The sequence below is a fragment of the Actinoplanes aureus genome, assembly GCF_015704865.1.
Classification (GTDB): Bacteria; Actinomycetota; Actinomycetes; order Mycobacteriales; family Micromonosporaceae; genus Actinoplanes; species Actinoplanes aureus.
The window spans coordinates 262,846-303,527 of record NZ_JADQTO010000008.1; the positions used below are offsets into that span (position 1 = coordinate 262,846).

Consider the following 40,682-nt stretch of genomic DNA (forward strand, 5'->3'; position numbering starts at 1 on the left):
GGCCCGGATCGTGCTGCTCTCTGACGGCTACCGCACGTCGGGGCGGTCGATCGAGGACGCGGCGACCGCGGCCTCCGCGGCCAACGTGCCGGTGTCGACGATCGCGTTCGGCACCGACACCGGGGTGGTGGACATCCGCGGCTCGGTGCAGCGGGTGCCGGTGGACCGGCTCTCCTTGCAGGAGCTGGCGGAGCAGACCAAGGGCTTCTTCTACGAGGCCGCCTCGGTCAGCGAGCTGAAGAAGGTGTACGAGGACATGGGCAGCTCGATCGGGCATCGGACCGAGCCGCGCGAGGTGACGCAGTGGTACGCCGCGGTCGGCCTGCTGCTAGGGCTAGTCGGCGCGACGATGAGCCTGCTCTGGACGTCCCGGCTGCCTTAGGGCGTGCGGCGGACGAACACTTCAGGGCGTGTTGTGGGCGAGCACGAACAGCACGACCACCCACGCCGACAGCAGGGTGAAACCGAGGGGCGCGACGAAGTTCTTCATAGTGAGACCGACTTCCGCTGGTGACTGGACTGAACGAGGTCAGGGTCACGTCGCGGCCGGAGAACCCGCGCAGGGCTGAGCCTTGTGGAAGCACGCGCGGGAGAGAGAACGGGTCAGCGATGCTGACGAGTGTCCCGGCCGCGACTAGGAGGATCGCTATCTCGCACAGCGATCACCTCCGCGAAGTCGTCGGGCCTGAGAACCGTCTGGGAGCGTACTCCTTAAGCGGCGCTTAAGAAAATCGGGTCACTCTCCAGCGGCAACAAGTCCGGTTTCGTAGGAGAAGACCACTGCCTGCGCGCGGTCCCGCAGGTTGAGCTTGGTCAGGATCCGGCCGATATGGGTCTTCACGGTCTGCTCGGCCACCACCAGGTCCGCGGCGATCTCCTGGTTGGACCGGCCGCGGGCGATCAGCCGCAGCACGTCGGTCTCGCGGGGGGTGAGCGCGTTGAGCGCCACCGGACGGGGCCGGTCGCGGTGTGGCCGGGCGGCGAACTCGGCGATCAGCCGCCGGGTGACTGACGGCGCCAGCAGGGCCTCGCCGGCCGCCACCACCCGGACCGCGTGCACCAGGTCGGCGGCCGGCGCGTCCTTGAGCAGGAAACCGCTGGCACCGGCCCGCAGCGCCTCGTAGACGTAGTCGTCCAGGTCGAAGGTGGTGAGGATGAGCACCTTGGGCCCGGTGATCCGCCGGGTCGCCTCCAGGCCGTCCATCACCGGCATGCGTACGTCCATCAGCACGACGTCCGGCCGTAGCTCGCGTGCCGCCTCGACGGCCGCCGCCCCGTCCGCCGCGTCGCCGACGACCAGCAGGTCGGGCTGGGCGCCGAGCAGCGCGCCGAACCCCTGCCGCACCATGGCCTGGTCGTCCGCGATCAAGATCTTGATCATTTCGCCTCCGCCTGCCGGGGAATCCGTGCCGTGATCCGGTAGCCGCCGTCGCCGTCCGGGCCCGCGGTCAGTTCACCACCGAGCAGTGTGACCCGCTCGCGCATCCCGACCAGGCCGTGCCCGGTTCGGCCGGTGCGTACCGGGCCGGTCAGCTCGTTGCGGATGTCCAGCTCCAGCTGATCCCGGTCGGCGCGAGCCACCAGCCGCACCGGGCCGCCGGGCGCGTGCCGCGCCGCGTTGGCGAGCGCTTCCTGCACTATCCGGTACGCGGTGAGCCCGACCGCCTCGGGCAGGTCCGTCAGCTCCGGCAGTTCGGTGGTGACCGGGAGGCCGGCCCGCCGCGCGGTGGTGACCAGTCCGGCGATCTCGGCGTACCCCGGTTGTGGCTCTTTCTCGGCCTCGGCCTGCTCGGCCCGCAGCACGCCCAGCAGGCGCCGCATGTCGGTGAGCGCCGCCCGGGCGGCGGTCGCGATCGACGCCAGCTCCTGCTTCGCCTGCTCGGGCAGACCCTCCAGCCGGTACGGAGCGGTCTCCGCCTGCACCGCGATCATCGACATGTGGTGCGCCACCACGTCGTGCATCTCCCGGGCGATCCGGGCCCGCTCCTCCAGCACGGCCCGCCTGGCCTGCTCCAGTTCGGTGATCTCGGTGAGCTCGCGGGCCCGCCGCCGCCGGGAAATGATGTCGCCGAGCGCGGCGACCGCGACGACCAGCATCGCGGCGCCCCAGGCGTTGGCATACGGAGCGAACAGGAAGACCGGGATCAGGCTGAGCACGGTGGCCCAGACCGTGACCATGGACTCGTTGGTCGCCGCCAGCCGGGCGAGGACGAGGAGGAACCCGACGATCAGGACGCTGTTCCACGGCCAGGACTGATGCGGGTCCGCCCCGATCACGCCGGCGAACATCATCAGGAAAGCCAGTCGCCAGGCCATCACCGGCCATCGGTAGGCGACGATCACCGGCAGCACCGAGCCGGCCGCGATGATCCCGGCCACGGCGGTCGGCAAGCTCCAGGTGTCCTCCAGTTGTTCGTTCGCGGCGAACGCCAGTCCGACGAGTGCGGCCAGCAGCACCGGGAGGACGTGCCTGCGCCGGCGGGCCGGTGGCCTCGGTGTTTCCCTCTTTAACGTTAGGTAAGTCAGCGGCCCCATCACTCCGCCGTGCGACTCAGGGCCGATAGTCTCCATTCCGAGCAGGTTACGGCGCGTGTGTGCGGCTGTCGTGACCCTGCGGTGCCACCCGGCACCCCCTACCTGGGTACGACCTGACGAAGGAGTGCGTTGTGGCTCGCACCGTTCTGGTGACCGGCGGAAATCGCGGAATCGGCCTGGCCATCGCCCAGGCGTTCGTGAAGCAGGGTGACCGGGTCGCCGTGACCCACCGCGGCACCGGCGCCCCGGAGGGCATGTTCGGTGTGCAGTGCGACATCACCGACTCGTCCGCCGTCGACGCCGCCTTCACGTTCGTGGAGAACGAGCTGGGGCCGGTGGAGGTGCTGGTCGCCAACGCCGGGATCACCGACGACACGCTGCTGATGCGGATGAGCGAGGAGCAGTTCGAGCGGGTCCTCGACACCAACCTGACCGGCGCCTTCCGGTGCGCGAAGCGGGCCAGCGCGAAGATGCTGCGCGCCCGCTGGGGCCGGATGATCTTCATTTCCTCGGTCGTCGGCCTGTACGGCGGTCCCGGCCAGGTGAACTATGCGGCGAGCAAGGCCGGCCTGGTCGGCATGGCCCGTAGCATCACTCGTGAGCTGGGCACCCGCAACATCACCGCGAACGTCGTGGCACCGGGGTTCATCGAGACCGAGATGACCGCCGTCTTGCCCGAGTCGCGGAAGGCCGAGATCATCAAGGCTGTCCCGGCCGGTCGCCTCGCCTCCGCCGACGAGGTCGCGGCGGCGGTGACCTTCCTGGCTAGCGACAGCGCGGCGTACATCTCGGGCGCCGTGATTCCCGTCGACGGTGGCCTTGGTATGGGCCACTGAAGTTTCCGAGAATTACGGTTTCAAATAAGCACCTCAGGAGAGAGACCTTGTCTGGATTGCTGGCCGGTAAACGGCTGCTCGTCACCGGGGTGATCACCGACGCCTCGATCGCGTTCTCGGTGGCGAAACTGGCGCAGGAGAACGGCGCCAAGGTGGTGCTCACCGGGTTCGGCCGGCTCTCGCTGGTCGAGCGGATCGCCAAGCGGCTTCCCGAGCCGGCACCCGTCATCGAACTGGACGTCACCAATCAGGAACACCTGGACAGCCTCGCCGACCGGGTCCGCGAGCACGTCGACGGACTGGACGGCGTTGTCCACTCCATCGGCTTCGCTCCGCAGGGCGCCCTGGGCGGCGCGTTCCTGGAGACGTCCTGGGAGGACGTGGCCCAGGCGTTGCAGGTGTCGACGTACTCGTACAAGTCGCTGGCGACCGCGTGCCTGCCGCTGATGCAGGCCGGCGGCTCGATCGTCGGGATGACGTTCGACGCGACCAAGGCGTACCCGCTCTACGACTGGATGGGCGTGGCGAAGGCCGGGCTCGAGTCGGCGTCCCGCTACCTCGCCATGCACCTGGGCAAGCAGGGCATCCGCAGCAACATGGTCTCGGCCGGCCCGCTGCGCACCATGGCCGCCAAGTCGATCCCCGGCTTCAGCGACTTCGAGGACGCCTGGACCCAGCGGGCGCCGCTCGGCTGGAACCTGACCGACCCGGAGCCGACCGCCCGCGCGGTCTGCGCCCTGCTGTCGGACTGGTTCCCGGCCACCACGGGTGAGATGGTGCACGTCGACGGGGGTTACCACGCGCTTGCCGCGTGACCCGGTGGCAGGATGGTCGGGTGGTTTACGACGCGTTCGTCCTGCTCTCCTTCGGTGGACCCGAGAAACCCGATGACGTGATGCCGTTCCTGCGCAACGTGGTGCGCGGGCGCGGCGTTCCGGACGAGCGCCTCGCCGAGGTGTACGAGCACTACATGCACTTCGGCGGGGTCTCCCCGATCAACCAGCAATGCCGGGATCTGCTGGCCGCGCTCGACGCCGAGTTCGCGGCGCACGACGTGCGGCTGCCCACCTACTGGGGCAACCGCAACTGGCTCCCGATGCTCGCCGACACCGTCGCGCGGATGCGTGACGACGGCGTCGAGAACGCGCTCGGTTTCGCGACCAGCGCGTACGGCGGGTACTCGTCGTGCAAGCAGTACTGGGAGGACATTGCCGCGGCCCGCAAGCACGTCGGGCCCGGCGCGCCGCGGATCGCCAAGCTGCGGCAGTTCCACGACCACCCCGGCTTCGTCGAGCCGCACGCGCACGCCGTGAGCGAGGCGCTGGCGACCCTGGACCCGGGCCGGCGGGCCACCACCCGGCTGGTCTTCACCGCGCACTCCATCCCGGTCAGCATGGCGAACACCGCGGGCCCGGACGGCGGCCGGTACACCTCTCAGCTGGAGGAGACCGCCCGGCTGGTGCACGCCATGGCCGCGATGGACGTCGGCTACGACCTGGTCTGGCAGAGCCGGTCCGGCCCGCCGCAGATCCCGTGGCTGGAGCCGGACATCAACGACCACCTGGAAGCCCTCGCCGAGAAGGGCGTCACCGACGTGGTGGTCAGCCCGATCGGTTTCGTCTCCGACCACCTCGAGGTGCTCTGGGACCTGGACAACGAGGCGAAGGACACCGCCGCCCGCCTTGGCCTCGGGTACGCCCGCGCGGCGACCCCCGGCGTACACCCGAAGTTCGTCGCAATGGTGCGGGAACTCGTGCAGGAACGTACCGATGATCACCAGCGCGCCGCCCTCGGTACGCTGCCGACCTGGGACGTCTGCCCCGCGGACTGCTGCCCATCACCCGCGCGACGAGGAGCACCCTGATGAAGGAGCGCAAGGCGATCGAGAGCTGGCTCACCGACATGGACGGAGTTCTCGTCCACGAGGGTGAGCCGGTGCCGGGCGCGCCCGAGTTCGTCAACCGGATGAAGTCGTCCGGTAAGCCCTTCCTGATCCTCACCAACAACTCCATCTACACCCCCCGCGACCTGCAGGCCCGGCTCTACCGGATGGGTTTCGACGTCGACGAGCAGTCGATTTGGACGGCCGCGCTGGCCACCGCCCAGTTCCTGGCCGACCAGCGGCCCGGCGGTACGGCGTATGTCATCGGTGAGGCCGGTCTGACGACCGCTATGCACGCCGCCGGTTACGTGCTGACCGAGTTCGACCCGGACTACGTGGTGCTCGGCGAGACCCGCACCTACAGCTTCGAGGCGATCACCAAGGCGATCCGCCTGATCAGCGCCGGGTCCCGCTTCATCTGCACCAACCCGGACGCCACCGGCCCGTCCAACGAGGGCCTGCTCCCGGCGGCCGGCTCGGTCGCCGCGATGGTCTCCAAGGCGACCGGCGTGAAGCCGTACTTCGTCGGCAAGCCGAACCCGATGATGATGCGCTCGGCGCTCAACGCGATCGGCGCGCACAGCGAGACCACCGCGATGATCGGCGACCGGATGGACACCGACGTGCTCTGCGGGCTGGAGGCCGGGCTGGAGACCATCCTGGTGCTCACCGGGATCAGCAGCCGGATGGAGAGCGAGACGTACCCGTACCGGCCGTCGCGCATCGTCAACTCGGTCGCCGACCTGATCGATGAGATCTGAATCCATGCCGGTGGTGGTGGCCGCGGCCTGGGTCTGCGTCCGTGACCGGCGGGTCCTGGTGGTCCGGCCGAACGGCTCGGACGCCTTCTACCTGCCGGGCGGCAAGCCGGAGGCTGGGGAGAGCCACGCCGAGGCCGCGGCCCGGGAGGTGCGCGAGGAGGTCGGCATCCCGGTCGACCCGGCCACCCTGCGGCTGTTCACCACGATCGAGGCGCCCGCGCACAACCGGCCACCGGGCACCCGGGTGCGCCTGATCTGCTTCGTCGGCCCGGCCGACGGAGAGCCGGCGGCCGCCGCCGAGATAACCGAGCTGGCCTGGTTCTCGTCCGCCGAGGCCCACCGCTGCGCCCCCGCCATCCAGCGCCTCCTCACCGAGCTCGTTGACGCCGGCCTGATCGACTGACGGTCAGTCGGCCCGAACCAGACGGGCGTCGGTGAGGATCACGGGGACATCCCGGGCTGATCAAAGACCCCGAGCCGCCTCGGTGAACCAGCGGGTGGCGATCGCGGTGTGGATGCTGAAGCCCAGCTCCGTGGGGCCGTAGAGGATCTCGCGGCCCATTGCCTCCTGGTTCGCCGGGAGCGGCGGCAGCGCGGCCGCGCCGGCCAGCGGCGGGAGGAGGGCGAAGACGAGCAGGGTGCCGTCCGGGGCGCTGATCGTGGCGTAGTGGCGTGCCTTCGCCGGGTCGGCCACCAGGCCGGTCTCCTCGAAGAGCTCGCGGACCGCTGCGGCCTGCCAGGTCTCGCCGACGTCGATGAAACCGCCCGGCAGGGCGAGCCGGCCGATGGCCGGTGGGATGCCGCGGCGTACCGCCAGCAGGCCGCTGCCGACCGGCTGGACGGCGACCGCGACCGGGCTCGGATTGAGGTAGCTGGTCTCGCCGCACGCCGCGCATCGGCGCGGCCACGGCTGGCCGGCGGGAAACCGCGCACCGCAGTACGTGCAGTGCGCGTACCGATCCTGCTTCACGGATGCAGCGGTGCGTTACATGCCGCGACCAGCGCCTGGCGGCAGGCGGCGGTCAGCGGGCGCAGGGCCGCGTCCCGGGCCTGCGCCTCGTAGCCGTTGACCGCGCCGCCCGGTGCACTGCTGCCGGCCAATGCCAGCACCTGGTCGAGCACGGTGGCCCGGGCGAAGAGTCGCCGTGAGCGTGGGTCGAAGCCGGGCGGCAGGGTGGCGGTGCTCTCCGGCCGGCGCAGGGCGGCCAGCGCGCCGGCCAGCTCCGGTTTCCACTGGGCGACGTCCAGCTTGGTCAGCTGGGTGGTGGCCTCGGCGAGCGCGGTGGTCAGCTCGGCCTCCGCCTCGGCGGCGCCCATCTGGAAGACCGGCCGGTGCTCGGGTGCCGGGAACACCCGCCAGAGCACGGTCTCGAACTCCATCCCGGATCCGGACGTGTGCCGCCGGACCTCGGGCACGACCCCGAACTCGGGCGTCATGACCGCCTCGCCGGCGAGCAGCGCGGCACCGGTCAGATCGCCGGGACCGGGCAGGCCGCGGGGGTCGCCGGGGGCCGGAAGCACGAGCCGGATCTGATCGGGATGCAGCTTCGCGAAGGTCGGCAGGCCCTGGGGGAGAGGTACGTCGGTCCAGGTGCCGGGGGCATCGGCGACGAGGTGCTCCTCGTCGGCGGCGATCTCGTCGGCCAGCTCGTCGAAGGGCACGAGCCCGGCGCGCCAGGCTCGCACCCAGGCCACGAACCGGGTGGACCGACGGGCGGTCCGGGTGGCCGCCTCAGCTGCGGGTGACATGCGGCCTAGGGTACGTGCCGGTGCGGAAGGTTGTCTCGGCTCGGAGCGTCACCGGCGGTGTGTTCGTGGTCGCGGGTTACCGTGCGATCCATGTATGGGGAGGATGTGCTCGCGGGGAACTGGCGTCGCCGCAAGGTCATACCGGAGGTGGACGCCGAGGCTGGGCTGGTGGTGGAGGACGCCGGTTCGGGTTTCTGCGGCGCGGTCGTCGGCTTCGAGCTGGGCGCCGTGGTGCTGGAGGACCGGCACGGCAAACGCCGTAATTTCCCGCTGGAGCCGGCCGCGTTCCTGCTCGACGGCAAGACGGTCACCCTGCGCCGCCCGGCTCCGAAAGCGACGCCCGCGCAGCGCCGGATCACCGCCTCCGGGTCGATCGCGGTCGACCGGGTGCAGGCGCAGGTCGCCAAGGCCAGCCGGATCTGGGTGGAGGGCATCCACGACGCCGCCCTGGTGGAGCGGATCTGGGGTGACGACCTGCGGGTCGAGGGCGTGGTCGTGGAACCGCTGGACGGCATCGACGACCTGGCGGCCGCGGTCGCCGAGTTCCGGCCCGGTCCGCGGCGGCGGCTCGGTGTGCTCGTCGACCATCTGGTGCCGGGCTCCAAGGAGAGCCGCATCGTGGCCGCGGTGACCGATCCGAACGTGCTGGTCACCGGGCATCCGTATGTGGACGTCTGGCAGGCGGTGAAGCCGGAACGGGTGGGCCTGCGCGCGTGGCCGGTCATTCCGCCGGGGCGGCCGTGGAAGGAGGGCGTCTGCGCCGCGGCCGGCGTCCGCGAGCCGGCCGACATGTGGCGCCGCATCCTGGCCTCGGTCCGCACCTACAAGGACGTCGAGACCCCCTTGATCAACTCGATGGAACGCTTGATCGACTTCGTCACGGTCCTGGACGACTGAGGACGCGGCCGATGCGGGCGGCGGCCTCGATGAGGCGGTCCGGGGACTCCGCGGCATATCCCAGGACCAGGCCCGGCGGTCCCGGCCGCTGGCGGTGCCAGCTGAGTGGATGCACCTGTACGCCGCAAGCCGCGACCCGTTCGGCCAGGACGGTGTCGTCGCCGTCCCCGGGCAGCAGGGCCACCAGGTGCAGCCCGGCCGCCACCCCGGTCACCCGGGCCCGCGGCAGGTGGGTGCGCAGCCCGGTCAGGAGCGCGTCCCGCCGCCGCCGCTGGCGGGTCCGCACCGCCCGCAGGTGCCGCTCGTAGTCGCCGGAGGCGATCAGCTCCGCCAGCACCAGCTGTGGCAGCGCCGAATTGCCGAGGTCGCTGGCGTGTTTCGCGGCGAGCAGCTCGGTCTGCATCCGGCGCGGCGCGATCAGCCAGCCCACCCGCATGCCGGGCGCCAGCGATTTCGAGACGCTGCCGAGGTACGCGACGCGCTCCGGCGCCGAACCCTGGAGGGCCGCCACCGGCGCCCGGTCGTAGCGGTGCTCCGCGTCGTAGTCGTCCTCGATCACCAGCCGGGTCTCCGCCCAGCTCAACAGCGCTCGGCGGCGTTCCGGGCCGAGCACCACCCCGGTCGGGAACTGGTGCGCCGGGGTGAGCACGGCCGCGTCCAGACCGGTCGCGATCAGGTCGTCCACCCGCATGCCGTCCCCGTCGACCGGCACGCCCACCGGCCGCAGGCCCCAGAACGCCATCTGATCCCAGGCGCCGCGTGACCCCGGGTCCTCCACCGCGACGGCGTTCCTGCCCTCGCCGCGCAGCACGTGCGCGAGCAGGGCCAGACCCTGCGCCACCCCGCCGCAGATCACCACGTCGTCGGCCTCGGCCCGTACCCCGCGGGTACGCGCCAGCCAGCCCACCAGTTCCGACCGCAACCGTGGCGTGCCGCCCGGGTCGCCGTATCCGAGGTCGGCGCCGGTGACCCGGTCCAGCACCGCCCGTTCGGCCCGCAACCAGGCGGTACGCGGAAACGCCGACAGGTCGGGCACACCCGGCGACAGGTCCAGGTCGATGCCGTCCGGCGCGGAGATCGGCAGCCGCAGTTCGGCCAGCGTGCGCCGCCGGTCACCGGCCGGTCGTGACTCGGCGGCCGCCGGCCCGTGCCCGGTGACCACCGTCCCGGACCCGGTACGCGCACCGGCCAGTCCTTCGTCGACCAGCCGCTCGTAGGCCTGCACCACCACGCCCCGGGAGATGCCGAGTTCGCCGGCGAGCAGCCGGGTGGCGGGCAGCCGGTCGCCGGGTTGTAGCCGCCCGGTGACGACCGCGGCGCGCAGTCCGTCGGCCAGCCAGTCGGTCAGCCCTTTGCCGGGCGCGGTCTCCGGGCGCAGCTGAAGAAAGTCCGAGCCGGAAATTGGTCCACCTCCCCAGGCCTCGATTGGTCCTCGAAACGGACCATACTCGCGACGAGCATCAAGGTGTGAAAGCTCTCCCGATCCTCGCCGGCGCCATCGGCATGGCCTTCGTGGGCGGCAGTGCCGCCGTCTCGGGCCGTCTCGCCGACGCGCCGTACCTCACCGTCCAAAGCCTCCGGTACGCCGTGGCGTGCCTCCTGCTGATCGGCTGGGCCCGGTTGACCCGGGCCAAGCTGCACCGGCCGCGCGGCAGCGAGTGGCTCTGGCTGCTCGGCGTCACGGTCACCGGCCTGCTCTTCTTCAACGTCGCCCTGGTGCTCGGATCGGAGCACGCCGAACCCGCGGTCTTCGGTGTGGCCGTGGCCTGCGTGCCGATCCTGCTCGCGGTCGGTGGCCCACTCCTGGAGGGCCGGAGCCCGGCGTCCCGGGTGACCGCGGCCGCGGTCGTGGTGACCGCCGGTGCCGCCCTGGTGCAGGGAGTAGGCCGCGCCGACGGGATCGGACTGTTCTGGGCCGCCGTGACGTTCGCCTGCGAGGCGGCGTTCACCCTGCTCGCGCTCCCGCTGCTGGGCCGGCACGGTCCGCTGGGCGTGTCGGTGCACACCACCGCGCTGGCCACCGTCCTGTTCGGCGTGGTGGGTGTGGTCGCCGAAGGACCGTCCGCGGTTACCCGTCTGCGCGCCGACGACCTGCTCGCCGGTGCCTATCTGGCGGTGCTGCTGACCGCGGTCGCGTTCCTGCTCTGGTACACCTGCGTCGCCCGCCTCGGCGCGGGCCGGGCCGGGCTGCTCACCGGGGTGGCGCCGATCGCCGCCGCGCTGACCGGCATGGCCCTCGGCGGACCGTCCCCGCGCCCGCTGGTCTGGCTCGGAATCGCCACCGTCGCCGCCGGCCTGGCCCTCGGCCTCACCGCCCGCCCGCCCCGCCCCACCCACCCCCAGCCCAACGTGGGCGCTGCCTCCGAGCCTGCGATGCAGCACTGACGTTGGGCCAGAGGCGGGGCGGGAACGCGTACGTCTCAGGCCAGGTGGGATGGCTCGCGGCGGTAGATGAAGGTCGCGATGTCCAAATGATCCACCTTGCCGTCCGGATCGCGGCCGAGCAGAAGGATCTCGCCCTCGTTGTTGCCCTCGAGGCCGCGCCAGCGGTCCGGGGCCTCGCGGGCGAAGCGGGTGCGATGCTGGGGCCCGGTCATCAGCAGGGCGTCACCCTCGGCGCTGATCTCGTATTCGCGGCCCATCCGCCACCAGCGGCCGCACACCTCGGCGGCCTCGCCCTGCGGCGGCACGGGCGGACGCCAGGCCGGGATGGTCGACGGTTCGCCGTCCAGCACGGTGGTCAGCGTGGCCAGGCTGACCTCCTTGATGCTGGTCCCGGTGAGGCCGTAGGCGTTGGCGAAGACGATGACGCCGATCCGGCTGCGGCGGTGGACCGCCAGATGCGCGACGTAGCCCGGCATCGAGCCGCCGTGGCCGACGTAGACGCGTTCGCCGACCCGGTAGAGCTGGGGGCCCAGGCCGTGTCCGGCGGTCCACGACTCGAGATCGCTGATCACCACCGGGGCGCACATCTCGTCGACGGTCTCCCGGGCCAGCACGGCCGGAGCCGGGTCGGCGAGGAAACCGGCCCACTTCGCCATGTCGGTGACGGTTGACCAGAGCTGCCCGGCCGGGGCCATGGCACCGGTGTCCGGGCGGGGTTCCTCGTGCAGGGCGCCACCCAGGGCGTGCACCACGTAGCCGCGGGCGAACGGCTCGACCGGTGCGTAGGTGGTGCGCTTCATGCCGAGCGGATCCAGGACGCGCTTGCCGGCCAACTCCGCCCAGCTCTGCCCGGTCACCCGTTCCAGCACCGCGCCGAGCAGCCCGTATGCCAGATTGGAGTAGCGGTAGCGGCGGTACGGCGGGCCGGCCAGCTTCTCGTAGGTCAACTCGGCGAGCAGCTTGCCGGCGTCACCGCCGGCGTTGCGCTCCCACCACGGCCCGTCCGGCTCGCGCTGAAGGCCGGAGACGTGCCCGAGCAACTGGCGCAGGGTCACCCCACCGATCGGAGTACCTGGCAGATGCCGGTAGAGCAGGTCGTCGAGGGCGAAGAAGCCCTCGTCACGCAGTTGCATCACCAGCGTCGCGGTGATCGTCTTGGTGATCGAGCCGAGCCGGTACTGGGTCTTCGGGTCCGGCCGGGGTTGCTCTCCGGCGCCCGCGAAGTGCAGCACCGCACGGTCACGGACCACCGCGCACGCGAGCGAGGGCACCCGGCCGGTGGACTGTGCCCGGGCGATCATCTCATCGATCCGGCGGCCGGTCTCCGGAAGCAGCGACACGGTGGGTCCCTCCTGTGGCGAACTCGTGGGTCTAACTGTTCGACGTCGATTCGGGTACGCCGCATTCTGGCGTCGCTGAACGTGCGCGGACGTGCCACGATCGTGGATGTGGACGCCTTACTCTGGATCATCCTCGCGATCGCCCTGGTGATCGCCGAGGCCTTCACCGCGACGATTCTCATCGTCTTCTTCGCCGCCGGCGCCGCCGGTGCGGCGATCGCCGCCGGGCTCGGCGCCTCGGTGTTGGTTCAGGTCATCGTGTTCGCGCTGGTCTCCGGTGTGTCGGTGGCAGCGGTCCGCCCGATCGTCATGCGGCACGCGCGATCCGCCCTGGAGTCGGGCGAGACACCGTTCGGGATCGAGGCGATCGAGGGGTCGCGCGGCACGGTCGTGGACGAGGTCGGTGCCGACCACGGCATGATCAAACTTGACGGAGAGCTGTGGCAGGCACGGGCGTACGACGGCAATGAGACGTTCCTCCCCGGTGAGCATGTTCGGGTCGTCAAGGTCCGTGGCGCCACGGTCCTGGTCTGGCACGACGACCTTCCCGACGTCTAGGTAGTACCCGTCACGAGCAACTGAGAGGCGTCATGGAAGTCATCATCCTGGTCCTCGTCATAGCCATCGCGGTCTTCGCGGTGACCACCCTGGTGCGCTCCGTCCGGATCGTCCCGCAGCAGCGGATGGACGTCGTGGAGCGGCTGGGCAAGTACAAGCGCACCCTGTCGCCGGGGCTCAACCTGCTGGTCCCGTTCGTCGACGCGGTGCGTACCAAGGTCGACATGCGGGAGCAGGTGGTCTCGTTCCCCCCGCAGCCCGTGATCACCTCGGACAACCTGGTCGTCTCGATCGACACCGTGCTCTACTTCAAGGTGGTCGACCCGGTCCGGGCCACCTACGAGATCTCCCATTTCCTTCAGGCGATAGAGCAACTGACCGTCACCACCCTGCGTAACGTGATCGGCTCGCTCGACCTGGAGCGTGCGCTGACCAGCCGCGATCAGATCAACAAGCACCTGTCCAGCGTGCTGGACGAGACCACCGGCCGGTGGGGCATCAAGGTCACCAGGGTCGAGCTCAAGGCCATCGAGCCGCCGCCCAGCATCCGCGACTCGATGGAGAAGCAGATGCGCGCCGAGCGGGAGCGCCGCGCCACCATCCTCAACGCCGAGGGCCACAAGCAGGCCGCGATCCTCACCGCCGAGGGTGAGAAGCAGGCCGCGGTGCTGCGCGCCGACGGTGACCGGCAGTCCCGCATCCTGCAGGCGGAGGGCCAGGCCAAGGCGATCCGGACCGTCTTCGACGCGATCCACCAGGCCAACCCGTCGCAGAAGGTGCTGGCGTACCAGTACCTCCAGTCCCTGCCGCAGATCGCCAACGGCTCGGCGAACAAGGTGTGGATCGTGCCGACCGAGCTGACCAAGGCCCTCGAGGGCCTCGGCGGCGCGCTCGGTGGTCTGGCGAGCATGGCCGGTGACCTGCCCACATCGTCCATCGACTCGGGCGCCGTCGAGCGTGAGGCCCAGGCGGCCGCCGAAGCCGCCGAGGCCGAGGCGCGGCGGGTGGGCGCAGAGGTACGCGCGGCCGAGGCCGAGGTGAGCGGCCAGGACGACCCCGCCGCGCTCCCGGCGGCCGGGCGGGCCACCGTTATCCCGCCGGCGTCCGCGCTGGGCAGCGCCGACTACCACGAGACGAACCGCATCGAGAAAGCCTGACCTTTCCGGCAGGGCCGGTCCCATATCGGGGCTGGCCCTGCCGGTTTTGTGGTATCCGCCACATGCATCGCGGATGTTTGGCATGCTCCGATTTACCGGCCCTGCGAGCCTTGTCGACCCGGTGATCGAGGAGCCATGAGCATCAGCCCGCGTCAGACGGCCAGCGGTCGCCCGCTTCGGATAGCTCCGGCCTGGGTCGGCGCCGCGACGCCGGCCGCCGGCATGGACCACCTTCCGGTACGCGACGCCGTCTGGATCTGGTCGGTCCGCCGGTACGCGCGCCTGGCCCTGTGGGCGCTCCCGGTCGCCGCCGTGCTGTACGGCTGGGTCACCCTCGGCGTCGACAGCCCGCCCGGCCCGCTCGCCGTCGGGCTGGTCGCCGGCTGGCTCGCCACCATCTCGCTGATCGCCCTGGCCGGTCTGCTGGCTGGCTCGCGTACCCGCCGGTGCGCCCTGGGCGGCCTGCTCGTCGCGCTGGCCGGCGCCACCCTGCTGCTGCCGCTCGCGGCCCTGCCGGAGGACGCCGTGGTGGAGAGTGCCCCGCTGGTCGCGGGTCGCATCCCGGCGTTCCTCGGCACCGCCGGCCTGATCACGAGCATCGGTCTGCTGATGCTGGGCTGGGCGGTGTTCCGCTCCAAGCTGGTCAACCCGGCCGACGGGGTGCTGTTGATGCTCGCCGCGGTGACGATCGGCTCGGGCACCTCGGTCGCCCCACCGGTGCCCACCGTCGGAGCCCTGCTGCTGCTCGCCGCCGGGATGGGCCTCGCCTGGACCGGCGGGCGGCTGATGCCGAGCTCCTGAGCCGGTCGCGGATAATGCCAGCATGGCTAGGGTGATCGCGGACATCTCGATCTCGCTGGACGGGTTCGTCACCGGACCCGATCCCAATCCGGAGCACGGCCTCGGCCGCGGCGGCGAAGGTTTGCACACCTGGGCGTTGCACCCGGACTCGGTCGACGCCGACGTGCTCGACGAGGCGGTCGCCGCCACCGGTGCGGTCGTCATGGGCCGCCGGCTCTTCGACGTCGTCGACGGCCCGAACGGATGGAACGACGACCTGGGCTACGGCGCGGGACGCAACGCCGAGCCGCCGGTGCTGGTCGTCACGCGTACGCCGCCGGATCGGGTCCGGCTGGCCGACCGGTTCACCTTCGTCATCGACGGCCTGGCCAGCGCCATCGCCAAGGCCTCCGCGGTGGCCGGCGACCGGGACGTGGTGATCATGGGCGGCGCCGAGACCGTGCGCAGTGCGCTCGCCGCCGGGCTCGCCCACGAGCTGCGCCTGCACCTCGCCCCGGTCCTGCTCGGCGGCGGCACGCCGCTGTTCACCGGCCTGCCGCCGCGGCCGCTGCGCCAGATCCACGCCCGCCCGTCCGGGCAGGCCACCCACCTCACGTATCGGATCGACTGACCCCCGTGCCCGACGTTCACCTGATCACCGACCCTGACGACGAGCGGCTCGGCGACTATCGTGCGCTGACCGATCTCGAGCTGCGAACCAGATGGGAGCCGCCGAACGGCCTCTGAGCCCGCCGATGCCGTTCCTGTTCCAGCGGCGCTTCGCACCGAGGCCGGCCACTCACTCGCAGCTACATCCGGGAGTGCCTCGTCGCCATGTCAGATACCGCGCAGATCGTCGCAGGCGAACAGCCTCTGCAGTGGCGGCCCCACGACTTCCGGAGGATCTTCGTCACCGACGCCATCCGCTCCGGACTGCCCCACACATCGCGGCCAAGGTCCGCGGCCACTCCACGGTGGACACCACGATGGGGTATGCCGCGATCTACTCCGAGGACGTGATCACCCACCACCGGGCCTTCATCGCCCGCCGCCGCGCCGAGCGCCCAGCGAGGAATACCGCGAGCTCACCGCCGCAGAATGGGACCAGTTCCACGCCCACTTCGAGCTGCGGAAGGTCGCGCTTGGAATCTGCGGACGCGACCACGGAACGCCTTGCCAGCACGAAAACGCGTGTGTCAGATGCCCACTCCTTCGGGTCGGCGCGACGGCACGCCAGGGCCTCCCGGCCCACCTGAGTCGGGCGGCCACGAACTATCCGGTCGATCCGCCGGCTGGTGCTGCGCCTGGCCCGCGAGAACAACACGTGGGGGTACCGCAGAATCCACGGCGAACTCCTCGTCCTCGGTATCAAGATCACCGCCTCGACCGTATGGGAAATCCTCTACGAGGCCGGAATCGCCCCGGCACCCCAGCGCACCAACGACACCTGGGCGACGTTCCTACGCGCCCAAGCCCACGCGATCCTTGCCGCCGACTTCTTCGAGACGACGACGGTGACCGGTGCCCGGCTGCACGTCCTAGCGGTCATCGAACACGCGACCCCGCCGGGTACGCGTCCTCGGCGTTACCACCCACCCGAACTCGGCATGGGTTGCCCAGATAGCCCGGAACCCGCTCATGGACCTCGACGATGCCGGCTGCCGGATGAAGTACCTGATCCGAGACCGAGACGGCAAGTACCCGGCGCTGTTCGACACGATCCTCGCCGACGCCGGCATCACCGTGGTGCTCAGCGGCGTCCGCATGCCCCGGATGAACTCGGTCATGGAGCGATGGATCCAGTCCTGCCGCCACGAACTGCTCGACCGGACGCTGATCTGGAACCAGGCACACCTGCTACACGCGCTAAGCGAGTACGAACCGCACCATAACGATCATCGTCCCCACCGAGGTATCGCGAACGCCCGCCCCCAGCGTCCGCTCCCCGAGCCGATCACCAATCCCGCCGCGATCACAAGCCTGCGCATACGCCGAAATGGTCGTCTCGGCGGACTTCTCCACGAATACGATCATGCAGCGTGAGCTGCACGGATGAGGTTTTCGGCATCCGCAGGGTCCCGGTATGCCGCTGCCACAGGTCGGCGAGCTGCTACGCGGCCACGGCGTCGGTGCGGTGCAACTGCGCTGCGCCGCCGACGAGCCGGTGCACCCCGGGCTCAGCCGTGCTGAGCGGCAGGTCGTCCGGCACCAGCTCGGCGACTCCGGGCTGGCGCTGCTCGGTCTCGCCCCCTACGTCACCCTCGCCGACGGCGCCGCCGGCCTCGCCGCCCACCTGGACCTCGCGTTCGACCCGGGCGCCCCGGCGCTGCGGCTGATGCCCGGCGGCTCCGGAGCCGCCGTGGCGTATCTGACGCGGGCCGCCGCCACCCTGGCCGCAGCCGCCGCGCAGGCCCGGGGCAGCGGGTACGGCTGCTGGTCGAGACACACGACGTCTTCGGGCGCGGCACCGACCTGAGCATGCTGCTGGAGACCGCTCGGGCCGGCAGCGGCGTCGGCGCCCTATGGGACGCGCTGCACCCGTGGCGGGCCGGTGAACCACCCGAGCTGACCGCGGCGCTGCGCCCGTGGCTCGCCGAGGTCCAGGTCTAGGACGTCGCGGCCGGCGACCGGCTGACCCCGATCGTGCCGGGCACCGGCGTGGTGCCGCTGCCCAGCGGTGCTGGCCGAGGCGCGCACGGCCGGCTTCACCGGGCCGGTAATCCTCGAACACGAGGCCCGCTGGTGCCCGGACGCGGCGCCGATCAGTGCGGCCATCGCCGCGGCGGCGGGCCTGCTGGCACCGGTGCCCGCACTGTGCCGGTGCGCGTGAGCAGTACGAACCGTGGTGGCCAGCGAGGCCACTACCTCGCCGCACAGCAGGAGCGGCATCGCGCCCGAGGCCCCGCCGCCGGCCGCATCGCCCAAGGCATCGCGCACTACAGACGGTGTGATGTGCACGTTGCGGTATTCGCCGCCCAGTTCTGCAGCGGCTTGACCGTCGTGGATCTCGTCGGGTTTGAACGCCATCCGATGCCGGCACCGCTGGTGTGGTGCGCCCCGCGGCAGCGCCGGGGTGTGACCAGCCCGCAGAACGGTTGCGGCGACGAGAGCGCCGACACCGGACAGAGCAAGCAATTGCGGGGCCTGTGCGTTGACGGCTGAGTGCAAGGCCTTGTGGCTGGCGACGGGCTTGCGTCGAGAGCGCGGATGCAGCGCGCACCCCGGACTGAGATCACCAGGCCGCTCAGACCCCGGTTGTCGCGGCGACGTCGGCGGACAGCGGCGCGGTGGCGACGTGCAGCCGGCCGGTGATCGGGTGATGGCCGAGGTGGGCGCGGACGCCGAAGACGTCCGCGATCCGGTCCGGGGTGAGCACGTCGGCGGGGGGCCCGGCGGCCACCACCGACCCGGCGCGCAGCAGCACGAGATGGTCGCAGTACGCAGCCGCGTGGTCCAGGTCGTGCAGGGCGGTCACCGTGGTGAGACGCAGGGTGCGGATGAGTTCGAGCAGGTCGAGTTGCGCCCGTACGTCCAGATGGTTGGTCGGCTCGTCGAGGACCAGCAGGGAGGGCTGCTGGGCCAGCGCACGGGCGAGCAGGACGCGCTGCCGTTCCCCGCCGGACAGGCTGGTGAAGATCCGTTCACCCGCCCAGGTCATCCGAACGCGTTCCAGTGCGTCGTCGACGATCTCCTGGTCGGCGCTGGTGTCCCGGTCGAGAAGACCCTTGTGCGGGGTACGCCCCATGGCCACCACGTCTCGGACGGAGAACCCGGTGTCGACGCTGTGGTCTTGGGTGACCGCGGCGCGGTGCCGGGCGGCCTCGCGGGCGGACATCCGCCACAGGTCGTCGCCGTCGAGCCGGATGACCCCGGTCGCCGGGCGCAGCGAGCGGTAGACGGTGCGCAGCAGGGTGGACTTGCCGCTGCCATTAGGGCCGATCAGCCCGACGATCTGCCCGGGTTCAGCCACGAGGTCGACGTCCCCGACGATCGGTGTCCCGTTAATCCGTGCGGTGACCCCGGACAGATGCACGCGGGTTCCAGCCTTACCCATCAAATCACCTCGTTCTTGTTGCGGCGCAGCAGCCACAGGAAGAATGGCGCGCCGAGCGCGGCGGTGAAGACGCCGAGCGGGTACTCGTTGGGCGGGTCGACCGTGCGGGTGCCGAGGTCGACCAGGACCAGGAACAACGCCCCGCCCACCGCCGCGACCGGGAGGGCCCGGCGATGGTCGGGGCCGACGATCAGCCGAACCATGTGCGGGATCATCAGGCCGATGAAGCCGACCCCACCGGCGACCGCGACCACGGCCGCGGTGAGCAGGGCGGACACTGCGAGCAGTTCGACGCGCAGCCGGTTCACCGGGATGCCCAGGGTAGCCGCGCTGTCGTCGCCGGTGGTCAGCGCGTTGAGCGACCGGGCTCGCAGGATCAGCCAGGCCAGGGTGACGACGACGACGACGGCCGGGATGCGCAGCGCCGGCCAGGTGGCCCCGGAGACCGAGCCCAGCAGCCAGAACATGATGCCGCGTAGTTCGTTCGGGCTGGCATGCAACTGTACGTAGCTGGTCGCCGCCGTGGTCAGGTAGGTGGTGGCGATGCCGGCCAGCACCAGCCGTGTCGCGCCGAGCCGGCTGCCGCGCTGGGCGAGTAGGAAGACCGCGGCCAGCGTGAGCAGAGCGGTGAGGAAGGCGGCGCCAGCCACGCCAAGTCCTCCCAGAGCAGCCGAACCGTATGAGAGGACGAGCACCGCCCCGAGGGACGCGCCGGAAGAGATACCTAGCACGTACGGATCGGCCAGCGGGTTGCGAACCAGCGCTTGCAGGCAGACCCCGGCGACCGCGAGCCCGGCCCCGGCGAGGGCGGCGAGCAGCACGCGCGGGGTCCGGTACTGCCAGATGATCTGGTCGGAGAGCGGGTCCACCCCGACGGGGCCGCCGGTGAGGTGGGCGCTGATCACCTGCCAGACCACGCCCAGCGGCATGGCGACCGTGCCGACCGCGACGGCGGTCAGGATGGCCAGCACGAGGGCGGCGAGCAGGACGACCACGAGGGCCGTAGTGGGGATGACGGCGGTGCGCCGGCGCTCCCGGGCGTGGCCCGGCGGTGTGGTGGGTGCTGGCCGGCCCGGGGCGACCGGCGTGGTCCTACTCACGGTGCACCGCCGCGGCGATCTTCTCGACCGCGAACACGTTCGCCGGTCCGAGGTAGGCCCCGTCGGCGACGTACGTGTACGCCTTCGCCGTCGCGGCCGGCCACTGCGGGAACGCGGCGAAGATCTTCGTGGCTTCCTCGTCGGCTTTCTCACCGACGGCGAACAGGCCCACCGCCAGGATGTCCACATTGGTGACCGCGAGTTGTTCCCGGCTGAGCTGGTTGGCGCCTTCTTGGCCGCCGGCGGCGAACGGGTTCACGCCACCGGCCGAGGCGATCACGTCGTTGGCGACGCCGTTGGCCATCACCGCTGGGACGCCGGCCGCGTTCATCATCGACATGCCGGGGTACGCGATCAGCACGTTCTTCTTAGGCTTGCCGGCGACCCGGGCGCGGACCGCGTTGAGCCGGGCTCGCAGCGACGACACCACCTGCTCGGCCTTTGCCGAGACGTCGAAGATTCGGCCGAGTTCGGTGAGCATCTCGAAGCTCGACTCGATGGACTGGCCGGCGTAGGCGGCCTTCTCCGCGTCGGTGGCGTCCGGTTTGCCGTAGGCGCAGTTGGCCGGCGGCACCCAGGAGGCGATCCCGACCGCGGCCAGCTCCTGCCGGGTGGCGAAACCGGATTTGGCGTCGAAACCGCCGGACCAGGTCGACACGACCAGGTCCGGTTTCATGGCCAGCACCTGCTCGCGGGGGACGTCGAAGTTTCCGTTGGTGGTGAGCCCACCGGTGGGGACGGCGGCGACGGCCGCGGCGATGGACGGATCGTCGTAGGCCCCGTACGACTGAGCGCTCGCCGCAATCCGGTCCTGCAAACCCAGCACGATGAAGCTCTCCACCTCGGCGACCGAGGCGCCGTTGAGGATGAGGACCCGGGACGGGGCCTTGTCGAACCGCAGCGTCTGCCCACAGTTGCGCACCGTCAACGGGTACGCGGTGGTCTTCTCGGCCGGTGTGACACCGTAGGTCGAGACGGCGCCGACCGCAGCCGGTTCCCCGCCGGAGCCGATCGCGGAGCCGGTCCCGCACCCCCCTATGACCAGGCAGAGAGCCGCCCCTGTCATGGCGATGGAGCCTCTCAGAATGGTGATCACAACTCTCCTCACGCAGCGTTCTCAGCCCGTCCGGGACGTGGCCGCTGGTCAAAGGCTTGACGGGGGGTTAGTCGGGGAGGGCGCGGGGAAAGTTCCCCGCGCCGCGCCGCGCCGCGCCGCGCCGCGCCGCGCCGTCACCCGCGCACGGGTGCGGGGCGGGGAAACGCTGTGCGGCCTCCAAGGTGATGTGTTTGTGAGCCGGCCTGGACCGCCGTACCGGGTGGTGGAGGCGACACCAAGCTGCTGCCCGAGATCCAGCTGATCGAGTCCAGCGGGCACGTCCACGGTCACCAGTCGGTACTGGCCGTCTGCGCGATCACCCAGGAGGCGGCGCTGGACTCCGAGCACTACTCGTGAATGTGCGCGCATATTGCTTTCCATTCCCGGTCCGGGCCGGCGCCGGACGGCCGTACACCCGGAGATGTACGAACCTTTGAAACGCCGCCGGAAAAGTACCTCTGCCGATCGACGCGCACGCTCGAAAGAGACGAAATAATCGAGTTGATTGCAGCCGTGCGAGCGGATCGAAACAAATGGTGCGGCCGGATCGAGGCGGCGCCTCGTATTCGACCGCATCCGGCGAACTTGAGCGATCGAATCGGAGCAACGCCGCGACGCGGCCGCTCGAAAGGGAAGGACACTTGATGTTTGAGGCCTGGACAGGCGTCGACATTTCGGCTAGTTTCGCGTTGATCGTCTTCTGGGCGCTCACCTCTTGGCAACTGGGCCGCGTGGTGCGGCAGACCGAGCCGGGCAAGCTCACGAGAAACGCCCTGTGGGCGCTCGTGCTGTTGGTCGTCGCCGGGATCCCGGCCCTGGTGAAGGCCGCACTGGTCGGGATTCTCCTGGCGCAGGGCTGGCTGTTTGGGGTCAACCATCTGGTGTTCGTGGTGCCGATGGTGGTGATCCCGGCCGTGCTGTCGTTCTGGTGGACGTTCCCCGCCCTGCTCGCCCTGCGCCGCGCGGCCGACGGCTCGGGCGCCGAGCGCCGCGCCGCCCTCACCGACCTGCGGCCGGCGCTCCCGCCCCGGCTCACCGCGATCGGCGGCGCGTTCGCGGTCTGGTTGGCCTTCTTCCGGCAGCCCGTGCCTTCCCTGCTCGACGAGATCGCCCTCTACGGCACAGTGTTCCTGCTGGCCGCGCTGACCCAGGTGGTCAAACTGCGCCGGGTGGCGGGCCGGGTCGCCGCGGGCGGCGAGTTTCCCCGCTGGGGGATCCGCGCGGCGCGGGCGGCCGCCACCGTCGTCGCGTTCGTCGCGGTCGTCGTCCTCGGCCTGGTCTGGGCGGCGTCGGCGAGCAAAGTGCCGGGTCGTTACAACATGGCCGAACATGTCGGAGGTACGCATGCCCAGGCGGCTGCAGCGGCGCACAGTGGTGGCGCCCACGCCGCGGCGGCCCCCGGGAAGGGCACGTCGATCACCGAACTGACCGGCCCGCGCGACGGCGAGCCGGACCGGAAGTTTACCCTGACCGCGCAGACCTCCGAGATCACCCTGCCGTCCGGGGCCAGGATCCAGGGCTGGACCTACAACGGCACGGCACCGGGCCCGCAGCTGCGGGTCAGGCAGAACGAGCTGGTCGAGGTCGAGCTGATCAACAAGGACGTGACAGCCGGCGTCTCCCTGCACTGGCACGGCGTCGACGTGCCGAATGCCGAGGACGGCGTGCCCGGTCTCACCCAGCACGCGGTCCCGGTCGGTGGCCGGCACGTCTACCGGTTCCGGCCGCCGGACGTGGGCAGCTACTGGTACCACTCGCACCAGATCTCCTCGGAGCAGGTGCGCGGCGGCCTCTTCGGCGCCATCGTGGTCGACGCGCCGGCCGGAGCCGACGCCGGCATCACCGACATCCCGGTCGTGGTGCACACCTTCAAGGGCCAGCACCAGACGGTCAACGGCGTCGACCAGGTGCAGCGCCGGGCCACCCCGGCTGGCACCAAAGTGCGCCTGCGACTGATCAACTCGGACAGCCAGACCCGCCGCTTCGGCCTCACCGGCACCCCGTTCCGGGTCACCGGCATCGACGGTACGCCGGTGAACGGCCCGGCCGAGATCTCCGACCGGCTGCTGGTCGTCGGCGGCGGCGCCCGGTACGACCTCGAGTTCACCATGCCGGCCGGCGCGGTCCGGCTGGCCACCACCCTGCACCCGGACAAGGGCCTGCTGCTCAGCCCGGACGGCGCCGGCGAACTGGCCGCGAAACTCGACGGCGAGCCGCTCGACGCCAACAGTTACGGCACCCCGGCACCGACCGAGTTCGGCCCGGGTACCCGGCCGGAACAGATGGTCGAGTGGATCTTCGACAACCGCCTGGGCTTCTTCGACGGCTCGCTGCGCATGGTCTACACCGCCAACGGCGACCTCTTCCCGGACGTGCCGCCGGTAACCGTCCGGGAAGGCGACATCGTCAAGATGCGATTCGTCAACCGCAGCTTCGTCGACCATCCGATGCACCTGCACGGCCACCACGTGCTCGTGCTGTCCCGCAACGGCATGGCCGCCTCGGGCAGCCCGCAGTGGCTGGACACGGTCACCGTCCACCCCGGCGAGACGTACGAGATCATGTTTAAGGCGGACAACCCGGGGATCTGGATGGACCACTGCCACGATCTCGACCACGCGGCCGTCGGCATGGTCATGCACCTCAACTACGAGGGCTACAGCACCCCGTTTGAGGCCGGCCACGACACTCCGAACCAGCCGGAGTGAGCCAGGACGACCGCACCCGAACAGCCGTGCCGCTGGTTCGCCCGAGTAGTACGGCCGCTGGTCGGCGACACGGCTGTTCGGGTGCGGTCGTGATCAGGGTGCCCTGCCGCGACCAGCACCGTCAGGTTGAAAGGCTCATTCGATCACGCCATTAATCGTACGCTGCTGTGCCAGCTTGCCTGTTGTTCTGCTCTGGCGCTTCCTGCCCGGTAATGGGCACTGGAATACATCTCCGGTCGTATCCCGGCATACGTCTGGAGAGGTATGCCGGGATCGGCGAAATCAGGGGTCACTCGGGGGCTTTATAGCGAGGCAATCGATGCCGACCATGGAAGGATTAGAACTATGAAGCGTAGAAGTGTGCTCCTCCTGGCCGCCTTTTCCGGTGCGGCTACCGCCGCGGTTTCCTGTGACGCGGATTCCGAGAAGCCCTCCTCCGGCAATGGGGCCGGCTTCAGCAACTCGTTGCGGATTCCGCCGATCCTGGGTCCGGAGACCGGCGCGGACGGGATGAAGCAGTTCAACCTCACCATGCAGGCCGGCGGCCGCACCGAGTTCCAGCCCGGCAAGGTCGCCGACACCTGGGGCATCAACGGCGCCTACCTGGGCCCGACTCTGCGGGTAACCCGCGGTGACAAGGTACGCATGCGGGTCACCAACCAGATCGGCGAGACCAGTACCCTGCACTGGCATGGCATCCGGCTGCCCGCGAAGATGGATGGCGGCCCGCACCAGATGATCGAGCCGGGAGCCACGTGGACGCCGGAGTGGACGATCGATCAGCCGGCCATGATGGGGTGGTACCACCCGCATCTGCACGAGCGGACCGCCATGCACGTCTACCGTGGCCTGGCCGGCCTGATCATCATCGACGACGACAACAAGCCGGACCTGCCGAGTGAGTACGGCGTCGACGACGTCCCCCTGATCATCCAGGACAAGAACTTCGAGGACGACGGCAAGCTCGACGAGGATGGCGTGGAGGACGGCACCTGGGGTGTCCTCGGTGACAGCATCCTGATCAACGGCACGTTCGGCGCCGAGTTCAAGGTCACCACGCGGACGGTGCGGTTCCGCATCCTCAACGCTTCCAACGCCCGTGTGTACCGGGTGGGCTTCGCCGACAACCGCAAGTTCCACGTCGTCGGCACCGACGGCGGCCTGCTGGAACGGCCGGTGGAGGTGGACCGGGTCAAGCTCAGCCCGGCCGAGCGGGCCCAGATCGTGGTGCGGTTCGCCCCGGGCGAGCAGATCGTGCTCAACAGCGTCGGCGAGACGGAGCGGTCGGCCGGCGACCCGGAGGAGGACGACTACGACCTGATGAGGTTGATCACCGCGCAGGACCTGGCCGATTCCCCGGACCTGCCTTCGGCCCTCGGCGGGGTGCCCGCCACCGCGCCACCGGCCGGCGCGCGGGTGCGCACGTTCCGGCTGTCCGGCTCCGAGATCAACGACAAGGAGATGGACATGAACCGGATCGACGAGGTGGTGCCCGCCGGAGCGCACGAGATCTGGGAGGTCATCAACACCTCGTACGCACACAACTTCCACATTCACGAGGTGGACTTCCGTGTCATGGAGCTCAACGGCCACCCGCCGCCGGAGTACCAGCGCGGCCCGAAGGACACCGTCTTCCTGCCTAAGGGCGCGACAGCCCGACTGTCGGTCAAGTTCAACACGTACGTCGACCCGGTGTCGCCGTACATGTTCCACTGCCACATCTTGCGGCACGAGGACAAGGGCATGATGGGCCAGTACGTCGTGGTCGAGCCGGGCACCGAGAACCAGGTGGCCCGCACCATCAACGCCGGCTCCTCCGGCGGCCACCACAACTGATCGGCGACCTCCGTGCAGGGCCCGACTGGACGGCAGGCCTTGTCGTCGTACCCGGTCCGCGCCGTCCACCTGCCTTCGCTCCCGGCTGAGGCGCTCCCCGGCGAGCATCGACACCGTGCGCGGGATCACCCGCTCGCGGGATCTCACCCGCGCATCGCGAAGGGAGCTGTCCCCCTCGGCCGGCGGCCGGGCGGGCCTGTGACCACGAAGGGACGTGTCATGGACAACCAGGCCATCACTGCCGCCGCCCTGGCCGCGGGGCAGGGCTGCCAGGCGTCGGCCGCCACCTTCATCCGGGCCACCCAGGCCGAAGTGCACCGGTTCCTGGTCCACCTGGTCGGGCCGCGGGAGGCCGACGACCTCGCCCAGGAGACCTATCTTCGGGCGCTGCGCAGCCTGCCCCGGTTCGCCGCTCGCTCGTCCGCCCGGACCTGGCTGTTCTCGATCGCCCGGCGGGTCGCCGTGGACCACGTGCGGGCGGCCATGGCCCGGCCCCGGATCGTCCACGTGGCGGATTGGCGGGCCACTGTCGAGACGCACGGGCCGGCCGTCGACGCCCGGATCGACGAGCAGACCGCGCTGCGGCAGCTGCTCGACGGCCTGGCGCCGGAGCGGCGGGAGGCGTTTCTGGTCACCCAGATGCTCGGCCTGTCCTACGCCGAGGCGGCCGAAGTCTGCGGCTGCCCGGTCGGCACGATCCGCTCCCGGGTGGCCCGGGCCCGTGCGGATCTGGTTGCCGCGATGGCCGCGAACACTTCCGAACCGGCTCGCCGACGCAGCGCCAGATAGCACCTTTCCGCACCTGGGAAAGAGGAGATTGATCATAATGTGGCGGGACATGCGCGAAGCAGTCACGGAAAATGACGAAGATCAAACACCCGCACGTCAGACGGTGTTCTCCGGCATATGTGGGAGCCGATGGCTCGCGTTCTTGGCAGGCCCTGCGCGGGGACGCCAGCAGCAGCGGGCACCCAACCACCAACAGCACGTGCGACAGGATCCGCCCGAGCTCGACCTGACCGCCGGCCACGTCCTCGGCGTTAGCACCGGGGCGCGCCCGGGACAACGAGGACGGCACCGTCGTCAACCTGGGGACTCTGTACTACGAGTCCGGCTTCGGCGCCGACCGCGTGGAGGACCCGTTCCTGGTCACAGCCGACGGCAACCGGCTGCTCACCACGCAGGACCGCAAGCTCGCTGGGATTGGCTGACCGGGCCGCTCACGGCAGCCAGCCGGGCAGGGCGCGGCCCGACTCGTACGCCCACACCACCAGCTGGGCCCGATCCCGCAGGCACAGCTTGGTGAGGATCCTGCTGACATGGGTCTTGGTGGTCGCGTGGCTGATCACCAGACGGCCGGCGATCTCCTCGTTCGACAGGCCGCGGGCTACCAGATCCATGATCTCCACCTCGCGCGCGGTCAGCGTGTCCAACTCCGGCGCCGGCGGCGGGGTCAGGCGCGCGGCCACCTCGGCGATTAGCCGCCGGGTCACCGACGGGGCGAGCAGGGCGTCGCCGCGAGCCACCACCCGTACCGCCCGGATCAGGTCCACCGGATCGGTGTCCTTCAACAGGAAGCCGCTGGCACCGGCCCGGATCGCGCCGTAGACGTACTCGTCCGCCTCGAACGTGGTCAGGATGACCACCTTGACGTCCCGCAGCGTCTCGTCCGAGCAGATCTCCCGGGTCGCCGCCAGGCCGTCCAACTCCGGCATCCGGACGTCCATAAGGATCACGTCCGGGCGCCGCTCCCGGGCCAGTTTCACGGCCTCCCGCCCGTTGGCGGCCTCGCCGCTCACCTCGAGATCCGGCTCAAGGCTGAGGATGGAGCGGAACCCGGCCCGAACCAGGATCTGGTCGTCGGCAAGGACTAGAGAGATCATCGGTGTCCGCTCTCGTCGAGGGTAACCGGCAGCCGAGCCCGCACCGTGAAACCGCCTTCGGGTCGCGGTAAGGCCTGGATCCGGCCGCCGATCATGATGGCCCGCTCGGTCATCCCGCGTAGACCGTTGCCGTTGCGTAGCGTCTCCGGGTCCACCGGGCCCTCACCGTCGTCCTCCACGGTGACCATCAGTTGGCCGCCGTCCTGCCGGATCACCACCCCGGCGCTGCTCGCCGACGAGTGCCGGATCGCGTTGGTCAGCGCCTCCTGCATGATCCGGTACGCGGCCGCGTCCACCGTCGCCGGCAGCGCCGTCGCAGCCAGCTTGACCGAGGACCGCACCGGCAGCCCGGCCGCCTCGGTGCCGGCGATCAGCTCCCGCAGGCGGGCCAGCGACGGCCCGGGCTGCACCGGGTCCGCGCGGTCCGCCTGGCGCAGCAGGCTCAGCACCGCCCGCACCTCCCGCAGCGCGTCATTGCTGGTCGTCCGGATCGCCTCCAACGCCTCGAACGCCGGCTCCGGCGACCGGATGCGCAGCGCGGCGCTGGCCTGCACGTGGATCAGCGAGATCTGGTGCGCTACCACGTCGTGCAGCTCGCGGGCGATCCGCAGCCGCTCCTCCATGGCCCGGCCCGACGCCTCGCTCTCCCGGGTCGCCTCGGCCAGGGCGGCCCGCTGCTCGGCCTGCGCCACGTGGCGGGCCCTGGTCCGGGCTACCTCGCCGAGCACCACCGTCAGCAACAGGATCGGGGCCACCCCGATCACGGTCTGCACCTGGTCGCGCAGCATGCCGTTGAGGCCGTCGGCGTGCAGGGCCGGCAGCACCGAAAAGGCGAGGACCAACAGCACCGCGGCGCTTACCGACAGCACCGGGCTCCGGTCGCGGGCCACCGTGTAGAGGGCGACGACGAAACTCAACGCGATCGGCGCGTCCGGGAAACCGGGCGGGTAGTACGCCAGAGCGGCCGCGCTCGTGCACACCAGCACGGCCACCGGGTAGTTCTGCCGCACAGCAGGACCGCCGAGGCGATCAGGATCAGCGCCCAGCCCAGCGGCATCAGCGGCCGGTCGTCATCGTCCGACGTGGTCAGAACGGTGATCATGTTGAGTGCCAGAACGAGGCAAGAGATGGCCGCCTCCCGCCACGTCGTCACCGAGCGGGTGCGCCACATACCGACCACCCTAAGCATGCCGCTGACCGCCGGTCACTCCAGTGGTGACCAAGCGTGTCCTTGCAGGCGCCCAACGTCGCCGTATCGTCGCGGGCCGCGCTCGAGCCGGGCTCGATAGTTGATCAAATCTGGGCCGCGATTCAGGGGCGTTGTCGGCGGGCCGGGTCACGCACTGCACCACGACGCCGGCGGCGAGGCCCGCTGGGCCGAGGATCAGGTGGTTGATCTCGAAGCCGGGCCCGTCACTGCCGAACAGGATCAGACCGAGTACGAGACCGGCCAGTCCAAAGACGACTGTTCTCATCGCCGGCGCTCCCCATCCATCGATTCGGCATTGGCCCGTCCGACCGGCGCACTGCCGTCAAGCCCGGGGAGAAACCTATTGCCAGGCGAGAAGTGAGAACAACCGTCCGGAGATGTACTCGGCGGGGGTTTTCCGAGCGATTTCATGCGACTCGAGATGTACGCGGGGTCAGGCCAGCCGGCGATCCCGTGGGCCGAGACGCGGATGACCGCCGCTCGGCCTGGGCGGTTCGCCATAGCCCCGGCGGTATTCAAATTTGCGGCGGCCGTCACCGATCCCCGCGGGTTCTGACGGGCTGGCCCGGTGCCCAGGACGCCCGGCACTGGCAGCCAGTCGTGCGCCGGCAGCTGGGGCGGACCTGCGGTGGAGGCGCGCTCGCTCGCCCCGACTGCTGGGTGTACGGGCCGACGTGACGCGCACCATAAACCGGCACCGTCAGCGGCGGCCACCTCGCGGGCAAGGTCGGCCACCGTGATGGGCTGATGTAGATACGACCGGCGCCGGGCCCGGCTGACAAACGCGATGAATGGCCGGTTCCTTACGCACGACGGCCCGGATGCCACTGGCACGTCCAGTGTGTAATGGCGAGCCTGTGTATATGCGAATCGAGATTCTCATTTTCGACGGCTTCGACGAGCTTGACGCCTTCGGACCATTCGAGGTCCTGTCCACCGCCGGGTTCGACGTGGAGTTGGTGGCCGTACGCGAGCCCGGTCCGGTGCGCAGTGAGCGGGGCGTCCAACTGAATGTGCCGAGCGTGCTGGGCCGCCCGGACGGGGTGATCGTGGTCGGCGGCGGATGGCTGGACCGAGCCGAGGAAGGCTCTTGGGCGCAGGCACAGCGCGGTGTGCTGCTCGAGCGGCTGGCCGACGTGGCCGGATCCGCACGGTGGACGGCGTCGGTATGCACGGGTGGGATGCTGCTCGCCGCAGCCGGCCTACTCACCGGGCGCAACGCCACGACGCATTGCAAGGCGTACGACGAATTGCGCGCGTACGGCGTCAACGTGATCGAGGAACGGGTGGTCGATGACGGCGATCGAGTTACCGCAGGCGCGTTGAGCGCCGGATTGGACCTGGGCCTGTGGCTGACCGAGCGCGAGTTGGGCGTGGAACGCGCTGCTGAGGTGGCCGCCGCCATCGACATCTCCCTGCGGTCCCCGGTCTGGAAGCGTCAACTAGAGAATTTCCGATGAATAGCATCCGGGCATCGGCTACAGGACCGGTTGTCCGATCGTAAGGAATGACCAGGCTGGCCGGAGCGCCTTGGCGAAGCGCTGTGCCCGACTTTCCCGGCTAATGCATCGCATGCGGCCTTGATGGGGTAATCCGGATGGCGGATCTTGGAGCTGGTTGCTTAATGGGTGCGGACGCCGTTGCGGGACTTCGGATGCTTCACCCTCGCCCGGCCCGAAACCCGCCGCCTGGACCCGTGCGCTGGTGTCGGCTCGTCCGCGTCGATGAGGGCACTCGAGGGCGGTGGTCAGGCAGTCATGTCGCGGGTGAGTTCGTAGAAGGTGATGGCGGCGGCGGTGGCGACGTTGAGGGAATCGACGTTGTTGTGCATGGGAATGGCGACGCGGACATCACTGGCCTTAAGGGCGTCGGGGCTGAGGCCGGGCCCTTCGGCGCCGAGCAGCAGCGCGGGTCGCTTCCGCTGGGCCGCGGTGAGCTGCGGCAGGGCGACCGCATCCGGTGCCGGGGTCATTGCTAGGACGGTATAGCCGGCGTCGCGGATGGTGGTTAGCGGGTGGGGCCAGGTGTCTGTTTTGGTGTAGGGGATGGCGAAGACTTCGCCCATGCTGACGCGTACGGCGCGGCGGTAGAGGGGGTCGGCGCAGGTGGGGGACAGGATGATGGCGTCGATGCCGAGGGCTGCGGCGCTTCTGAAGAGGGCGCCGAGGTTGGTGTGGGTGTTCAGGCCTTCGAGGACGGCCAGGTTCCGGGATGTTGCCAGCACCTCTTGGAGGGTGGGCAGGGGGCGGCGGTGGAAGGAGGCGAGGATGCCGCGGTGGACATGGAACCCGGTGATCGCCTCGAGTACGCGTGGTGTGGCGGTGTACAGGGGTGCGTCGGTGGGGAGTTCGGTGAGTTGGTCGGCGCGTTTGGCGTCGACGAGTGCGGAGCGCATCTGGTAGCCGGCGCGTAGGGCGCGGCCGATGACGAGTTCGCCTTCGGCGATGAACAGGCCGTTGGGGGGTTCCCAGCGGGTACGTAGTTCGAGATCGGTCAGGGCGCGGTAGTCGCCGATGCGGGCGTCGTCGGGGTCGGTGATGGCGATGGCGGGCACACCGAGCATTGTGCCGACCGCTGACCGGAGGCCCTCCAGCCGGTCAGCGGGCGGTATGGGCCGTGACCAGGGTGGCGTCCTGCGGCCACCTGATCGGTGGGTATCTTGGCCTGCCGGACGCATGGCTGGGCGAGTTGTGGCAGTGTGTGGTGGAAAGTGGTCCTCGCGTGGTCTAGGCTGGCGAGGGTCAGAGGGTGCAGTTTGAAGATCCACACCAACATCGGCGCGGTCTCCGGGGCGCGGCCGCGCTCGGCATCGACGCCGTGCTGCTCTCGCCGACCTGCGCGGATCCGCTCTACCGGCGCAGCGTACGGGTCAGCATGGGCGAGGTCTTCGCGGTGCCGTACGCGCGTCTCGACCCCTGGCCGGACGCCCTGCACCGGGTCCGCGAGGCCGGATTCACCGTTCTCGCGATGACCCCGGCCGCCGACGCCGTCGCCATGCAGCGGCTGACGCCCTCGCAACGAGCCCGGGCGGCGCTCCTGCTCGGCGCCGAGGGGCCAGGGCTGTCGAAGCACGCCCTCGCCGCCAGCGACGTCCCGGTGAGGCTTCCGATGCGCCGCAACGTCGACTCACTCAACGTGGCGGCCGCGGCGGCGGTGGCCTTCTGGGAGCTGGGCCGCGACGACGAGGAGATCTGAGTCGGTGTCCGTCTGCGAGCGTCACGGCTACCCGTGCGGGAAGATGGACCTTGGGCCGGTCCGTTCTCCGGCCCGCCGCAGCAGTACGGTTGTACTGGTCGGTGTTCCGGTCTGTCGGGGGTGTCAGTGTCGTCTGGTTCGGACCCGCATCTGCTCGCCCTGCTACGCGCCATCCGGCTGCGGCAGAGCGCGCCGGACGCGGCTGCCGCCGGTGCGTCCGACACCGCGGCGGCGCTCTCCGAGCTGAGCGGTGCCGAGCCGCCGCCCGAGGAGGAGTCCGACTCGCAGCCGACTCCCGGACCGGTGGTGCCCTACGGCGGCGGTGGTGGTGGTAGTGGTTCCGGCCGCCGGAGCACCGCCGGACCGGCGCAGCGTCCCGCCGACCGGGGCACCTCCGAGCTGCTGTGGCGCGGCGACCCCGGTGCCACCCTCGGCCGGTCCGGGCTGGCGGCCCGGAAGACACGCCGCGGCGCGTGGGGCGTACCCGTCGGTGGGGTCAACCCGGTGGGCGGCACCTCGGCCGTACCGGAAATCCCGCCGGTGGCGGGGCCGCGCCCGATCGGGCCGTCCGGCACCGAGTTCCCCGGTGTGGTGGTGCCGCAGCCGCCGAGCCGTCCCAGCACGCCCACCCCGCTGCGACAGGACGGCATGGACCCGGCCGACGACGCCGCGCTGCGCGACACGCAGCGCCTGCTCAGCACCAGCCTCACCTTCGCCGGCGGCAGCGAGGAGGTCGCCGAGCGGCTCTGGCACGCGCTGTACCGGGCGCAGCCCGACCTGCTCTCCGTGCTGCCCGGCGCACCGGACACGCAGCTCGATCAGTTCGCGCGGGCGCTCACCTGGCTCGCCCACCACCTCGACAACCCGCCCGTCCTGGTCGCCGGATGCAGCGCGCTCGGCGCCGCGCTCTCCGAGTGCGGCGTGCAGTGGAAGCAGTTGGACCTGGTCGGGGCGGCCCTCGCCGAGGCGATGCGTGCCGGGATGGCGCCCGGCGCGTGGCGGCAGGACTTCGACCACGCGTGGCGCTGGACCTGGCAGCACATCTACGGGTGGATGGTGCACGGCGGCTCGCTGACCGGCTACCAGCCGACCGTCTGGGGCGCCGAAGTGGTCGCACACGAGCTGCGCCGGCCGGACCTGGCCGTGGTGCGGCTGCGGCCGTTCCTGCCGATGCCGTACCGGCCGGGACAGTACGCCCGGGTCGAGGTGCCCGCCGTGCCCGGCGTGTGGCGCCCGTACTCGCTGGCCCGCACACCGCACGGCGACGACCTCGTCGAACTGCACGTGCGCGCCAAGACCGAGACCGGGGTCAGCGGAACCCTGGTCTACGAGACCGGGGTCGGCGACCAGATCAAAATCGGTCGTGCCGAGGGTGACATGGGCCTGCCCGCCGAACCCGGCCGTGGCGTTCTCATGATCGCCGGGGACACCGGTGTGGCCCCGATGAAGGCCATGCTCGCCGCGCTGGCCGCCACCGCCGACCCGCGCCCCGCCGTACTGTTCTGGGGCGTCCGCGACATGGCCGAGCTTTACGACATGCCCGACCTGGCCGACATCGCCCGCGCGGCGCCGCGCGCCACGGTGGTCCCGGTGATCGCCGAGGGCGATCCGGGACCGTACGCGTCCGGGCTGGTCACCGACGCCGTCGCGGCCTACGGCGAGTGGTCCGGCCACGAGGTCTACCTGGCCGGCCCGCCGCTGATGCTCGCCGCGACGAGCGCGGCATTGCAGCAGCTGGGCGTCGCACCCGAGCGCATCCATCACGACACACCCGAATAGGGGTACGGGTAACCGCCCGTAACCGCCGAACCGGACCGTCCCGCCGAGCCGCGCGACCGGCTGCCCACTCCGGGCCGCCAACGCGGCCGCCGGGCCCAGGTGCCGGGTCAGCGGACCGTGTAACCCGGGATGGGCGGGTGGCGTGTCTGGGCGGCGACGCGCTGGGCCGTTGCGGGTGTCGGGTCAGCGGACCGTGTAACCCGGGATGGGCGGGTGGCGTGTCTGGGCGGCGACGCGCTGGGCCGTCGTGGGTGTCGGGTCAGCGGATCGCGTAGCCGAGGATCGACGGCCGGCGTGCCCGGGCGGCGACGCCGGGCGGGTTTGGTCGCTGAGGAGGGCGGGAACCGGCCGAGGGTGACCGACCACGCGGTGATCGAAGTGCCGACGGTCCGGACCGACAACCGCATGCAATGGGTCCTGCTCGTCGTGCTGGTGCTGAACCTTCTGGTGACCGCCGCCCGGATGTCGCTGCCGGTCGCCCTGGGTGCGGGGGCGCTTGCGGTGGCCGGCGTGATCACCGCGGTGGTGCTTCAGTTCCGCACCTCGAAGGGGCGGCCGCCGGTGCGGGTGACGCCCGGCTACCTCCAGCTCCCGGACAGCGAGACGTCGACAGTGGAGATCGCCTGGGCCGACATCGCCGGATTCCGGATCCGCCGCCGGCAGCTGCTGCCACACCTCGAGGTTGAGCCGGTCGATCCGGCACGGCTCCGGCCGGCCCCGGACCCCTGGCAGCGTGCTGCCGGGACCAGGGGCGACCGGTACCGGTTGAGCGTGGCGCTCGGCGGTGACGCGGCGAGCCGCGCGCGCCTGCGTGCGGAGCTGGCGGCCCGGACCCGACCCGGCGCTGGTCCGGCTTGAGGCGACATCGGATCAGCGGACGGCGTATCCGGGGATCGAGGGCCAGCGGACGGTCAGCACGACCGACTCCTCGGCGGCGTACCAGGAGTGGTCGACGCCCCGGCTCCACACGACGTAGTCGCCCTGTTTGTCCAGGACGACGGTGCGTTCCGGGAACTCCATGTGGAAGCAGCCGCTGATCAGCACCAGCAGGGCGGTGCGGTGCTCGCCGCGGACCCAGGCGGCCCGGCGGTCGCCGCGCGGGTGGCGGCCCCACTTGATCTCGACGTCCGCGCTGTGCCGGGGGTCGCCCTCCGGCTTGAAGTGGCCCAGCAGCCAGCCGTGGTCGGCCAGCGCGTCCGGGTCGGCGTTACCGACGTAGATGCCGTCCGTCACGCCGCGGACACCGCCTCGTCGAGGATCTTGCGGTAGGCGGGCGGGATGTGGTTGGCGCCGGCCGGTGTGAAGACGTCGCTGTGCGAGGCGTCCGCCCACGCGGAATCCGGCACGGCCGCGCGCAGGGCGACGAGCACCGGCGCGTCGTCGGTCAGCATGGCGAGCGCGACCAGGCACTCCTCGGCCTCGCCGACGCACTCGAACGGCTTGTGCGCGTCCACGCCGAGCAGTTCCAGGAAGCCGGGGATCTGGGCCTTGTCGGTGAAGAGGTCGTGGCCGAAGATGTGCGCCAGCCGCTCCCGGGACATGTGCGGTGCCATCGCCAGGAAGACGAACCGGCACTTCGGACAGTCACCGCACCAGCGCGCGGTCGGGTCGTGCAGCTTGAAGGCTTTGTTACAGCTGGTGACGACGTCATCGTACGCTGTGTGACCGGCGAAGAGCTGTGCGATGTGCAGCTCGGACAGCGGCCGCAGCAGCGAGAAGTACGGATCGACCAACCCGGTGTGCGCGGTCACCGCGTCCCGCAGCAGCCCCTCGGCCACCACGCCCTTGGACCACTGGTGGTTCACCTCGTGCCCGTTCCAGACCAGGTTCGGGTCTGAGGCGGACCGCTCGTTCGACATCACCACCGGGCCGAGCCCGTGCCACACCGCGGTGGCGATCGCGATCAGCGAGTTGATCGCGGTGACCGGGATGTGCCCGTTCAGCGCGCCGGCCTTGTTCAGCTCGAAGAGCCGCGGATCGAGCTTGCGGCGGGCGGCGAGCGCGGGCAGGCCGGAGGCGACGTTCACGTTCTCGATCACCGGGTTCGGGTTGACCGAGAACGGCACCGGGTCCAGCCCGGCCGCCCGCAGGATCTCCAGCGTGACGATCGAGTCCTTGCCGCCGCCGACCGCCGAGAGCGGCCGGCCACGGACCTCGACCGGAGCGGCGGCCGGGGTGACGCCGGGCGTCTCCACGGTCAGCGCCAGCACGTGGGCCAGCTGGTTGCGGTACGCGTACTCGGCGAGGCCGTCGGTGTAGACGGCGGTGAAGAACGCCGCCACCTCGGCCGGCACCGGGTTCGGCGCCAGCACCCGGGGCGCGGCGCCGACCTTGTAGTAGCTGACCCCGGCGACGACGTGCAGCAGGTCCAGCACCCGGTGGAAGGCTTCCGGGACCTCCGGCCGCTCCGGCACCGGGAACGTGATCGTCTCGGTGAAGCGCAGCGGCTCCGGTCCGTCCAGCAGGTAGTCGAACGTCGCCACCCCCGTCGACGGGTCGAACGCGTACGAGGGGAAGCGCATGACGTCGAACTGCACCCGGGAACTCCTGTCTTTCGGCCGACGGGCAATATTAGTTCGGTCCTTGCGAAACCGGCTGTGCTGAACTCAAAGCGTTGGGAGACGACGTGCGCCTGGCAGATCTGCGTGGCCGCTCGGTGGCGGTCTGGGGGACCGGCCGGGAGGGCCGGGCCGCGGTGACCGCGATCGCGAAGCACGGGCCGTCCCGGCTGATCGCCGTTGACGACAGCGCCAACTACCTCTCCACCGCCTGGGAGGGTGAGCTGGCGGCACTCGCCCCGCTCGCGGGTGGGGAGCACGCGCAGGCCGCGCTCTACACGGCCGACGTGGTGGTCCGGTCGCCCGGCGTGCCGCAGACGCACCCGTACCTCACGGAGCTGCGTGCCCGGGGGATCACGGTGACCGGCGGCAGCGCGCTGTGGATGGCCGAGCACGCCGCCCGGACCGTCGGGGTGACCGGCAGCAAGGGCAAGAGCACCACGTCCAGCCTGATCAGCCACCTGCTGGCGGCGACCGGCCGGCCCAACGCGTACGGCGGGAACATCGGCATCCCGCTGCTCGACCTGCCCGAGTCCGACCTGTACGTGCTGGAGCTCTCCAGCTACCAGTGCGCGGATCTGACCGACTCACCGCGGGTCGCGGTGGTCACCTCGCTCTTCCCGGAGCACCTGGACGCGCACGGCGGCGAGCGCGAGTACTACCGGGACAAGCTCAACATTCTTCGGTACGGGCCGGAGCTGATCGTCGTCAACGGGGTGGACGAGCGGCTGCGGGACGAGATCCGCGGTGTGACCGATCGCAGCGGGTTCCCGCCGGTGCCGGCGGCCGCTGACGACTCCCGGTTCCGGGTCGAGGACGGAACGGTCTTCTGCAGCGACGACGAGCTGTTTCCGCGGGACGCCCTGGCGCTGAAGGGCCGGCACAACGAGCGGAACCTGTGCGTCGCCCTCGCGGTCCTGGACGGCATGGGTGTCGACGTGGCCGGGCAGCGGGCGGTCATCGAGGAGGCGGTCCGGTCGTTCCGGGGGCTGCCGCACCGGCTCGCCGAGATCGAGGACCCGTCCGGGCTGACCTTCGTCGACGACACGTTGTCGACCAGTCCCTACTCGGCCATGCACGCCATCGAGGCGTACGAGAACCGGCCACTCACGGTGCTCGTCGGCGGTACCGACCGCGGTCTTGATTACTCACCGTTACGAGACTTCCTCGCCTCTCGGGAACTCACCGTGATCGGCCTGCCGGACAGCGGGCCGCGCATCCTCGCCGAGCTCGCCGGGCTGCCGAAGGTGCGCACGGTGGCGTCCGAGGACCTGTTCGACGCGGTCCGGCTCTCCCGCGAGCTGACCCCGGCCGGCGGAGTGGTGCTGCTGTCGCCGGCCGCGCCGAGCTACGGCCACTTCCGCAACTTCGAACACCGCTCCGAGGCCTTCGCCCAGGCCGTCCAAGACACCAGGTAGACCCAGCCCCACCCCAGCGCGGCCTCCGGCCCCCTGAGGCAGCACCGGGGTTGGCCAGTGCCGTGCGTGCGGCTGGGCCCAACCGCAGTGCTGTCTGAGCGGGCCGGAGGCGGCGCTGGGGTTGGGCTGGTGGCCGCTGCGTTGGCCGGCGCGCCCGGTGGGGCCTTGCGTCGTGCCTGGCTGGGGTGGCTCGGCGGGCATGTGTAGCTGGGTTTCGTGGTGTCTGACGCGTACCGATAATTATTTTGATCTTGTTTCTTGAGTGACGGCGAGGTTTCGCCGCGTCACTGGGATTGACCGAACGGACCACCTGGCGTCCGCCTTTCGGGTAGCCGTGTGCTGACGAACGGGCAAGGACAAATCAGGCTCAATGCGCTCATGTGATGGCGGTCACGTCGTAAGGGTTATTTCTGGATCGATGACCGTCATCCGGGGCCTGCGAAACATCAGTTCATTGCCCCAGGCCAGGTCACGTTTTTGAAAACATCCTTCACAGTCTTGACAGCGAGGGGCGGTTAGTAAGAACTTTTACCGCGACAGTAAACAGTCCTTCCTGAAAGGGTGTCCGATGGCTGAGCCGGAGATGGACGGCACCGCGATGACCGCGGTCGCCGACTCGCTGGTTCGCGACCGCGCCGCCCTTAACGGGATTCCGCAGCTCGCGAACTCCGACGGGGTGCTGCTGCGGGTGCGGACCCTGCTGCCGGAGTTCACCGGGGCGCTGCAGCGGGTCGCCGAACAGGTGCTCGCGGATCCGGCCGCCGCGTCGCGGGCCACGATCGTCGAGCTGGCCGAGCGCAGCGGTACGTCGCCGGCCACGGTGACCCGGTTCTGCCGGGCGCTGGGCTTCGACGGGTACGCGGACCTCCGCCTCGGCATCGCTGCGGAGACCGGCCGGGCGCGCTCGGCCGGCTGGACCGTGGACATCGGCCGGGAGATCCAGCCGAACGATCCGCTCGAGCGGGTCCTCGGTCAGATCATGGCGGCCGACACCCGGGCCATGCACGACACCGCCTCGCTGCTGGACCTGAGCGAGGTGGCGCGGGCCGCGGTGGCGATCGCCGCCGCGCCGCGGGTGAACATCTTCGGCGCCAGCGGAAGCGCGCTGGTCGGCGAGGAGATGCAGTTCAGCCTTCATCGCATCGGCATCCCGGTGTGGGCCTGGACCGACGTGCACAACGGTCTGGCCAGCGCCGCGCTGTCGAGGCCCGGCGACGTCGCGCTCGGCATCTCGCACAGTGGCGAGACCGGCGAGACGATCGAGCTGCTCGCCGAGGCGAGCAGCCGGGGCGCCACCACCATCGCGCTGACCAGCTTCCCCCGTTCCCCGCTGGCCGAGCTCGCCGACATCGTCCTGCTCACCGCCACACAGGCGACGACCTTCCGCCCGGACGCGCTCAGCGCGCGCCATCCGCAGCTGGTCGTGCTCGACCTTCTCTACGTCGCCGTCGCGCAACGTACCCACGAACGTTCGCATGCCGCGTTCCAGCGCACCGCTCAAGCGGTGCACGGGCACAAGGCCGCGAAGGACAGCTGAACCCCTTTTCTCATAAGAATGAAACCCTCTGGGGAGGAAAAGTGAAGCGCAAGATCGCGGTTGCCGCGACGCTCGCTGCGACGCTGTTCGGCGCCGCCGCGTGCGGTGGCTCTGACAGCAACGAGGGCGCCACCTCGGCCAACGCCACGGTCGACGGCAAGGGCAAGACCATCAAGGTCTGGCTCATGGTCGACGCCGAGACCGCCTGGAAGCCCGTCGTCGAGGACGCCACCGCGCGGTTCACCGCCGCCACCGGTGCCCAGGTCAACGTCGAGTACCAGCAGTGGGCCAACCACCTCACCAAGCTGGACGCGACGCTGGCCGGCTCGGACGTGCCGGACGTCGTCGAGCTCGGTAACACCGAGTTCTCCAAGTACGTCTTCAACGGCGGCTTCGCCGAGCTCAACAAGGGTGACTTCGAGAACTCCGACACCTGGCTGTCGGGTCTGTCGGGCGCCTGCGAGCTGGACGGCAAGACCTACTGCGTGCCCTACTACGCCGGTGCGCGCGTCCTGATCTACCGCAAGGACCTCTTCGAGAAGGCCGGCGTCACCGAGGCGCCGAAGACCTACGCGGACTTCCTCTCGACCGCCGAGAAGCTGCAGACCGGCAACGCGGCGGACAAGAAGTTCAGCGCCGTCTACATGCCGGGCCAGTACTGGTACGCGGCGATGTCGTGGGTCAAGTCCAACGGTGGCGAGATCGCCAAGAAGGACGGCGACAAGTGGGTCGGCCAGCTCTCCTCGCCCGAGTCTCAGGCGGGGCTGCAGAAGTGGGTCGACATGACCAAGAAGTACTCGAAGGCTGACGTCACCAAGAACGAGAACGAGCAGGCCGGCATCTTCGCGCAGGGCTCGGGCGGCATGTTCTACGGCAACGCCTGGGAGCAGGGTGTGGCCGAGGAGGTCCGCAAGGACCCGAACGACCCGAACTCGCCGCTGGTCCCGACCAAGGTGAAGGGCAAGCTGGCCGCCGCGCCGATGCCGGAGATCCCGTCCTTCCTGGGCGGCTCGAACCTGGGCGTCACCCAGAAGAGCGCCAACAAGGAGCTCTCCGCTCAGTGGATCAAGTACTTCACCGACGCCAAGTCGATGGAGGGCCTGATCAAGGCGAGCGCCCTGCCGAACTCGACCGCGCTGCTGGACAAGGCCGCGACCGAGAACCCGAAGATCGCGCCGGCCGCGCTCTCCGCCAAGCAGAGCTGGTTCCCGCCGAACGCCGAGAAGTGGGCCGACGTGGAGAAGGGCAACGTTCTCCAGACCATGCTGACCGACATCCTGACCGGTAAGAAGTCGGTGGCCGACGGCGCCAAGTGGGCCGACGAGCAGATCAACGCCACGCTCAACGAGGCCTGATGACCCGGTGGCGGCCCGCCCCCCCCCCCCCCCCGCCCCCCCCCCCCCAACAACGGGGTGCGGTAAGGTAGTT

Annotated in this window: 40 protein-coding genes and 2 pseudogenes (1 of these 42 running past the window's edge); 28 read left to right on the forward strand and 14 right to left on the reverse strand. The window is 70.5% G+C overall.

Going from position 1 to position 40,682, the window contains the following annotated elements:
• Positions 1 to 382 carry the 3' portion of a VWA domain-containing protein gene (locus I4J89_RS19490; protein WP_196415405.1) on the forward strand. Its footprint begins 569 nt before the window's first position, so the window shows 382 of its 951 coding nt (coding positions 570–951); the start codon falls outside the window, past its left edge; the stop codon is at positions 380 to 382.
• Between the two features lie 354 nt (positions 383 to 736).
• On the opposite strand, the gene I4J89_RS19495 is transcribed toward I4J89_RS19490, so the two are convergent.
• Positions 737 to 1,381 carry a response regulator gene (locus I4J89_RS19495; RefSeq protein ID WP_196415406.1) on the reverse strand — a complete coding sequence of 215 codons (645 nt, stop codon included), beginning with the start codon at positions 1,379 to 1,381 and terminating at the stop codon, positions 737 to 739.
• Entirely contained in the window at positions 1,378 to 2,457 is a 1,080-nt protein-coding gene (locus I4J89_RS19500) for a sensor histidine kinase (RefSeq protein ID WP_309238374.1), read from the reverse strand. The genes I4J89_RS19495 and I4J89_RS19500 overlap by 4 nt, the downstream gene beginning before the upstream one ends.
• 209 nt (positions 2,458 to 2,666) lie before the next feature.
• Between I4J89_RS19500 and fabG the strand changes: the two genes are divergently transcribed.
• The 5 genes from fabG to I4J89_RS19525 are packed head-to-tail and all read left to right on the forward strand — an operon-like array spanning position 2,667 to position 6,417.
• Complete coding sequence (gene fabG, locus I4J89_RS19505) at positions 2,667 to 3,371, forward strand: beta-ketoacyl-ACP reductase (protein ID WP_196415407.1); 705 nt, start codon at positions 2,667 to 2,669, stop codon at positions 3,369 to 3,371.
• A gap of 47 nt (positions 3,372 to 3,418) precedes the next feature.
• Positions 3,419 to 4,186 carry an enoyl-ACP reductase FabI gene (fabI, locus tag I4J89_RS19510; RefSeq protein WP_196415408.1) on the forward strand — a complete coding sequence of 256 codons (768 nt, stop codon included), beginning with the start codon at positions 3,419 to 3,421 and terminating at the stop codon, positions 4,184 to 4,186.
• Positions 4,187 to 4,206: 20 nt separating this feature from the next.
• Positions 4,207 to 5,235, forward strand: a complete 1,029-nt coding sequence (locus I4J89_RS19515; RefSeq protein ID WP_196415409.1) for a ferrochelatase — start codon at positions 4,207 to 4,209, stop codon at positions 5,233 to 5,235.
• Positions 5,235 to 6,014 (forward strand): HAD-IIA family hydrolase, encoded by a 780-nt coding sequence (locus tag I4J89_RS19520; RefSeq protein WP_196415410.1) that lies wholly within the window; start codon positions 5,235 to 5,237, stop codon positions 6,012 to 6,014. Before I4J89_RS19515 ends, I4J89_RS19520 begins: the two co-directional genes overlap by 1 nt.
• Entirely contained in the window at positions 6,004 to 6,417 is a 414-nt protein-coding gene (locus I4J89_RS19525; RefSeq protein WP_196415411.1) for an NUDIX hydrolase, read from the forward strand. Before I4J89_RS19520 ends, I4J89_RS19525 begins: the two co-directional genes overlap by 11 nt.
• Positions 6,418 to 6,477: 60 nt before the next feature.
• On the opposite strand, the gene I4J89_RS19530 is transcribed toward I4J89_RS19525, so the two are convergent.
• Together I4J89_RS19530 and I4J89_RS19535 are read right to left on the reverse strand one after the other, a co-directional pair.
• A complete protein-coding gene (locus I4J89_RS19530; RefSeq protein WP_196415412.1) occupies positions 6,478 to 6,984 on the reverse strand; it encodes an NUDIX domain-containing protein in 507 nt (168 codons plus the stop codon).
• Complete coding sequence (locus I4J89_RS19535) at positions 6,981 to 7,763, reverse strand: Rv1486c family protein (RefSeq protein ID WP_196415413.1); 783 nt, start codon at positions 7,761 to 7,763, stop codon at positions 6,981 to 6,983. The genes I4J89_RS19530 and I4J89_RS19535 overlap by 4 nt, the downstream gene beginning before the upstream one ends.
• A gap of 90 nt (positions 7,764 to 7,853) precedes the next feature.
• On the opposite strand from I4J89_RS19535, the gene I4J89_RS19540 reads away from it, so the two are divergent.
• On the forward strand, positions 7,854 to 8,660 hold the full coding sequence (locus I4J89_RS19540; RefSeq protein ID WP_196415414.1) for a DUF3097 domain-containing protein: 807 nt from the start codon (positions 7,854 to 7,856) through the stop codon (positions 8,658 to 8,660).
• On the opposite strand, the gene pdxR is transcribed toward I4J89_RS19540, so the two are convergent.
• On the reverse strand, positions 8,641 to 10,086 hold the full coding sequence (pdxR, locus tag I4J89_RS19545) for a MocR-like pyridoxine biosynthesis transcription factor PdxR (RefSeq protein ID WP_309238383.1): 1,446 nt from the start codon (positions 10,084 to 10,086) through the stop codon (positions 8,641 to 8,643). The two genes, I4J89_RS19540 and pdxR, sit on opposite strands and share 20 nt — an antisense overlap.
• 41 nt (positions 10,087 to 10,127) lie before the next feature.
• Between pdxR and I4J89_RS19550 the strand changes: the two genes are divergently transcribed.
• A complete protein-coding gene (locus I4J89_RS19550; RefSeq protein WP_196415415.1) occupies positions 10,128 to 11,045 on the forward strand; it encodes a DMT family transporter in 918 nt (305 codons plus the stop codon).
• 35 nt (positions 11,046 to 11,080) lie between these two features.
• On the opposite strand, the gene I4J89_RS19555 is transcribed toward I4J89_RS19550, so the two are convergent.
• Positions 11,081 to 12,385: a serine hydrolase domain-containing protein gene (locus I4J89_RS19555; RefSeq protein WP_196415416.1), complete on the reverse strand. Its 1,305-nt coding sequence runs from the start codon at positions 12,383 to 12,385 to the stop codon at positions 11,081 to 11,083.
• A gap of 108 nt (positions 12,386 to 12,493) precedes the next feature.
• On the opposite strand from I4J89_RS19555, the gene I4J89_RS19560 reads away from it, so the two are divergent.
• From I4J89_RS19560 to I4J89_RS19600, 10 genes and pseudogenes are all read left to right on the forward strand, one after another.
• Positions 12,494 to 12,943 (forward strand): NfeD family protein, encoded by a 450-nt coding sequence (locus I4J89_RS19560; protein ID WP_196415417.1) that lies wholly within the window; start codon positions 12,494 to 12,496, stop codon positions 12,941 to 12,943.
• Between the two features lie 32 nt (positions 12,944 to 12,975).
• A complete protein-coding gene (locus tag I4J89_RS19565; RefSeq protein WP_196415418.1) occupies positions 12,976 to 14,100 on the forward strand; it encodes an SPFH domain-containing protein in 1,125 nt (374 codons plus the stop codon).
• Between the two features lie 135 nt (positions 14,101 to 14,235).
• Positions 14,236 to 14,901 carry a hypothetical protein gene (locus I4J89_RS19570; RefSeq protein WP_196415419.1) on the forward strand — a complete coding sequence of 222 codons (666 nt, stop codon included), beginning with the start codon at positions 14,236 to 14,238 and terminating at the stop codon, positions 14,899 to 14,901.
• Positions 14,902 to 14,923: 22 nt separating this feature from the next.
• Positions 14,924 to 15,511, forward strand: coding sequence for a dihydrofolate reductase family protein (locus I4J89_RS19575; protein ID WP_196415420.1), 588 nt, complete (start codon positions 14,924 to 14,926; stop codon positions 15,509 to 15,511).
• Positions 15,508 to 15,624: pseudogene (locus I4J89_RS19580) on the forward strand (TrmH family RNA methyltransferase); the annotation flags it as partial. The gene I4J89_RS19575 and the pseudogene I4J89_RS19580, both read left to right, overlap by 4 nt.
• Positions 15,625 to 16,518: 894 nt before the next feature.
• Positions 16,519 to 16,923 carry an integrase core domain-containing protein gene (locus I4J89_RS19585; RefSeq protein WP_230859198.1) on the forward strand — a complete coding sequence of 135 codons (405 nt, stop codon included), beginning with the start codon at positions 16,519 to 16,521 and terminating at the stop codon, positions 16,921 to 16,923.
• Positions 16,924 to 16,963: 40 nt separating this feature from the next.
• Positions 16,964 to 17,356, forward strand: a complete 393-nt coding sequence (locus I4J89_RS19590; protein WP_196415421.1) for a hypothetical protein — start codon at positions 16,964 to 16,966, stop codon at positions 17,354 to 17,356.
• Positions 17,357 to 17,358: 2 nt separating this feature from the next.
• Positions 17,359 to 17,490, forward strand: a complete 132-nt coding sequence (locus I4J89_RS50875; protein WP_255521699.1) for a hypothetical protein — start codon at positions 17,359 to 17,361, stop codon at positions 17,488 to 17,490.
• 67 nt (positions 17,491 to 17,557) lie between these two features.
• Entirely contained in the window at positions 17,558 to 17,710 is a 153-nt protein-coding gene (locus I4J89_RS19595) for a hypothetical protein (RefSeq protein ID WP_196415422.1), read from the forward strand.
• Positions 17,707 to 18,042 (forward strand): hypothetical protein, encoded by a 336-nt coding sequence (locus tag I4J89_RS19600; protein ID WP_196415423.1) that lies wholly within the window; start codon positions 17,707 to 17,709, stop codon positions 18,040 to 18,042. Before I4J89_RS19595 ends, I4J89_RS19600 begins: the two co-directional genes overlap by 4 nt.
• Before the next feature lie 82 nt (positions 18,043 to 18,124).
• Here I4J89_RS19600 and I4J89_RS19605 read toward each other — a convergent pair whose 3' ends face one another.
• Genes I4J89_RS19605 through I4J89_RS49570 form a run of 3 tightly spaced genes read right to left on the reverse strand, consistent with a single transcriptional unit; the run spans position 18,125 to position 21,100 of the window.
• The gene (locus I4J89_RS19605) at positions 18,125 to 18,934 is read right to left on the reverse strand and encodes an ABC transporter ATP-binding protein (protein WP_196415424.1); all 810 of its coding nucleotides are present in this window, start codon (positions 18,932 to 18,934) and stop codon (positions 18,125 to 18,127) included.
• Entirely contained in the window at positions 18,934 to 20,034 is a 1,101-nt protein-coding gene (locus I4J89_RS19610; RefSeq protein ID WP_309238375.1) for a FecCD family ABC transporter permease, read from the reverse strand. Before I4J89_RS19610 ends, I4J89_RS19605 begins: the two co-directional genes overlap by 1 nt.
• Positions 20,027 to 21,100: an ABC transporter substrate-binding protein gene (locus I4J89_RS49570; protein ID WP_230859199.1), complete on the reverse strand. Its 1,074-nt coding sequence runs from the start codon at positions 21,098 to 21,100 to the stop codon at positions 20,027 to 20,029. The genes I4J89_RS19610 and I4J89_RS49570 overlap by 8 nt, the downstream gene beginning before the upstream one ends.
• A gap of 674 nt (positions 21,101 to 21,774) precedes the next feature.
• On the opposite strand from I4J89_RS49570, the gene I4J89_RS19615 reads away from it, so the two are divergent.
• The 3 genes from I4J89_RS19615 to I4J89_RS19625 all read left to right on the forward strand — a co-directional run bounded on the left by I4J89_RS19615 (position 21,775) and on the right by I4J89_RS19625 (position 26,463).
• Positions 21,775 to 23,838 carry a multicopper oxidase family protein gene (locus tag I4J89_RS19615; protein WP_196415426.1) on the forward strand — a complete coding sequence of 688 codons (2,064 nt, stop codon included), beginning with the start codon at positions 21,775 to 21,777 and terminating at the stop codon, positions 23,836 to 23,838.
• Positions 23,839 to 24,183: 345 nt separating this feature from the next.
• Complete coding sequence (locus I4J89_RS19620) at positions 24,184 to 25,674, forward strand: multicopper oxidase family protein (protein WP_196415427.1); 1,491 nt, start codon at positions 24,184 to 24,186, stop codon at positions 25,672 to 25,674.
• A 219-nt stretch (positions 25,675 to 25,893) separates the two neighbouring features.
• Positions 25,894 to 26,463, forward strand: a complete 570-nt coding sequence (locus I4J89_RS19625) for a sigma-70 family RNA polymerase sigma factor (protein WP_196415428.1) — start codon at positions 25,894 to 25,896, stop codon at positions 26,461 to 26,463.
• Positions 26,464 to 26,894: 431 nt separating this feature from the next.
• Here I4J89_RS19625 and I4J89_RS19630 read toward each other — a convergent pair whose 3' ends face one another.
• Together I4J89_RS19630 and I4J89_RS51525 are read right to left on the reverse strand one after the other, a co-directional pair.
• Positions 26,895 to 27,557 carry a response regulator gene (locus I4J89_RS19630; RefSeq protein ID WP_196415429.1) on the reverse strand — a complete coding sequence of 221 codons (663 nt, stop codon included), beginning with the start codon at positions 27,555 to 27,557 and terminating at the stop codon, positions 26,895 to 26,897.
• Positions 27,554 to 28,567: a sensor histidine kinase gene (locus tag I4J89_RS51525; protein ID WP_196415430.1), complete on the reverse strand. Its 1,014-nt coding sequence runs from the start codon at positions 28,565 to 28,567 to the stop codon at positions 27,554 to 27,556. The genes I4J89_RS19630 and I4J89_RS51525 overlap by 4 nt, the downstream gene beginning before the upstream one ends.
• 1,063 nt (positions 28,568 to 29,630) lie before the next feature.
• Between I4J89_RS51525 and I4J89_RS19640 the strand changes: the two genes are divergently transcribed.
• Complete coding sequence (locus I4J89_RS19640) at positions 29,631 to 30,227, forward strand: DJ-1/PfpI family protein (RefSeq protein WP_196415431.1); 597 nt, start codon at positions 29,631 to 29,633, stop codon at positions 30,225 to 30,227.
• 287 nt (positions 30,228 to 30,514) lie between these two features.
• Here I4J89_RS19640 and I4J89_RS19645 read toward each other — a convergent pair whose 3' ends face one another.
• Positions 30,515 to 31,321 carry a TrmH family RNA methyltransferase gene (locus I4J89_RS19645; RefSeq protein WP_196415432.1) on the reverse strand — a complete coding sequence of 269 codons (807 nt, stop codon included), beginning with the start codon at positions 31,319 to 31,321 and terminating at the stop codon, positions 30,515 to 30,517.
• A 210-nt stretch (positions 31,322 to 31,531) separates the two neighbouring features.
• Between I4J89_RS19645 and I4J89_RS19650 the strand changes: the two are divergent.
• The 3 genes and pseudogenes from I4J89_RS19650 to I4J89_RS19660 form a co-directional block, all read left to right on the forward strand.
• Positions 31,532 to 31,962: pseudogene (locus I4J89_RS19650) on the forward strand (TrmH family RNA methyltransferase); the annotation flags it as partial.
• A gap of 126 nt (positions 31,963 to 32,088) precedes the next feature.
• Positions 32,089 to 33,741 (forward strand): flavohemoprotein, encoded by a 1,653-nt coding sequence (locus tag I4J89_RS19655; protein WP_309238376.1) that lies wholly within the window; start codon positions 32,089 to 32,091, stop codon positions 33,739 to 33,741.
• Between the two features lie 354 nt (positions 33,742 to 34,095).
• Positions 34,096 to 34,599, forward strand: coding sequence for a hypothetical protein (locus tag I4J89_RS19660; RefSeq protein WP_196415433.1), 504 nt, complete (start codon positions 34,096 to 34,098; stop codon positions 34,597 to 34,599).
• Between the two features lie 12 nt (positions 34,600 to 34,611).
• Here the strand turns inward: I4J89_RS19660 and I4J89_RS19665 are convergent, their stop codons facing one another.
• Positions 34,612 to 34,974 (reverse strand): cupin domain-containing protein, encoded by a 363-nt coding sequence (locus tag I4J89_RS19665; RefSeq protein ID WP_196415434.1) that lies wholly within the window; start codon positions 34,972 to 34,974, stop codon positions 34,612 to 34,614.
• Positions 34,971 to 36,278, reverse strand: coding sequence for a MurL-like N-terminal domain-containing (locus I4J89_RS19670; RefSeq protein ID WP_507236528.1), 1,308 nt, complete (start codon positions 36,276 to 36,278; stop codon positions 34,971 to 34,973). Before I4J89_RS19670 ends, I4J89_RS19665 begins: the two co-directional genes overlap by 4 nt.
• Positions 36,279 to 36,367: 89 nt before the next feature.
• On the opposite strand from I4J89_RS19670, the gene murD reads away from it, so the two are divergent.
• The 3 genes from murD to I4J89_RS19685 all read left to right on the forward strand — a co-directional run bounded on the left by murD (position 36,368) and on the right by I4J89_RS19685 (position 40,609).
• Entirely contained in the window at positions 36,368 to 37,717 is a 1,350-nt protein-coding gene (gene murD, locus I4J89_RS19675) for a UDP-N-acetylmuramoyl-L-alanine--D-glutamate ligase (RefSeq protein ID WP_196415435.1), read from the forward strand.
• A gap of 568 nt (positions 37,718 to 38,285) precedes the next feature.
• Positions 38,286 to 39,254, forward strand: coding sequence for a MurR/RpiR family transcriptional regulator (locus I4J89_RS19680; RefSeq protein ID WP_196415436.1), 969 nt, complete (start codon positions 38,286 to 38,288; stop codon positions 39,252 to 39,254).
• 41 nt (positions 39,255 to 39,295) lie between these two features.
• Entirely contained in the window at positions 39,296 to 40,609 is a 1,314-nt protein-coding gene (locus I4J89_RS19685; protein ID WP_196415437.1) for an extracellular solute-binding protein, read from the forward strand.
• Positions 40,610 to 40,682 lie beyond the last annotated feature (73 nt).

Excerpts from the sequence above, each read along its gene's own strand:
- I4J89_RS19495 (WP_196415406.1), bottom strand. The coding sequence starts at position 1,381 with ATGATCAAGATCTTGATCGCGGACGACCAGGCCATGGTGCGGCAGGGG.
- I4J89_RS19520 (WP_196415410.1), top strand. The coding sequence starts at position 5,235 with ATGAAGGAGCGCAAGGCGATCGAGAGCTGGCTCACCGACATGGACGGA.
- I4J89_RS19525 (WP_196415411.1), top strand. The coding sequence starts at position 6,004 with ATGAGATCTGAATCCATGCCGGTGGTGGTGGCCGCGGCCTGGGTCTGC.
- I4J89_RS19535 (WP_196415413.1), bottom strand. The coding sequence starts at position 7,763 with ATGTCACCCGCAGCTGAGGCGGCCACCCGGACCGCCCGTCGGTCCACC.
- I4J89_RS19540 (WP_196415414.1), top strand. The coding sequence starts at position 7,854 with ATGTATGGGGAGGATGTGCTCGCGGGGAACTGGCGTCGCCGCAAGGTC.
- I4J89_RS19565 (WP_196415418.1), top strand. The coding sequence starts at position 12,976 with ATGGAAGTCATCATCCTGGTCCTCGTCATAGCCATCGCGGTCTTCGCG.
- I4J89_RS19570 (WP_196415419.1), top strand. The coding sequence starts at position 14,236 with ATGAGCATCAGCCCGCGTCAGACGGCCAGCGGTCGCCCGCTTCGGATA.
- I4J89_RS19575 (WP_196415420.1), top strand. The coding sequence starts at position 14,924 with ATGGCTAGGGTGATCGCGGACATCTCGATCTCGCTGGACGGGTTCGTC.
- I4J89_RS19585 (WP_230859198.1), top strand. The coding sequence starts at position 16,519 with ATGGACCTCGACGATGCCGGCTGCCGGATGAAGTACCTGATCCGAGAC.
- I4J89_RS19590 (WP_196415421.1), top strand. The coding sequence starts at position 16,964 with ATGCCGCTGCCACAGGTCGGCGAGCTGCTACGCGGCCACGGCGTCGGT.
- I4J89_RS50875 (WP_255521699.1), top strand. The coding sequence starts at position 17,359 with ATGCTGCTGGAGACCGCTCGGGCCGGCAGCGGCGTCGGCGCCCTATGG.
- I4J89_RS19605 (WP_196415424.1), bottom strand. The coding sequence starts at position 18,934 with ATGGGTAAGGCTGGAACCCGCGTGCATCTGTCCGGGGTCACCGCACGG.
- I4J89_RS49570 (WP_230859199.1), bottom strand. The coding sequence starts at position 21,100 with ATGACAGGGGCGGCTCTCTGCCTGGTCATAGGGGGGTGCGGGACCGGC.
- I4J89_RS19615 (WP_196415426.1), top strand. The coding sequence starts at position 21,775 with ATGTTTGAGGCCTGGACAGGCGTCGACATTTCGGCTAGTTTCGCGTTG.
- I4J89_RS19620 (WP_196415427.1), top strand. The coding sequence starts at position 24,184 with ATGAAGCGTAGAAGTGTGCTCCTCCTGGCCGCCTTTTCCGGTGCGGCT.
- I4J89_RS19625 (WP_196415428.1), top strand. The coding sequence starts at position 25,894 with ATGGACAACCAGGCCATCACTGCCGCCGCCCTGGCCGCGGGGCAGGGC.
- I4J89_RS19630 (WP_196415429.1), bottom strand. The coding sequence starts at position 27,557 with ATGATCTCTCTAGTCCTTGCCGACGACCAGATCCTGGTTCGGGCCGGG.
- I4J89_RS19640 (WP_196415431.1), top strand. The coding sequence starts at position 29,631 with ATGCGAATCGAGATTCTCATTTTCGACGGCTTCGACGAGCTTGACGCC.
- I4J89_RS19680 (WP_196415436.1), top strand. The coding sequence starts at position 38,286 with ATGGCTGAGCCGGAGATGGACGGCACCGCGATGACCGCGGTCGCCGAC.